Annotated in this window: 55 protein-coding genes and 1 other annotated feature (1 of these 56 cut by a window edge); of the genes, 40 read left to right on the top strand and 15 right to left on the bottom strand. The window is 44.5% G+C overall.

All coding sequences use genetic code 11. The annotated features are described in order from the left end of the window. Positions 1-10: 10 nt before the first annotated feature. From D3H55_RS07205 to D3H55_RS07220, 4 genes are all read left to right on the top strand, one after another. Positions 11-1402: an alkaline phosphatase gene (locus D3H55_RS07205; RefSeq protein ID WP_119546225.1), complete on the top strand. Its 1392-nt coding sequence runs from the start codon at positions 11-13 to the stop codon at positions 1400-1402. Between the two features lie 68 nt (positions 1403-1470). Then, complete coding sequence (locus D3H55_RS07210; RefSeq protein WP_119546226.1) at positions 1471-2109, top strand: hypothetical protein; 639 nt, start codon at positions 1471-1473, stop codon at positions 2107-2109. 126 nt (positions 2110-2235) lie between these two features. Then, positions 2236-2455: a binding site (T-box leader), on the top strand. Between the two features lie 87 nt (positions 2456-2542). Next, positions 2543-4957 carry a leucine--tRNA ligase gene (leuS, locus tag D3H55_RS07215; RefSeq protein WP_119546227.1) on the top strand — a complete coding sequence of 805 codons (2415 nt, stop codon included), beginning with the start codon at positions 2543-2545 and terminating at the stop codon, positions 4955-4957. A gap of 101 nt (positions 4958-5058) precedes the next feature. Beyond that, entirely contained in the window at positions 5059-5382 is a 324-nt protein-coding gene (locus D3H55_RS07220; protein ID WP_119546228.1) for a rhodanese-like domain-containing protein, read from the top strand. A 422-nt stretch (positions 5383-5804) separates the two neighbouring features. Here the strand turns inward: D3H55_RS07220 and proS are convergent, their stop codons facing one another. Next, positions 5805-7235, bottom strand: coding sequence for a proline--tRNA ligase (gene proS / locus D3H55_RS07225; protein ID WP_119546229.1), 1431 nt, complete (start codon positions 7233-7235; stop codon positions 5805-5807). 670 nt (positions 7236-7905) lie between these two features. On the opposite strand from proS, the gene D3H55_RS07230 reads away from it, so the two are divergent. Next, positions 7906-8091 (top strand): sporulation protein Cse60, encoded by a 186-nt coding sequence (locus D3H55_RS07230; RefSeq protein ID WP_119546230.1) that lies wholly within the window; start codon positions 7906-7908, stop codon positions 8089-8091. A 76-nt stretch (positions 8092-8167) separates the two neighbouring features. Here the strand turns inward: D3H55_RS07230 and D3H55_RS07235 are convergent, their stop codons facing one another. Further along, on the bottom strand, positions 8168-9397 hold the full coding sequence (locus D3H55_RS07235) for a BaiN/RdsA family NAD(P)/FAD-dependent oxidoreductase (RefSeq protein WP_240628511.1): 1230 nt from the start codon (positions 9395-9397) through the stop codon (positions 8168-8170). 200 nt (positions 9398-9597) lie between these two features. On the opposite strand from D3H55_RS07235, the gene D3H55_RS07240 reads away from it, so the two are divergent. Continuing rightward, complete coding sequence (locus tag D3H55_RS07240; RefSeq protein WP_119546232.1) at positions 9598-11220, top strand: putative polysaccharide biosynthesis protein; 1623 nt, start codon at positions 9598-9600, stop codon at positions 11218-11220. A 101-nt stretch (positions 11221-11321) separates the two neighbouring features. On the opposite strand, the gene D3H55_RS07245 is transcribed toward D3H55_RS07240, so the two are convergent. Then, entirely contained in the window at positions 11322-11543 is a 222-nt protein-coding gene (locus tag D3H55_RS07245) for a hypothetical protein (protein WP_119546233.1), read from the bottom strand. 96 nt (positions 11544-11639) lie between these two features. On the opposite strand from D3H55_RS07245, the gene D3H55_RS07250 reads away from it, so the two are divergent. Then, positions 11640-12359, top strand: coding sequence for a pseudouridine synthase (locus tag D3H55_RS07250; protein WP_119546234.1), 720 nt, complete (start codon positions 11640-11642; stop codon positions 12357-12359). 188 nt (positions 12360-12547) lie between these two features. On the opposite strand, the gene D3H55_RS07255 is transcribed toward D3H55_RS07250, so the two are convergent. Continuing rightward, positions 12548-12769, bottom strand: coding sequence for a DeoR family transcriptional regulator (locus tag D3H55_RS07255; protein WP_119546235.1), 222 nt, complete (start codon positions 12767-12769; stop codon positions 12548-12550). A 298-nt stretch (positions 12770-13067) separates the two neighbouring features. On the opposite strand from D3H55_RS07255, the gene D3H55_RS07260 reads away from it, so the two are divergent. The 5 genes from D3H55_RS07260 (at position 13068) to D3H55_RS07280 (ending at position 18518) form a co-directional block, all read left to right on the top strand. Beyond that, on the top strand, positions 13068-13778 hold the full coding sequence (locus D3H55_RS07260) for an ABC transporter ATP-binding protein (RefSeq protein ID WP_119546236.1): 711 nt from the start codon (positions 13068-13070) through the stop codon (positions 13776-13778). Beyond that, the gene (locus D3H55_RS07265) at positions 13738-14928 is read left to right on the top strand and encodes an ABC transporter permease (protein WP_119546237.1); all 1191 of its coding nucleotides are present in this window, start codon (positions 13738-13740) and stop codon (positions 14926-14928) included. Before D3H55_RS07260 ends, D3H55_RS07265 begins: the two co-directional genes overlap by 41 nt. A gap of 177 nt (positions 14929-15105) precedes the next feature. Continuing rightward, complete coding sequence (pepV, locus tag D3H55_RS07270) at positions 15106-16518, top strand: dipeptidase PepV (protein ID WP_119546238.1); 1413 nt, start codon at positions 15106-15108, stop codon at positions 16516-16518. Between the two features lie 22 nt (positions 16519-16540). Further along, complete coding sequence (dat, locus tag D3H55_RS07275; RefSeq protein ID WP_119546301.1) at positions 16541-17389, top strand: D-amino-acid transaminase; 849 nt, start codon at positions 16541-16543, stop codon at positions 17387-17389. 487 nt (positions 17390-17876) lie between these two features. Further along, positions 17877-18518 carry a uridine kinase family protein gene (locus D3H55_RS07280; protein WP_119546239.1) on the top strand — a complete coding sequence of 214 codons (642 nt, stop codon included), beginning with the start codon at positions 17877-17879 and terminating at the stop codon, positions 18516-18518. Positions 18519-18706: 188 nt separating this feature from the next. Here the strand turns inward: D3H55_RS07280 and D3H55_RS07285 are convergent, their stop codons facing one another. Further along, positions 18707-19600: a LysR family transcriptional regulator gene (locus D3H55_RS07285; protein WP_119546240.1), complete on the bottom strand. Its 894-nt coding sequence runs from the start codon at positions 19598-19600 to the stop codon at positions 18707-18709. Positions 19601-19747: 147 nt separating this feature from the next. Between D3H55_RS07285 and D3H55_RS07290 the strand changes: the two genes are divergently transcribed. After that, complete coding sequence (locus tag D3H55_RS07290) at positions 19748-19921, top strand: aspartyl-phosphate phosphatase Spo0E family protein (RefSeq protein WP_119546241.1); 174 nt, start codon at positions 19748-19750, stop codon at positions 19919-19921. Positions 19922-20209: 288 nt separating this feature from the next. Here D3H55_RS07290 and D3H55_RS07295 read toward each other — a convergent pair whose 3' ends face one another. Both D3H55_RS07295 and D3H55_RS07300 read right to left on the bottom strand, forming a co-directional pair. Further along, positions 20210-21685 (bottom strand): esterase/lipase family protein, encoded by a 1476-nt coding sequence (locus D3H55_RS07295; RefSeq protein WP_119546242.1) that lies wholly within the window; start codon positions 21683-21685, stop codon positions 20210-20212. A 184-nt stretch (positions 21686-21869) separates the two neighbouring features. Further along, positions 21870-22856, bottom strand: coding sequence for a glycoside hydrolase family 43 protein (locus tag D3H55_RS07300; RefSeq protein ID WP_119546243.1), 987 nt, complete (start codon positions 22854-22856; stop codon positions 21870-21872). A gap of 296 nt (positions 22857-23152) precedes the next feature. Between D3H55_RS07300 and D3H55_RS07305 the strand changes: the two genes are divergently transcribed. Both D3H55_RS07305 and D3H55_RS07310 read left to right on the top strand, forming a co-directional pair. Then, a complete protein-coding gene (locus D3H55_RS07305; protein WP_119546244.1) occupies positions 23153-24061 on the top strand; it encodes an ABC transporter ATP-binding protein in 909 nt (302 codons plus the stop codon). After that, a complete protein-coding gene (locus D3H55_RS07310) occupies positions 24061-24801 on the top strand; it encodes an ABC transporter permease (protein WP_119546245.1) in 741 nt (246 codons plus the stop codon). The genes D3H55_RS07305 and D3H55_RS07310 overlap by 1 nt, the downstream gene beginning before the upstream one ends. Before the next feature lie 278 nt (positions 24802-25079). On the opposite strand, the gene D3H55_RS07315 is transcribed toward D3H55_RS07310, so the two are convergent. Continuing rightward, positions 25080-25748: a Type 1 glutamine amidotransferase-like domain-containing protein gene (locus tag D3H55_RS07315; RefSeq protein ID WP_119546246.1), complete on the bottom strand. Its 669-nt coding sequence runs from the start codon at positions 25746-25748 to the stop codon at positions 25080-25082. Between the two features lie 492 nt (positions 25749-26240). On the opposite strand from D3H55_RS07315, the gene D3H55_RS07320 reads away from it, so the two are divergent. Continuing rightward, positions 26241-26660 (top strand): SRPBCC family protein, encoded by a 420-nt coding sequence (locus D3H55_RS07320; protein WP_119546247.1) that lies wholly within the window; start codon positions 26241-26243, stop codon positions 26658-26660. Further along, a complete protein-coding gene (locus D3H55_RS07325) occupies positions 26661-26996 on the top strand; it encodes an ArsR/SmtB family transcription factor (protein WP_119546248.1) in 336 nt (111 codons plus the stop codon). 234 nt (positions 26997-27230) lie between these two features. Here D3H55_RS07325 and cysK read toward each other — a convergent pair whose 3' ends face one another. Continuing rightward, positions 27231-28160 (bottom strand): cysteine synthase A, encoded by a 930-nt coding sequence (gene cysK / locus D3H55_RS07330; protein WP_119546249.1) that lies wholly within the window; start codon positions 28158-28160, stop codon positions 27231-27233. Positions 28161-28513: 353 nt separating this feature from the next. Between cysK and thpR the strand changes: the two genes are divergently transcribed. The 5 genes from thpR (at position 28514) to D3H55_RS07360 (ending at position 34344) form a co-directional block, all read left to right on the top strand. Further along, positions 28514-29080: an RNA 2',3'-cyclic phosphodiesterase gene (gene thpR, locus D3H55_RS07335; protein WP_119546250.1), complete on the top strand. Its 567-nt coding sequence runs from the start codon at positions 28514-28516 to the stop codon at positions 29078-29080. A gap of 56 nt (positions 29081-29136) precedes the next feature. Next, entirely contained in the window at positions 29137-30120 is a 984-nt protein-coding gene (locus D3H55_RS07340; RefSeq protein WP_119546251.1) for an NERD domain-containing protein, read from the top strand. Beyond that, on the top strand, positions 30117-31061 hold the full coding sequence (locus D3H55_RS07345; RefSeq protein WP_119546252.1) for a diacylglycerol/lipid kinase family protein: 945 nt from the start codon (positions 30117-30119) through the stop codon (positions 31059-31061). Before D3H55_RS07340 ends, D3H55_RS07345 begins: the two co-directional genes overlap by 4 nt. 22 nt (positions 31062-31083) lie before the next feature. After that, entirely contained in the window at positions 31084-33228 is a 2145-nt protein-coding gene (pulA, locus tag D3H55_RS07350) for a type I pullulanase (RefSeq protein ID WP_168412987.1), read from the top strand. A gap of 342 nt (positions 33229-33570) precedes the next feature. Beyond that, the gene (locus tag D3H55_RS07360) at positions 33571-34344 is read left to right on the top strand and encodes a phosphotransferase family protein (RefSeq protein WP_119546255.1); all 774 of its coding nucleotides are present in this window, start codon (positions 33571-33573) and stop codon (positions 34342-34344) included. Positions 34345-34418: 74 nt separating this feature from the next. Here the strand turns inward: D3H55_RS07360 and D3H55_RS07365 are convergent, their stop codons facing one another. Beyond that, on the bottom strand, positions 34419-34697 hold the full coding sequence (locus D3H55_RS07365; RefSeq protein WP_119546302.1) for a YtzH-like family protein: 279 nt from the start codon (positions 34695-34697) through the stop codon (positions 34419-34421). A 640-nt stretch (positions 34698-35337) separates the two neighbouring features. After that, positions 35338-35463, bottom strand: coding sequence for a hypothetical protein (locus D3H55_RS25180; protein ID WP_276310212.1), 126 nt, complete (start codon positions 35461-35463; stop codon positions 35338-35340). A gap of 323 nt (positions 35464-35786) precedes the next feature. Here D3H55_RS25180 and trmB point away from each other — a divergent pair, with 323 nt between their 5' ends. Further along, the gene (gene trmB, locus D3H55_RS07370; RefSeq protein WP_119546256.1) at positions 35787-36431 is read left to right on the top strand and encodes a tRNA (guanosine(46)-N7)-methyltransferase TrmB; all 645 of its coding nucleotides are present in this window, start codon (positions 35787-35789) and stop codon (positions 36429-36431) included. A 135-nt stretch (positions 36432-36566) separates the two neighbouring features. Continuing rightward, positions 36567-37409 (top strand): YtnP family quorum-quenching lactonase, encoded by an 843-nt coding sequence (locus D3H55_RS07375; protein WP_119546257.1) that lies wholly within the window; start codon positions 36567-36569, stop codon positions 37407-37409. A 39-nt stretch (positions 37410-37448) separates the two neighbouring features. On the opposite strand, the gene D3H55_RS07380 is transcribed toward D3H55_RS07375, so the two are convergent. After that, on the bottom strand, positions 37449-37763 hold the full coding sequence (locus D3H55_RS07380) for a hypothetical protein (protein ID WP_119546258.1): 315 nt from the start codon (positions 37761-37763) through the stop codon (positions 37449-37451). Positions 37764-37934: 171 nt separating this feature from the next. On the opposite strand from D3H55_RS07380, the gene D3H55_RS07385 reads away from it, so the two are divergent. Then, on the top strand, positions 37935-39008 hold the full coding sequence (locus D3H55_RS07385) for a M42 family metallopeptidase (protein WP_119546259.1): 1074 nt from the start codon (positions 37935-37937) through the stop codon (positions 39006-39008). 417 nt (positions 39009-39425) lie between these two features. Further along, on the top strand, positions 39426-39950 hold the full coding sequence (locus D3H55_RS07395; RefSeq protein WP_119546261.1) for a DUF84 family protein: 525 nt from the start codon (positions 39426-39428) through the stop codon (positions 39948-39950). Between the two features lie 58 nt (positions 39951-40008). Here the strand turns inward: D3H55_RS07395 and D3H55_RS07400 are convergent, their stop codons facing one another. Beyond that, the gene (locus tag D3H55_RS07400; protein ID WP_119546262.1) at positions 40009-40455 is read right to left on the bottom strand and encodes a YtoQ family protein; all 447 of its coding nucleotides are present in this window, start codon (positions 40453-40455) and stop codon (positions 40009-40011) included. A gap of 179 nt (positions 40456-40634) precedes the next feature. Here D3H55_RS07400 and D3H55_RS07405 point away from each other — a divergent pair, with 179 nt between their 5' ends. The 11 genes from D3H55_RS07405 (at position 40635) to D3H55_RS07455 (ending at position 52924) form a co-directional block, all read left to right on the top strand. Next, the gene (locus D3H55_RS07405; protein WP_119546263.1) at positions 40635-41147 is read left to right on the top strand and encodes a hypothetical protein; all 513 of its coding nucleotides are present in this window, start codon (positions 40635-40637) and stop codon (positions 41145-41147) included. Positions 41148-41525: 378 nt separating this feature from the next. Further along, positions 41526-42542: a PTS sugar transporter subunit IIC gene (locus D3H55_RS07410; protein WP_119546264.1), complete on the top strand. Its 1017-nt coding sequence runs from the start codon at positions 41526-41528 to the stop codon at positions 42540-42542. Position 42543: 1 nt separating this feature from the next. After that, positions 42544-42855 (top strand): thioredoxin family protein, encoded by a 312-nt coding sequence (locus tag D3H55_RS07415; protein WP_119546265.1) that lies wholly within the window; start codon positions 42544-42546, stop codon positions 42853-42855. Positions 42856-43230: 375 nt separating this feature from the next. Continuing rightward, positions 43231-44046 carry a DUF1444 domain-containing protein gene (locus tag D3H55_RS07420; RefSeq protein WP_119546266.1) on the top strand — a complete coding sequence of 272 codons (816 nt, stop codon included), beginning with the start codon at positions 43231-43233 and terminating at the stop codon, positions 44044-44046. 2 nt (positions 44047-44048) lie between these two features. Further along, positions 44049-44654, top strand: coding sequence for a YtpR family tRNA-binding protein (gene ytpR, locus D3H55_RS07425; protein ID WP_119546267.1), 606 nt, complete (start codon positions 44049-44051; stop codon positions 44652-44654). Between the two features lie 225 nt (positions 44655-44879). Then, entirely contained in the window at positions 44880-47729 is a 2850-nt protein-coding gene (locus D3H55_RS07430) for a DNA translocase FtsK (protein WP_119546303.1), read from the top strand. Between the two features lie 166 nt (positions 47730-47895). Then, positions 47896-48999 (top strand): nicotinate phosphoribosyltransferase, encoded by a 1104-nt coding sequence (locus D3H55_RS07435; protein ID WP_119546268.1) that lies wholly within the window; start codon positions 47896-47898, stop codon positions 48997-48999. A 12-nt stretch (positions 49000-49011) separates the two neighbouring features. After that, a complete protein-coding gene (locus tag D3H55_RS07440) occupies positions 49012-49677 on the top strand; it encodes a hypothetical protein (RefSeq protein ID WP_119546269.1) in 666 nt (221 codons plus the stop codon). Positions 49678-49873: 196 nt separating this feature from the next. Further along, positions 49874-51184: a UDP-N-acetylmuramate--L-alanine ligase gene (gene murC, locus D3H55_RS07445; RefSeq protein WP_119546270.1), complete on the top strand. Its 1311-nt coding sequence runs from the start codon at positions 49874-49876 to the stop codon at positions 51182-51184. A 185-nt stretch (positions 51185-51369) separates the two neighbouring features. Continuing rightward, on the top strand, positions 51370-51921 hold the full coding sequence (locus D3H55_RS07450) for a sigma-70 family RNA polymerase sigma factor (RefSeq protein WP_240628508.1): 552 nt from the start codon (positions 51370-51372) through the stop codon (positions 51919-51921). Next, positions 51914-52924 (top strand): DUF4871 domain-containing protein, encoded by a 1011-nt coding sequence (locus D3H55_RS07455; protein WP_119546271.1) that lies wholly within the window; start codon positions 51914-51916, stop codon positions 52922-52924. The genes D3H55_RS07450 and D3H55_RS07455 overlap by 8 nt, the downstream gene beginning before the upstream one ends. A gap of 584 nt (positions 52925-53508) precedes the next feature. Here D3H55_RS07455 and D3H55_RS07460 read toward each other — a convergent pair. After that, the gene (locus D3H55_RS07460; protein WP_119546272.1) at positions 53509-54624 is read right to left on the bottom strand and encodes an aminopeptidase; all 1116 of its coding nucleotides are present in this window, start codon (positions 54622-54624) and stop codon (positions 53509-53511) included. A 361-nt stretch (positions 54625-54985) separates the two neighbouring features. Here D3H55_RS07460 and D3H55_RS07465 point away from each other — a divergent pair, with 361 nt between their 5' ends. The 3 genes from D3H55_RS07465 to ytxJ are packed head-to-tail and all read left to right on the top strand — an operon-like array spanning position 54986 to position 56400. After that, positions 54986-55498 (top strand): DUF948 domain-containing protein, encoded by a 513-nt coding sequence (locus D3H55_RS07465; RefSeq protein WP_119546273.1) that lies wholly within the window; start codon positions 54986-54988, stop codon positions 55496-55498. A gap of 25 nt (positions 55499-55523) precedes the next feature. Continuing rightward, the gene (locus D3H55_RS07470) at positions 55524-56027 is read left to right on the top strand and encodes a YtxH domain-containing protein (protein ID WP_119546274.1); all 504 of its coding nucleotides are present in this window, start codon (positions 55524-55526) and stop codon (positions 56025-56027) included. Between the two features lie 55 nt (positions 56028-56082). Continuing rightward, the gene (gene ytxJ, locus D3H55_RS07475; protein ID WP_205685424.1) at positions 56083-56400 is read left to right on the top strand and encodes a bacillithiol system redox-active protein YtxJ; all 318 of its coding nucleotides are present in this window, start codon (positions 56083-56085) and stop codon (positions 56398-56400) included. A gap of 43 nt (positions 56401-56443) precedes the next feature. Here the strand turns inward: ytxJ and D3H55_RS07480 are convergent, their stop codons facing one another. Further along, positions 56444-57671 carry the 3' portion of a cell division protein FtsA gene (locus D3H55_RS07480; RefSeq protein WP_119546275.1) on the bottom strand. Its footprint extends 923 nt past the window's final position, so the window shows 1228 of its 2151 coding nt (coding positions 924-2151); its start codon lies off the right edge, out of view; it ends in the stop codon at positions 56444-56446.

The following is a 57671-nucleotide window of genomic DNA, read 5'->3' on the forward strand; positions in this document are numbered from 1 at the left end:
GGAATTGACAATGATCAGCAAAAAATTGAAAAAGAAACTTCTACCTTTAGCTGTGATGTCCACAGTTGCCATTGGAAGTTTGACAGGTGCACCAGGAATTTCAGAAGCAAAAGGACCGCATAAATCCAAGAATGCAGAAATAAAGAATGTCATCTTCCTGATCGGGGACGGTATGGGTGTTTCTTACACTTCAGCACACCGCTATTTGAAAGACAGCAAGGAATCCAAACTGGTGGACCGCACTGTCCTGGACCAATATCTCGTCGGCCAGCAAATGACCTACCCCGAGGATCCGGAGGAGAATATTACTGATTCTGCATCTGCTGCGACTGCGATGTCTGCCGGGATTAAGACGTACAACAATGCAATCGCGGTTGATAATGATGGAACAGAAGTCAAAACAGTTCTTGAGGCTGCAAAGGAGCAGGGGAAATCAACGGGCCTTGTCGCAACTTCAGAAATCACTCATGCAACGCCTGCTTCCTTTGGTTCCCATGATGAGAGCCGGAAAAATATGAATGCAATCGCTGATGATTATTTCGATGAATTGGTGAAAGGCGAGCATAAAGTCGACGTTCTTCTAGGCGGAGGTACAGATCTGTTTGACCGGAGTGACCGGAATCTAATTGATGAATTTAAAGATGATGGATTCAGCTATGTCACGACTAAAAAGGAAATGCTGAAAGATTCGAGCAAGCAGGTGCTTGGACTATTTGCCGACCGCGGCATGCCAAAAATGCTGGATCGCGGAGAAGAGGTCCCTTCATTGGAGGAAATGACCACCTCTGCCATCGAGCGTTTGAAAAAAGACAAGGACGGTTTCTTCCTCATGGTTGAAGGCAGCCAAATAGACTGGGCAGGCCATGACAATGATATTGTTTCTGCAATGAGTGAAATGGAAGATTTTGAACGGGCATTTGAGGCAGCGATTGAATTTGCTGTGAAGGACAAGCATACACTTGTGGTCGCAACTGCTGACCACTCAACGGGCGGATATTCTATTGGTGCCAATGGAATTTATAACTGGTCCAGCGATCCGATCAAAGCGGCCAAACGCACACCGGACTTCATGGCAGCGGAGATTGCAAATGGGGAGGATGTGGAGGGAACACTTAAGAAGTATATCGATCTTGAGTTGACTTCAAAAGAAATCAATTCTATTAAAGAAGCGGCAGCTGGGAAAAAAGCAGTCGAAATCGATAATGCAATCGAGAAAATCTTTGATGGCCGCTCCAACACTGGATGGACGACTGGCGGGCATACAGGTGAAGATGTACCGGTCTATGCATTCGGCCCAAACTCAGACCGTTTCAGAGGACAAATTGACAATACTGATAATGCAAAAATCATCTTTGACCTGTTAGAGAAAGGGAAGAAAAAAACAAGAATCGAAGATAACTAATTTGCAGGGATACTCCCGTTGCTGATTACGGCAACGGGAAGTTCTGATTTTACGGAGGAGTTTGTGATATGAAGGAACTGGTTTTGATCTTGGCTGTGGCAAGTGCCGTTCTCTGTGGCTGTTCAACCAACAGCAGCCCTGCAGCTTCTGGAGATAAAGAGGTGAAAGCGGCAAGCGGTTATGACAGCGATTATGCTGCTAATCCGCAAATCCCGGATGACAGAATGCTTCTGACCAAAGGTGATGCATTTTCAGATGAAAAAGGTGAAGTGACACTGATCGAAAGTGAAACACCAGGAGTAATAAAGGAATTGGGTCCGGTGAGATTAACAATACAAGATACAAAATTGATTCACCTCATGCCTGATTACAGCATGATTGATTACTTTCATGTTCTTACACATGAAGAGGAATTCGATTTTGTAAAGTTTTTCGTGGAGATTGAAAATACTTCAAAGGAAAAAGTCAATTTTGCTCCGATTGCCTTGATAGAAACGAATACCGGTGAAAGACTCGATTGGGAAAAAGACATCTACTTAGAGGAATTGAACGGCGAGATCCGAGGCGGGGAAAGTAAAAAAGGAAACCTTGGATACATTTTGGAAAAAACAGAAGACCTCGAGTGGGTGGAACTCACCACAAGTGATGTATTTGATAAAAATCATAAAAAAATCCAGGACTCTAAGAAGATCAGGATTGAATTATAATCCAGGTGCCAGGTGCAAAAAGACAGGTATGTACAAGGCAGGTGAATGGAGCAGAAAAAAATAAATGATTTAGACTTGCAACACAGTATATTTTTGCATAGAATAGTGAATACAATAGTTGTAAATATTTCAACGTTGATAAGGAGCAGTAGTGATGAGGATCCGCTTTAGAGAGTTGACGGTAGGTGCAAGTCAACCGGAAACCATCATGAACTCGCCTTTGAGTTGCAGGCATGAACCAAAGTAATGCCTGCCGTTTTCCGCGTTAAGGATGGAATCAAGTGAGTGCGTGTACACTAATCTGGGTGGTACCGCGGGAGATTATCAAAGACCTCTCGTCCCAATTATTATTTATTAATAATTGGGGCGGGAGTTTTTTTATTGGGCTATTAATAGAAACCCGACAACCAAAAGAAAAGGGAGGTTCAACACAATGAGCTTTAACCACAAAGACATTGAACAAAAGTGGCAGCATTATTGGGAAGAACACAAAACATTCAAAACAGAAACTGAAAAAGACAAACCTAAGTTCTATGCACTGGATATGTTTCCGTATCCATCTGGTGCCGGCCTCCACGTAGGCCACCCGGAAGGATATACAGCAACTGATATTCTATCCCGCATGAAGCGGGCGCAAGGCTATAACGTCCTTCATCCAATGGGATGGGATGCATTCGGGCTCCCAGCAGAGCAGTACGCCCTTGATACAGGAAATGATCCTGCTGAATTCACAGAGAAAAATATCAATACGTTCCGCCGCCAGATCAAATCCCTGGGCTTTTCTTATGACTGGGACCGTGAAGTCAATACGACTGATCCTCATTACTACAAATGGACTCAGTGGATTTTTACAAAGCTTTATGAAAAAGGTCTTGCTTACGTCGACGAAGTAGCGGTGAATTGGTGTCCGGCGCTTGGAACAGTGCTTGCCAACGAAGAAGTCATCGATGGCAAAAGTGAACGCGGCGGACATCCGGTAGAGCGCCGTCCGATGAGGCAGTGGATGCTGAAAATCACAGCTTATGCAGACCGCCTTCTTGAAGATCTAGAAGATGTTGACTGGCCGGAAAGCATCAAAGACATGCAGCGCAATTGGATCGGCCGTTCTGAAGGAGCGGAAGTGAATTTCGCGATTGACGGAACCGCTAAGAAGTTCACAGCTTTCACAACACGCCCCGATACCCTATTTGGTGCAACTTATGCGGTGCTGGCCCCAGAACATCCGCTTGTAGATAAAATCACAACGAGCGAGCAAAAAGAAGCTGTTTCTTCTTATATTGATAAGGTAAAAGCAAAGAGTGACCTTGAACGTACAGACCTGGCTAAAGATAAGAGCGGCGTCTTCACTGGTGCTTATGCGATCAACCCGATCAATGGCGAAAAGATGCCGATCTGGATTGCAGATTATGTGTTGATGAGCTACGGAACTGGAGCCATCATGGCGGTACCTGCGCATGATGAGCGTGATTATGAATTCGCTCAAAAGTTCGAGCTGCCAATCAAGGAAGTTGTTGCAGGCGGAGACGTAGAGAAAGAGGCTTACACAGGTGACGGTGAGCATGTAAATTCTGATTTCTTGAACGGACTTGGGAAAGAAGAAGCGATCACAAAAGCCATCGAGTGGCTTGAAAAGGAAGGTGTCGGTGAGAAGAAAACGACTTACCGTCTAAGAGACTGGCTGTTCAGCCGCCAGCGTTACTGGGGCGAGCCAATCCCTGTCATCCATTGGGAGGATGGAACCACAACAACTGTTCCGGTTGAAGAACTGCCTTTGACTCTGCCGAAAACGACTGAAATCAAGCCGTCCGGAACGGGTGAATCACCTCTTGCCAATATCAGTGAGTGGGTAAATGTCATAGACCCGGAAACAGGCAAGAAAGGACGCCGCGAAACGAACACAATGCCGCAGTGGGCAGGAAGCTGCTGGTACTACCTTCGTTATATCGACCCTCACAATGATGAGGCGCTTGCAAGCGAAGAAAACCTTAATCACTGGCTTCCTGTTGACATGTACATCGGAGGTGCAGAGCATGCGGTCCTTCACTTGCTGTACGCTCGTTTCTGGCACAAGTTCCTATATGATATCGGTGTGGTGCCTACAAAAGAGCCATTCCAGAAATTGTTCAACCAGGGTATGATCCTCGGAGAAAATAATGAGAAGATGAGTAAGTCGAAAGGTAATGTCGTGAATCCGGATGAAATCGTCTCAACTCACGGTGCCGATACGCTTCGCATGTACGAAATGTTCATGGGGCCGCTTGAAGCATCTGTTGCTTGGAGTGAAAACGGACTTGATGGTTCCCGCCGTTTCCTTGACCGTGTCTGGAGACTTCTTGTCGACGAGAATGGAAGCATCAGCGAGAAAGTCAAAGATGAAGCGAACAAGGATCTGGAAAAGACGTATCACCAGACTGTGAAAAAAGTGACAGAAGACTTTGAGGGACTTCGTTTCAACACAGGAATCTCGCAGATGATGGTATTCATCAATGACGCTTACAAAGCAGATGTCCTGCCGAAGGAATATATCGAAGGTTTCGTAAAGCTGCTTGCACCGGTAACTCCTCATATCGCCGAAGAGCTTTGGAGCAAGCTGGGCCATGAAGGAACTCTTGCATATGCAGAGTGGCCGAAATATGATGAGTCCAAACTGGTAAGCAACGAAATCGAAATCGTCTTCCAGGTGAACGGTAAGGTTCGTGCGAAGCTGACGGTTCCACGCGATATCAGCAGAGATGAACTTGAAAAAATCGCCCTTGAAGATTCCAAAGTACAGGAATTCATTGAAGGCAAGACAGTTAGAAAAGTTATTGCTGTTCCAGGAAAACTTGTCAACATTGTTGCAAACTGATTCTTGAATGGCCGGTACCTTTATGGTGCCGGCCATCTTATTTTTCCCTGTTATAGAGCTTTGGTATAATGAAAAAATAATGTTGAAAGGTGGTTACATCAATGCCAGACTATAAAACAATTACAACAGATGAGCTTAAGCAAAAGCTTGAGAATGGCGAGCAGCTCGATCTTGTCGATGTCCGGGAAGACGAAGAGGTTGAAGAGGGCATGATCCCCCAGGCCAAGCATATCAAGATGGGGGACATTCCAGAGTCATTGGACAAGCTGGATAAGAACAAAGAGTACATCCTGATCTGCCGTTCCGGCAACCGCAGCGGAAGAGTGGGTCAGTTCCTTCACGACCGCGGCTACAAGGTCGTCAACATGGAAGGCGGCATGCTTGAGTGGGAAGGCGAATCAAAGCCTAAGGATCAATGCCTGTAAGTTTGATTGGAGCACGCTTTTGGCGTGCTTTTTTGTATTTTATATACTGCGACGTGGGGACAAGCTGCAGGAGAGCGGCGACAAGCCACCTTTCAGAATCGCTCATCGTCGTACTTTGTCGAACGGTCGATAAATATCAATAATCGCCGATAAATCTACAAAATCGCTGATAAAATTGAAAAATCGCCGATGAAATGGCTGAAATCGCTGATAAATTTGTAGAATCGCTGATAAAAGATGCTCGCGCCACTGCTCAATTTCTCTGAAAGTTGATATTCGACAGGACAATGCTGATAAACGATACATGTGGGTTGTTATTCTACAAGGATTGGGCGATAAGCGACAAGGAAAGGCTGATATTCGACATGCTTGGAGTGTCATCGAACAAAAAAGCCAGGACAGTAGATCCTGGCTTTCACCTTTTAGTAAGCCCGCGCCCAATAGATAAGCTGTTCCGCTTCTTTGCCGCAGCACACACATTCAGCTGCGACCTTTTCTTCTTCAAACGGAATGCAGCGGGATGTAGCGCCTGTTTCTTCTTTGATTTTATCTTCACAAGTTTGGTCACCGCACCACATAGCTTTGATGAATCCTTTGTTGGTGTTCAGCTTTTCAGAAAACTCTTCAAAATTTAATGCAACACTTGTTTTTTCTTCTCGGTGCTTTAATGCTTTGTAAAACAGGTTGTTTTGTACTTCATCTAGAAGTTTGGCGATTTTGCTTTCCAGCTCATCCAGACTTACGGTTACTTTTTCACCAGTATCCCGGCGGGCGATGATCACCTGATTTTGCTCAATATCACGAGGGCCGGCTTCCAATCGAAGAGGGATTCCTTTCATTTCATATTCATTGAACTTCCAGCCCGGTTTCTTATCACTTGCATCGATTCCAACGCGGAACGAACCGGCTAATCGGTCCTTTAGACCATACGCAAAATCGAGTACACCTTCTTTGTGCTGGGCGATTGGCACAATCATCAATTGTGTAGGTGCTGCCTTAGGCGGGATGACGAGCCCTCGATCATCGCCATGGACCATGATCATGGCACCGATGATCCTTGTTGTGAAGCCCCAGGAAGTCTGCTGGACATATTGGAGATTCCCTTCCCTGTCAGAGAATTGAATTCCGAATGCTTTGGCAAATCCGTCCCCTAAATGATGTGATGTGCCGGATTGAAGCGCTTTTCCATCATGCATCAGGCTTTCAATAGTATACGTATATTTAGCACCTGCAAATTTTTCTTTTTCTGTTTTTTGGCCTTTAATGACAGGAATGGCAAGGATGTTTTCGCAAAGTTCCGCATAGACATCCAGCATTTTCACGGTTTCTTCATGTGCCTCTTCATCTGTTTCATGGCAGGTATGGCCTTCCTGCCAGAGAAATTCAAGTGTGCGCAGGAATGGCCTCGTCGTTTTTTCCCATCTCACTACATTTGCCCATTGGTTATACAGCTTAGGCAGATCGCGGTAAGAATGGATGATGTTTTTATAGTGCTCGCCGAATAGGACTTCGGATGTCGGACGGACACAAAGGCGTTCCTGCAGTTCTTCATCACCTCCGTGTGTGACCCAGGCTACTTCAGGGGCAAAGCCTTCAATGTGGTCTTTTTCCCTTTGCAGCAGGCTTTCAGGGATAAAAAGAGGCATATAGACATTTTCATGGCCTGTTTCTTTGATTCTATTATCCAGCTCATCTTTGATGTTTTCCCAAAGGGCGTATCCGTACGGTCGAATAATCATTGACCCCCGGACACTGGAATAATCGATCAATTCGGCTTTTGTTACGACATCGGTATACCACTGGGCGAAATCTTCATCCATGCCAGTGATGCTTTTTACAAACTCTTTTCCCATTCCTTGCACCTCCGATTTTCTTGTGGAAATAGTAGTTGATTTCCGCTCCAGGTGCACGACTCCGCGGGACGGGCGGTTAGCCTCCTCGGCTGCGCCTGCGGGGTTACGTTCCAGTAGGTATGTAACCTTGGTTTCACCTGTCCCGCTGATCCCGCAGGAGGTCGCACACCTTCCTCTCCAATCAATGCATTTGAAAAAGGACTAACAGCATGAAAATCAAAAACACATTTGAAATTTTCTTCTTGCAAAGCTAAAGAATTAAATTAAATTTAAGATGATAAAAACAAAAAAGCCCTGCTATGTCAGGGACCAGAAAAACTGGCGGTACCACCCTGATTCAAAGCAAAGCTTTACTCTCGTATCATGATAACGGTTTGAACCGCTGTATGCGCTACAGAACTTAGAAGGCAGGTTCGGATGGAGGCCAATAGGAGCCTTGCAGCATGGAGCTCCCTCTCTGTCAGTGACCGGATCATCCTAATGATCCTTCATCAATGTTTCGGTATTTTTAAGTATTATATTTATCCCGGAAGAAAAAGTCAATTTATATTTTTTAGTTTACGATGTTTGGTGTAAGTATGCGGATTGGTAACAGGCACCTGAACATGACTGAAAATTAGAAAAACTGGGTAGGATGTTACTAGAATATGTGAAAAAGGGAGAAATGAGCATGATCCAGGTGAAGGTGTTTGATTATGAGCATGAAAAGGATTTGGAGAAGGATATGAACAGCTTTCTCAAGTCGGTGGAGGAAGACAGTATCGTTGATATCAAATATCACGTGGCCGCGATGCATGAAGACGAAGACGATGAGCAAATCTATTGTTTTTCTGCGATGATCGTCTATAAAAAATGAACAGTAACACTTTAGCGCTTTAAAGCATCCGGGGATTGTCCCCGGATGCTTTAAAGCGCTAAAGTGTTTTTGGTTATTAGTATTGTCCCAGTGCACTTAAGGCGGCGTTTGCGCCGGCGAGCCTTCCGGTGACGAGAGCGGAGGTAATGTTGTATCCGCCTGTATAACCGTGGATGTCGAGGACTTCTCCGCAGAAGAACAGCCCGTCCATTTTTTTCGAAGCCATTGTCTTTGGATGGATTTCCTTGACCGATACGCCGCCGCCGGTAACGAATGCTTTTTCAATCGAGAGTGTACCGTTCACAGTAAAGGTGAACCCTTTGGCAAGACGCGCAAGGTCCCTGATTTTTTCACCTGAGAGGGTGATTCCCTTTTGATCGGGATCGATTTCAGCCCGTTCCAGGAGGAATAATAGATACCGTTCAGGCAAAATTCCCTTCAGGATATTTTTGACGGCCTTTTTCTCTTCTTCCTTTTTGATGAGAGAGTTCAATTCCTGGAACAGCATTTCTTCGTTTTTATCCGGGATGCTGTCGATATGCATGGTAACATGAGTCAGATTCCATTTTTTCATCGCTTTGACGACATACTGGCTGCACCGCAGCACGGCAGGACCGGAAATTCCGAGATGGGTAAAAATCATGTCCATCCTGTGGGTGATCAGTGACTTCCCTTTTGGATTCAATACACTCAGTTCAACCCCGCGGAGAGATAATCCCTGCAGTTCCCGTTCTTTGATGAAGGGCTCATCAGATGTTAAAGGAACTTCAGTAGGAAATAAATCGGTGATTGTATGACCGGCTTCTTGAGCCCATGCATACCCATCCCCTGTCGAACCGGTATGGGGAACGGATTTTCCGCCCACCGCAATGATGACAGATCCCGCTGAGAATGTTTCGCCGGTTTCCAATGTCACACCCGCAGTCCGCCCGTTCTCATAATTCACTTTTTTGACCGGTGAATTCTTCCTGATATCCACTCCCAACTCATCCATACGATTCAGAAGGGCATCGACGACGGATTGTGCCTTGTTCGAAACAGGGAACATCCTGCCGTGATCTTCTTCCTTGAGTTCAATCCCAAGTTTTTCAAAAAAGGCAATGATATCTTCATTGTTGAACTCCGAGAAGGCGCTGTAGAGGAAGCGCCCATTCCCGGGGATGTGTTTGATGATTTCATCAATTGGCAGCCTGTTCGTGACATTACAGCGCCCGCCGCCTGAAATCGCCAGCTTTCTTCCCAGTTTGTTTCCTTTATCAATCAGGAGGACTTTCCCGCCGTTTTCTCCAGCAGCGATGGAGGCCATCAGTCCTGATGGCCCGCCTCCGATTACAATTACATCATATTTTTTCAATAGTTCCACCAACTTTCACGCAGTCACGCTAATTTTAATGCTATTTGCCATAGATTACAAACTATTCCCCGATAGCTTTCTAGTTGTTTTTCAGATGACTGAATAGTAAACTACCTATAGTGTGAAATTAGAAGTTTCGGAAGGGAATTTTTATGTCATCGACTTTAATTAGAGGTACGTTTATTTTAACGCTCGGCGTATTCATTTCAAAGTTTCTCGGTCTTTTTTTTGTTATACCGTTTTACGCTTTACTTGGCAATGAAGTGGAACCGACTTCCTTGTACTCTTACGGATATGTCCCTTATACGATATTTTTGACGATTGCGACGGCAGGAGTTCCGCTCGCGGTGTCAAAGTTCATTTCGAAATATAATTCTCTCCAGGAATACAGCGTCGGAAGGAAACTCTTTAAATCCGGCCTGGTGTTGATGACCCTTACCGGCATCGTTTCATTTCTGATTATGTATGCATTTGCACCATTCTTTGCGAAAATCACCATCCCAAGTAATGAGCAGGTTATAACCGTTGCGCAGGTTACGACGGTCATCAGGGCTGTCAGCTTCGCCTTGATCATCATCCCGTTCATGAGTTTGATCAGGGGATTCTTTCAAGGCCATAATTCGATGGGTCCGACGGCTGTATCTCAGGTCATCGAGCAGATCGTCAGGATCGTCTTCCTGCTCGTCGGGGTGTATGTCGTCCTGTATGTCATCAAAGGCGAAATGACGACTGCAATCAGTGTAGCAACTTTCGGAGCATTTGTCGGAGGGGCGGCCAGCCTTGCCTCCCTGATTTGGTACTGGTTCAAAAGAAAGCCTCATTTCGATAAGATGCTTGAAGAGGACAAAGGAACCATTGATATCTCATTGGTGGAAATCTATAAAGAGATCATCGCCTATTCGATTCCTTTTATATTTGTAGGGATTGCGAATCCGCTGTTTCAGCTTGTGGATCAGGTTACATTCAACAGGGCAATGGCAGCAATCGGAAATGCTGATGTTGCGGACACGGCATTTGGTGTGCTGAACTTTGCTGCACATAAGCTTGTCATCATACCAGTCTCCCTGGCGACTGCCTTTTCGATGTCCCTGCTCCCATTAATCACATCAGCTTTTACACAGAACGAATATGGGAAGATGAACCGCCAGCTTGACCAGACATTCCAAATCCTGCTGTTCCTGACCATTCCGGCTGCTCTGGGAATCTCTTTACTCGCTGAGCCGACCTACACATTATTCTACAGCCACAGCGACCTGGGGACAGAGGTATTAAGGACGTATGCGCCTGTCGCGATTTTATTCGCGCTGTTTGCCGTCACCGCAGCGATCCTGCAGGGGATCGATAAGCAGAAGTATACGATTCTCAGCCTGCTTGTCGGATTGCTGGTAAAATTGGCATTGAATATCCCATTAATCAAATTGATGGAAACACAAGGTGCGATCCTCGCTACAACACTGGGATACCTTGCTGCAACAGTCATCAATCTCATTGTTATAAGAATTTACGGCAACTATCAATACAAAACAGTTTTCAGAAGAACCCTGCTCATTGTAATGTTTAATCTGGTTATGGCAGCTGTGGTCGTTATCTTATATGGAATACTGTCCCAATTCCTTGATCCTTCTGCTAAGATGCAGGCCATTCTCCTTGTGGCGGTCTGCGGTCTGGCCGGGGCCGGTATTTACTTCTACTTGAGCTTCAGGTCAAGGCTTGCGGACAGATTGTTCGGAGAGCGCGCTGCCAAAGTCAGAAGGAAATTAAAGCTGGGGCAGTAGTAGTAATTCCTTTTATAGAAATCCACAGTAACGATACAATATAAAGAGGTGAACTTTATCGCAAAGTCACCTCTTCCTTTTTTTATGTGAATGTTGACAGGCTAATAACCGAGTTGTCTTTGGATCCTGTCAACCTGGCGCTCCAGACGGTCCACCCTGCGGTCAAGCCGCTGAATCTGTCTTTCTGCACGCTCCAATCTGTTATCATAAGAACCATAACCGCCGCCGTATCCGCCGCCAAAACTCTCGCCGTAGCCCGGCACTTGGGGGAACTGCGGCTGTGGAAAGAAATATCCGCCCTGTCCTTGCTGTCTATGATACATATGTGCACACCTCGCAGTTTAATATACTCGCTACAGCCTATGCACCTCACTTTAGAAAGGTATAGGCCAACACCTAAATGATGGGAAGTGAAAAGGATGAGAATTGATAAATTGCTGTCCAATATGGGATTTGGAAGCAGAAAAGAAGTCAAAAAGCATTTAAAAGGCGGAGGAACCGTGGTAAATGGGGAAACGGTCAAAGATCCCAAGTTCCAGGTCGATCCTGAAAAAGACACGGTCATCGTCCATGGGGAAGAGGTTACCTATAAAGAATTTGTTTACCTGATGATGAATAAACCGCCGGGAGTCCTTTCTGCTACCGAGGATACAGAAGGGGAAACTGTCATCGACCTCCTTGAGATGGAAGACCAGATCTTCAATCCATTTCCTGTTGGAAGGCTTGATAAGGAGACAGAGGGATTATTGCTGATCACGAATGATGGACAGCTTTCCCATCAGCTCCTCTCACCCAAGAAACACGTACCGAAAACCTACTTTTCTATAATAGATGGAGAGGTGACTGAAGAAGATGTGAAGGCATTTGCTGAAGGTGTTACTTTGGATGACGGCTATGAAACGAAACCGGGGGAACTTGAAATCATTTCTTCAGGCATGCGTTCGGAAATCAACTTGACGATCACGGAAGGGAAATTCCACCAGGTGAAAAGAATGTTCGAATCTGTTGGCAAAAGAGTCATCTATCTTAAAAGAATTTCAATGGGACCGCTGCCCCTTGATGAAACGCTTGAGCTTGGGGAATACCGCGAGCTGACGGATGAAGAAGTAGAGGAATTGAAGGATTATAAGCAGGAGTAAGGAGTTTCTCCAGTACTGGCGTCTGCACTTTAAGTCTTGGGGGCCCAGTGGGTGTCCGATAGTCCGTGTCTGTCAAATATTTGATCATGGAATCGCTGACCTGCAGAAAAAGAGCTGGTGCTTAGGCATCAGCTCTTTTGTGTAGTTTTATACTCAAAAAAATTACGTTTCCAGTTTCAGCTATGTAGCTAGGAGGTCATTTTAACCTTCTTTTCCGTCGTTGTCCACTGGCCCCGGCAAGGACTCTCTACCAAGTCATTGTAAGCCAAAACATTCAGATCTCTTTGAATGGTGCGCGGAGTAATACTGAACTCATCTACAAGGTCCTGTGTGGTCACAGTGCCATTATTTTTAATATAAATGTAGATGGATTTGATTCGAGTCAGCATTCGATTTGTTGAAGGTTTCAAAGAACCACTCCCTCATCTTTTTTCCCAAAGGCAAGCCTGCATAAAGCTTAAGAGTTTCTACTCATCAAGGAATATATTCCGTTTGAGACAGCTCCTTTTCATTTGGTTTTCATAGATGCCGGAACACCTTTATTGTACTCCTCTTCAGCCGTGATTTCTAGAAAAATGTCCAAATTTACAAAAAATTAAACGTTTCTTAACAGCCTTATACATTTATTATATGTGGATGATAGAAAAAAATTAAAAAAATCAGAACCTTTTTTCCGATAATCCGTATTTACTAGAGGAGGGAATAGCGATGAACATATTAAACGTGAATATCACTAAAGGCGGATATGAAACAGGGAAGCCTTTGATACAATCAATCTCATTTTCAATAAAGCCAGGAAAGATTCTCGGAATGATTGGTTCCAATGGAGCGGGGAAAAGTACAACGATAAAAGGGATGCTTGGCTTGCTGCCCTGCATGGAAGGAGGATCAGATATTGCTGGAGGCACTTCCTATTCTTATATTCCGGAAAGGCCGATTTATTATGATGAATTGACCTTGTGGGAACATATCGAGTTTGTCGGCACAGTGGAGAATATCCCGCAAGCCGTTTATCACCAGAGAGGAGAGGAACTCTTAAGAAAATATCGTTTGCTTGAGCATGCTCATCAATTTCCATCGACTTTTTCAAAAGGCATGCAGCAGAAAGGGATGATTGCGCTGGCTTTATTGACAGAGCCACAGCTGCTCATCATCGATGAACCCTTCATCGGGCTGGACCCGAATGCGACGAAGCTGATGCTGAAGTCACTGGAAGAGGAGAAGGCCAGAGGAGCAGGGATTTTGATGTGTACCCATGTCCTGGATACAGCTCAAAGGATATGCGATGAATTTGTCGTCATCAACAAAGGGTCAGTGATAGCAGCCGGCAGCCTTGGTGATGTTCTAAAAGAATGCGGCGCTGAAGGAGGCAGTCTCTATGATTGCATCCCTGATGAAGAGAGGGATGCCGGTGAATAGTTTTTCTCTTTTTCTAAAAAGGTTCCGGGATAATTTCTTGTTTCAATATAACGTAATCAGGTCCATAGCAGATTGGACCATCATGCTTTATCTTATTGTCCCTTCAGCAGTCATAGGCATTATGATTTACCGCTCCTGGTGGCAGGAGATTCCCGAATTGGCGCAGCAAATTCCATTTGCACTCTTTTTTCTTATTCCTTTTATCTATATTTTGCCGGGATACTTCAGGACCTATTTATCGGGAGCCGATCAGATATTTCTCCTTAAGAACCACAAGCTGTTTCTAGGGTTGAAAAAATGGGGTGTCACCAGCACGTATAGTATTACGCTGCTGCAGACAGCATGCATCGGTGTGCTGCAGGCTCCTTTTTGGCTGAATCACTATAACACAGGCATCTCATCGTTCTTGTTTTATCTGTTATTCATGATTTCATCGAAATGGAGCCATATCGCCGTAAAAGGGATGCTCGCAGGGTTACAAAAAAGTTGGAAGAGGGCCCTGTTTTTTCTGCTGGGAATAATTTTACAATTGCAACTGTGGGGAATCGCCTATCGATTGATCGACTCAAACCGGAATGTTATCCTGGCCCTTGCCTGTGTCTTATTGGTTGTCATTTCTTTTGTCATGAACCGCAGAAGAATCTATAGTAAAAAATCCATGCAAAGGGATCTGAGAATTGAGGGGATGCTGAAGGTAAAGTGGATCTCGATGATCTTTATGTTTTCTTATCAGGTCGAGAAGGAACCGGCGGCATCCGCGAGAAGCAAGCCAAGGCTTTTCCGGAAATCCCAGACAATCTTCAGAAAAAGGACTCCTTTTCTTGGATATCTTGAAATGTTTTCTAAAGTGCTTATCAGGAACTTCACCTATAGTGCGACCTATTTTCAATCAATCGGAACTCTTTCTTTCGCACAAGTCGTCCTCCCGCCCCTATGGCTGAAGCTCAGTGCCGCCAGTCTGGTCGCGTTGTCCATCCTTGCCTGGAATGAATGGGTATGGCATAAGCTGTTTGCCAATCACCCCATTGGGAGTAAATACAGTGACAAAGCCGAATTGATCAATGCACAGAGAGCAACCCGAACACTTGCATTCCTCCCGTTTTTCTTCGTGCTCCTCATCTCGCTGATGAAATTTTTTGGTGCCTTTTAATCAGTGGTGCACGGCAAAAGTGCCGGGTACAAAGCAGCGGAAACGTTCCAGGCATACGTAAAGGAAGGTTTATCAGTACTCACACAACTTGTACAAGGATTTGCAAGGCGGCAGATAAAGTTTAGAATAGAGGGTAGTGAAACCAAGTCAAACCAATAAGATAAAGGAGACTCATGAATGAATATTAACTGGATGGAAGAAGTAGAAAAGAGAAAAGATGATTTATTGGAAGACCTTCAAAAGTTCCTGCAGATCAAAAGTATCTTTGACGAAGAAAATACGACAGAAGAAGCTCCGCTTGGAGAGGGAGTCAAAGAAGCACTTACATATTTATTGAACCTTGGGGAAAAAGACGGCTTTCAAGCCAAGAACGTCGGCCATCTTGCAGGTCATTTGGAGTTCGGACAGGGAGAAGAACTCCTTGGAATCCTCTGTCACGTGGATGTCGTGCCGGAAGGGGATGGCTGGAGCGTCGATCCATTTGGAGGGGAGATCAAAGACGGCAAGATTTTCGCAAGGGGCGCCATGGATGATAAAGGCCCGACCATCGCTGCCTATTATGCGATGAAAATCGTCAAGGATCTGGGTATTCCGCTTGATAAACGAGTGCGAATGATCATCGGAACTGATGAAGAAAGCGACTGGCGCTGTGTCGAGCATTATTTCAATGTGGAAGAGATGCCGACGATGGGGTTTGCACCGGATGCTGATTTTCCGATCATTTATGCCGAAAAAGGCATTGCTGATTATGACCTAGTGACAGGCCCAACCCCTGTTAACGAAGATTCAGGCCACACAGTCCTCAGCTTTGAATCCGGAAGGCGATATAATATGGTTCCTGACTTTGCAAAAGCAAAGCTTACGGTATCATCAGATCATTCAACACTTGTCCAGGACTATGAACAATATCTAAAAGATCAAAGCCTGACAGGAAAATACTATATGGAAAGCGGAGACCTCTTCCTGGAACTTGAAGGTGTTTCTTCACATGGAATGGAGCCTGATAACGGCAGAAATGCCGGTTTGATCCTTGCTCGCTTCTTAAGCGGGGCAAAAATTGATTCAGCCTCAAAGAAATATTTCACTTTCATCAAGGAATATTTCTGCGGTGATTCCAGAGGGAAAAGCCTGGGCATCAATTACGAAGATGACATCACCGGGCCATTGACCATTAATGTCGGAAAGCTTCGATATCACCCCCACGATGGCGGGTCACTTGGGCTGAATATGAGATATCCCGTTACGTTCAAACTGGATGAAGCAAAAGATAAGCTCGAGAAGCTGGCGGCTCAGCAAGGCTTTTCCATTGAAAACTTCTCAGATTCCCAGCCGCATCATGTTGAAAAAGATCATGTGTTAGTGAAGACCCTCCAGAAGGTTTATGAAGAACAAACTGGTGATAAAGGGGAACTATTGAGTATAGGCGGCGGCACATATGCCCGATCCCTTGAATCAGGAGTGGCATTCGGTCCGTTATTCCCTGGAAGAGCGGATGTGGCCCACCAGAAAGATGAGCATATGTTTGTGGAGGACCTGCTGAAGGCGACGGCAATTTATGCACAGGCAATTGCAGAACTTGCAAAAAAATAGTTTCAAAAAGGGAGAGAAGAAATTGGAACACGTTATTCTAAATGGTCAGATCCTTGAACGTAATGATGCAAAAGTTGACATTGAAGACAGAGGGTATCAATTCGGGGACGGAATTTACGAAGTCATCCGTGTTTACAATGGGAAGTTTTTTACAGCAGACGAACATTTGGCGAGACTCTTCGAAAGTGCTGAAAAAATCGGTATGAGCCTTGGCTATACACTCGAAGAATTAAAAAACCTTCTAGCTTCATTGGTCCAAAGAAACAATATTAATGAGGGGACGATTTACCTTCAGTTTTCCCGCGGGGTGGCTGCCAGGCAGCATCACTACCCGGCCAAGGATGTAAAGCCGGCTTTCACGGCCTATACAAAAGAAGTGGAGAGGCCAAAATCCAAACTCAGGGATGGAGTCCAGGCCAAACTGGTTGAAGATATGCGCTGGCTTAGATGTGACATCAAAAGCCTGAACCTTCTGGGGAATATCATGGCGAAGCAGGAAGCGGCAGAAGCCGACTGCTTTGAAGCGATTCTTCACAGAGGGGACACGGTAACGGAGGGATCATCCTCGAACATGTTCATCGTCAAAGATGGAATCGTCAAAACTCATCCTGCAACCAACCTGATTCTTAACGGAATTACCCGCAGAGTGATCCTGGATATTTGCAATGAGCAAAATATTAAAATCAAAGAAGAAGAGTTTACTGTACAAGAGCTCCTATCCGCTGATGAAATTTTCTTAGCCAGCACCACCTCCGAGGTGATGCCGATTGTAAAAGTGGCAGGAAAAGATTTTGAAATGAATGGGCCGGGTATGGTAACGAAAAAACTGCAGGATGGATTTGAGGAAAAAATAGCGCAGCAGTGCAGCTGAATTGATTGATGAAATAAACAGCCATTTTCAGGGCTGTTTATTTTTTGTCTTTTGCTTTATTTATTGCTATCACTCTGTTGATTTGAAATAATTGGAAAGGTTGTTTTTTAACAGAGTGCGATAGGGAATGTGTCTGGTTTTTGTTGGTGCTTTATTTTCGAAGGAAATCCGCCGAAATTTTGACAAAGCAGGCAAAATCATTCTGGGAAATGCACCAAATTTTTTATGAGGGCAGTCAAAATTGGTTAAGTAGTTTTGAGGATGCCAAACTATCTCAACAGATTCAATGAAAGGCAGGAAAAGGCCCTAGGAGCTTCATCGAGGCAGGTTTTTTCTTTGCAGCACTAATATCCTTTCTTCCAACGACAAACTTCCCCCCTTGGATTTAAGGAGCTCCTTTCTTTTCCAGAAGGGGCGTCATTGGTGGGGGTTCATTTACATAGAGAAAAGCTTAAGAACAGAGTCTTTACGAAACAGGGGGAGAGCTATGGAGAAGCAATTATGGGAAATTATCAGTTGGATGAACAAAAGAAATCGAAGGCTTATCATTGGCATTTCGGGACATGGGGCGTCCGGCAAGACTACATTCGCCCAAAGCCTTTGCAAACTGCTGGACCCTGATAATTTAAACTGCCTGAACACTGATACATACATAGTTGAATCAAGCCTTCGAAGGTATACTCAGATTCAGTATGAATATATGGGTAGGCAGCATCAGGATAAAATGACGGCCTGCCATCCCGCTGCCCATAATGTATATACGCTGGAACGAGATATCAAGATGCTGAAGGACGGGCTGGACCTCTATTCAATAGGTACAAGTTATTCAAAGAGCACTCTCCTTTCATCCGCTAAGGAGATAAATATAATCGAAGGCATGAGCGTTGCATTTACCGATCCGAAATTGTATGATCTGCTGATCTATTTCTATACAGACGGAGCGACTGAATTTGCAAGAAGGAGCATCCGGGACGTGTCCGAGAGAGGGATGGATCTTGAATATTTAAAGAAATCCCATGACCAGCGCCGGATCCAATATGAGGTATTCATGCACCCTTATCACAAGAACTTTGATATTGTGATAAGGAATTCGGATGAGGGGTATTCAGTAGAAAAAAAGCTGATTTAGAAAAAATCTTCAGGAGCACCCCTGAACTGCCTGGCTAACCAGCTTTTCTGCTGAAAATAGCATTTAGCCCACTAATTGAAGAAATCAAGAAAAAGGAGTGTCAAAGCCGGTGTGGTTTGGCACTCCTTTTGATTTCGGTTTGACTTCAAAAACTGAAGCCATTATCTGGTGAGTCTTTCTACTGGAATCTATTCATTCAGCAGCTTGATGATCCTCTTCTGAAATTCTTCTGCTTCAGATGACACCCCTTTATTTTTGTTGGTGATCACCCAGAAATAGCTGAGAATTTTACCCGGATTCATGAAAGGGATGATTGCCAGCCTTCCTTTTTTAACATCAGGATGGTTTTTAAACGTGAAGTTATATACAAGTGAAGAAGCATGGCCATCCAAGAGAGCCCTTTTTAGCACTTCGATATTGTTGGTTGTAAATAGAAGGGAAGCGTTGGGCAGGTATTGATTATTGAAATCATTGGAGCGTTTTGAGCTGTATACCACCATTTTTTCCCCTTTTAAATCCTCCAGTGTGACAAAATCTTTTATGTAAAGTGAAGACTCCCGTCCTGCACAAACACAGGCGTACCCAGTATAGATCAACTTATAATCAATAAAGTCACTGGTTGGGGGGCCGTTCAGTTCTTCTTCGCTGAAGGGGGAGAAGGCAAGGTCGATATCTCCATGGATAAGCTTTTGCAGTATTTCTTCTTGGTCCAACTCAATGATCTCTACTTTTACATTGCTATGGTCCTTGTTGAAAAGTAAAAATGCATCATAGACAATATAAGTGATGGAAGGCGAACAGCCGATTTTCAGGTGTTTTTCTTCTTTATTCATCGAGAGTTCTTGATACATCTTGTCGAAGCTGGAGAGGATTTCATTGCCCCTGTTGATGATCTTTTTTCCCTCCAAAGTCGGGACAGTCCCTTTTCTTGAACGTGAAAAAATAATAACGCCCAATTCCTTTTCTAATTGGGAAATGGATTGGCTTAAAGCTGAGGGAGAGAGGTGAAGACGCTCAGCTGCCTTCGTTATGGACCCTTCTTTGCTTACTTCCAGCACATACTTAATTTGTTCCAAGTTCAATGTTATCTAACGCCTCACTTAGTTTATTTAAGCAGAACTTAATTAACGTTTAAAATCATTAAATTTACATTAATACTATCACGTTTTATAATTTTTTAGGAGGATAAATACCAAATTCTGTTTATTTGTACTCTGGAGGAGATTTGCTTGGGAAAGTGCCAAATCTATAAAAAAATTGAAGAGACCAGGGCCAGGTTATTTATGGCTGCTGCCCGGCATGGATTGGATAGTGAGACGACCATCAAAATCAGCCAGGAGCTTGATGTTCTTATAAACCATATACAAAGAAAAAAAATGAACAAAGAACAGTGGGAGTGTTAAAGTTCATCAGCAGGATGACAAAACCCATAAAGTATCTGTGAATTCAGGAATTATCAGCCGGAAGATTCATTCTTGAAGAGGTACAAGTTCCCTCCCAATTTGCATCTGAAGCTGTGTAAATACAATGTAATACCTGCAAGTGTATTTTGGCAGGTGGCACAGTATGAAACAGGTGAATACAGGCAATTTCCCCTTGCTTATGCTGGTGAAAAAATTTGTTAAGGACTCATAAATAATTACACGACCCAGCATATCACCAGGCCGTGCTCTCATCTCATTGAATCCAACTTAGTGTATGTCCCCGTTTTTGTCTACGTAAATGGACTTTATAATCGTTCTTTCAAATTTATTCCCTGCTTTTGTAGTGCCCTTAACATCGAGAGTAAGGGTATAAACGCCTTCTTCTTTGAAAGTGAACGGTACTTTTCCTTGTTTGGTCATCAATATGGATGGCTGCGGCTTCTGCTTGCCGTCTTTGTTGATATTCACGTTCACGTGGAAATCTTTAACTTTGTTCCCTTTGTTTTTCAACTCAAGGGTTTTGTTTTCGAGTACAATTTCGTCGTTTAGTTCAGAATGGAATCCTGCTGTCATCAAGTATGCAGCTTTATCCTTTTTCGCAATTAATGTCCATTTTCCAGCTTCCGGACTTTCAATCTGGAAGCTGTGATGATGTCCACCTTTAAATATCCCCTCATCAGTGGATTGGGTAAAGTTGTTGAATACAGTGCCTGATGGACTGATTAGCTGGATATCTTTCATTACTTTGTCACTCAGCAAGTCCACGTCAAGCTTTGCTGCATTCTCTTCTACTTGGAAGGACTCTCTGCCTTCTTTAATGAATTCCCCGCCGCGGTGCAGGGCAGTGACGGCGGCTTGCTCCGGTTTAACAGAAGCGGCTGCCTCGTGTGTTGCCATACTGGAAAATGGCTGTGCGTATGTTGTTAAGTATGGACGGAAATACGGGAAGGTTCCGGCTTCCCGGACCGTAGTGTGGTTCCAGTTGATGACGCGCACCTCACGGCTGTATGGGAGGCGGGAGTTTGCTACTGTAACAGCACCATCATTGGAACCGTAGGAGCTTAAATATAATCCTCCCCAATAAAGGGAAGAGCCAAAGCTTCCCCAGCTTGAACCGGCTAATGTATACACAGGATTTTTTGTTCGGTTGCTGTTGGAGTCGATCTGTGTGCGGTAGTTATTCATGTAGCCTGTCTGGAGAGAGTATGTCGCCTCGTTTTTGCTTCCTAATATTGCTGCCAGCCACCCAGCCCAGCCGCTGTAGGCAAGATCGGCAAGCTGAGAGCCGTAATGAGGGGTTGATAGAGTGATAAGGTTTGAGACGTATGGATAGGCACCATTGACCAATGCATTTTGAGCATCGATCCCCCCTTTACTATGGGCGACAATGACGATCTTTTTCTTTCCGAAATAGTTATAAATATCACGGATCCGGTTGCTGATGATGTCGCCGTTTTCCCGCATATCCTTATCCGGATGAACATCTATGAAAGCAGTTTCGTAGCCATTATCATAAGCAGTCTGATACATATTATTATCTTCCCACCAGGTTTTGGAGGAGCTGTTGATTCCGTGGACAAAGACAAGCACCGGTTTAGCAGGATCCACATACCCTGGGGTATCGCCTGCATACCATTGGCCCGGCACACCGCCCGGATCATCTTTGCCTCCAATTTTCCCTGCATGGGCACTGACTGGAAGAATTAAAAACAGCAGCAGCAAAATCAATCCCAACCTTTTCATTTTCCCACTCCATTTCTTCAGAAATAGGGGAAGTTCTCCCCATTTATCCTATCGGAAAAGGGGCAGGGTTAAGAAGCATTTTTTGGAAAATGAGCAGATGGACATGGGACATCTGCCAAAGAATGAGCTAATCATCCTATAAGCAGGGAAAAGCCGGCCTGAGAGAGGGCCGGCTGTGAGAGAATTATTTAGCTTCATAAGGATCAATCGTTTGGATGGTACCGTCGTCATTGTAAGTGAGTTCGGTGAATTTTACCGAGCGTTTATGATCGACACCGCCTGATAACGAGCAGTCATGATAGAACAAATACCACTTGTCTTTGAATTCGACAATGGAATGATGCGTAGTCCAGCCGCTTACCGGATTCAAAATCGTCCCTTTGAATGTGAATGGCCCCTGGGGATCATCGCTTACGGCATAGACGATCTTATGGGTGGTGCCGGTTGAATATGATAGATAATACAAGCCATTATACTTATGGACCCAAGGACCTTCAAAGTATCTTCTGTCTTCATCACCGGCCTTAATTGGATTTCCGTCTTCGTCCACAATGGAAATTTCGATTGGCTCACTTTTGAAAGTGAGCATATCATCACTTAGTTCTGCTGCTCTTGGCCCGATGGCAGGTGAATCTGAATCCGGTCCTTCGGTAACATCCGGCAGGAAAGTGCCTGTCTGCCATTTCTCTAACTGCCCTCCCCACAGACCTCCGAAATAAACATAAGCCTTCTCGTCTTCGACTAATACAGCAGGGTCAATGCTGTAACTGCCGGGTATGTAATCCTCTTCCGGTGTGAAGGGGCCGGCAGGGCTGGAGCTGGTTGCGACACCGATCCTGAAGATGCCGTCTTTATCTCTTGCCGGGAAGTACAGATAATAGGTATTGTTTTTATACGCTGCATCTGGTGCCCAGAGCTGTTTGCTTGCCCACGGGATATCTTTCAAGTGCAGCACCTCTCCGTGGTCCACGCATGGTGCATCTTCATCTTCCATAGATAAAACATGATAATCTTCCATGGCGTATTGGTCGCCATTATCGTTGGAAGGTCCGTTATGGTCAAGGTCATGAGAAGGATAGATATAAAGCTTTCCTTCAAAGACATGTGCAGAAGGATCAGCCGTGAAAATATGAGTGACTAAAGGTTGATTTTGTTTAGTGCTTGTTCCCATTATACTCTCCCCTTTTTCAAAAAAGTTAACCGCTTACAAAAGTAGTATATCCCAGTCTCCAGACTTTGTATATCGAAAAAACTAAGTTGGTTCTGAAATCCAATAATAATGGGATTTTTAATAATAATAAGAGAATTGAAACTTTTTTATAATTTAAACGTAATTAAACGCAAGGACTTTTTTGAATATTCGTTATAATTTAAGTGAGGCATCCGGATATGAACTTTTTGTTAAAAGTCGTTGCATATCAATCATAGACTTGTAGGAGACTGATAAAAATCAAGGGGGAAACAGAGTTGGAAAACGTGATAACAGTAGAGAATCTATCTAAAAGCTTCGGCTCCGTAAAGGCAGTGAAGAACATGTCTTTTTCGGTGCGGAGAGGTGAAATCTTCGGGATTATCGGTCCGAATGGTGCAGGTAAAACGACTACACTTGAAATGCTGGAAGGAATCAGCAAACCGACAGGCGGTACGGTAGAAGTCTTGGGACTGGTGCCCAGCCAGCAGTTGCGGGAATTAAATAAACGGATCGGTGTCCAATTTCAGGCCACTTCCATTCAGAGGAAGATGAAGGTGAAAGAGGCACTGGACCTTTTTGCATCTTTCTATAATGAGTCCACAAAGAAAGAATATTTGATAGAAAGATTGGATCTGGATGAAAAATTGAATGTTCATTTTGAAGATTTGTCAGGGGGGTGGAAGCAAAGAGTGACTCTTGCCCTTGCTACTCTTCACAGTCCTGAAATTGTGTTTCTTGATGAACCGAGTATGGGGCTGGACCCGCACGCAAGAAGAGAAATGTGGTCTATGATCAGAATGTTGAGGGACGAAGGATGCACGATCGTGGTAACGACCCATTATATGGAGGAAGCGGAAAAGCTCTGTGATCGTGTGGCAATGATCTACAGCGGGGAATTAAAGGCCCTTGATACGCCGGCTGAGCTGCTTAATAATCCTGCCGGTCACTTTATCGCCTTTGAAAGTGAGAGAGTTGAACTTGGTTTTGTAGAATCGCTTCCGGAAGTCGTAAGAGTGGAAAAAGATGAAAAGCTGTTTAAGGTATTCAGCGAAAATCAGCAGGAAACAGCATATCACCTTTTTACATATTGCCATAACAATGATATCCCGCTATCCGATTTCAGATTTGAAAAAGGTTCCCTCGATGATTTATTTGTTCATTATTTAGAAAAGGAGACTGTATGATGACAGCGATCACTAAGCTTGCGACAATAGAGACGAAAATATTCTTCCGCGACCGTCTCAGTGTGTTTTGGACTTTTCTTTTCCCGGTGGCCATGATCTGGTTGTTTGGTTCCATGTTTGTCGGCCAGGAAATGAACTCTCAATTGTTTGCCGAAATGTTTGTTCCTGCCTGGATCGGCGTCAATATCGTCACCACCTCGTTTTTCACTTTGGGAACAGTGTTGACAGGGTATCGTGAAACAGGTGTGCTTCGCCGTTATCAGTCAACACCCCTGCAGCCGTGGAAGATACTGGCTGCCCATACTTTTCAAGGGACTGTCATTTTTGCCATTTCAGCTGTCCTGCTGATGGTATTTGGGATGCTCATGTATGATTTGACATTACCAGCTTATATCGGCAGTACATTAATAGCATTATTAGTGAGTATCCTTGCGTTTTTCCCATTTGCACTGTTCATGACTTCGCTTGCTAAAAATACACAGAGTGCGGCAGCCATCAGTTCTTTGTTCTTGAACTTGATGCTGTTTTTATCAGGTGCGACCTTCCCGCTGGAAATGATGCCGACCATCCTGCAGTATGTCGCAAAGATTCTGCCTTTGTACTATGTCATTCAAATGCTGCGGGGAACATGGAGCGAGGCGCCGATTACGGAGTACGGCCTTGAAGTGGGCATCCTTCTGGGGATTGGCATTATTTCCACAATATTGGCTTCGCGGTTTTTTCGCTGGAGTGATAAATAACATCCAAGCCAAAAACAAAAGGCGGTTCCATTCAGGATACACATGTGCGGTTTGTATCCTTGATGGACTGCTTTTTTGATTTTGTAACACATTTTATAGATCCTCAATTTAAGGGAGGAAAGGTGCACATTGTTTCATTGGGACTATCAGTTTCCTCGACAACTAAGCAGCCTGTTTCAGTCTTTAATGTCATCAATAAAAGGCTATTCTCATTATGCTTCCATCGGCTCGGTCACTGTGTCGCCGATGCCTTATCTTAGTCTCCGCATTATAATGGATCAGGGCCAAAACAATTTCCAATTCCCTTCAGAAATAACCTCGACATCTCCCTCAACCACCTTGATGGCGGTTTGGTCATCAATCGCATAGGCAGGTCCCTGAATCCCGTTTGCCCATTTTTCTGCGGCAGCCATAGTGTTATGCGGCAGCATTTCATGATCCAGGTGGGGAAAGATTGAAAAATCGACCAATCCCAATGTATCATCGCTGCCGGAGGGCGGGGTCCAGCCAACAAAAAATTCACCGATCGCGGGAGTCATTACCATGCTTCCTGCGCTCATCCCAACATAGACTGCCTTCAACGATGGCAAAAGGCCAGCCAGCCCGGATTGCTGCATCCAATGAGACAGGTAGAGAGCGTCCCCCCCTGCTGCCAACAGGACGTCTGTATCCTGAACCAAGGGCACCCAACGGTCTTTGCTGATGCTTGGCAGCGCTGTAAGTTCCAGCACCCCGACTGACTTCCAGCCAAGACTCACCATTGGATTCCCGGGGTTTCCGGTGATGAACTCCCATGCTTTGACGCCGGGGCCGACCCAGGGGTGGCCATACATTGCGGTAGGGATGCATAGAGCCGTGGATTCGGCGATCGGCTTGTCCAGCATGTCAACCAGCGCCCCGTGTATACTCTTGTTATTGATGCCGCCAGATGTAAGCAGTAATTTCATATCTGCAACTCCTTTGTAATTATCTGCTGTTGTCCTTCTCTATCTAAAAAACTTACTCCTGCATTTGATGACGATAACTGGTCAACCGTCTGTTTTGATATCACCGCATTCTTTTAAAACCTTTTTAAATCAAGGCTGTTTTCGCATATATTGTTGCTTTCGGAAAAATCCCAGGTACCGGATTTTTCCCTTGTATACAAAGGGTTTACTCTCGAAAAAGAACGAGCAGCTCTTTTCTTTCCTGCTGACAGGGGTTTTTACGACGATTTACCAGGATATTAATTGAAATTTATATTGAATAGCAACAAAGTTTACGAAAAGAGCCTAAATCAATATGAAATTCTACAAAAAGGGACGTTACTCCTTCTTGGATTGTTGGATTATCGGCTTAGGAATTACAATGTATAGTAGACATGAAACCATTTGGTGTTATAATATAATAAAAGAAACCAAAGGGTGTTATATAATTTGCACTAAAAAAGGAGAGAGTTAATGAACAAAGTACAGGATATCCATCAAACAGCAGTATTCAAAGCGCCAATAGAAAAAGTATGGGAAACGGTTTCGACATCTGAGGGGATTTCATCATGGTTTATGCCGAATGACTTTGTACCTGAAGCCGGTCATGAGTTCCATATTCAATCTCCTTTCGGGCCTTCGCCTTGTAAAGTGCTGGAAGTGGAAAAACCAAATAAGATTTCTTTTTCCTGGGATACAGATGGGTGGATCGTCACCTTTCTTTTAGAAGCGAAAGGTGACGAAACTGAATTCACACTGATCCACAGCGGCTGGAAGGAAGCGGATACTCTGCTTCCGAAAGCCCGGGAAAAAAGTTCAATTGTTCGTGAAAGGATGAACGGCGGCTGGGCTGGAATTGTCCAGGATAACCTGAGAAAGGTGCTGGAGGAGTAGATGGGGGCAGCAAAGCATGATGTTTTCCAAGCGGTCGCTGAACCGACCCGGCGTGAAATCCTGAGATTGCTTGCCAACGAGAATTTATCGATCGCCGAAATCACTTCTCATTTTTCGGTAACCAGGACCGCCATCGCCAAACACTTACAAGTTCTTTCCGATGCGGAACTGGTGAGTTCAGAGAAAGCCGGAAGGGAAAAGGTGTATCATCTGCATCCTGAACCACTTGGGGAAATAAAAGAATGGCTAGCCTATTATGAACAGTTCTGGTCCAACAAAATGGCCATACTGAAGCATGTGGTGGAAAATGGTGATGTGAAAAAACCTAATGAGTAAAAAGAAGAAGTCCAGGATCTCAGGCCCTGGACTTCTTTAATCTAGGCTCTTTTCGGAAACTTTGGCTGCTATTCACTATAAATTTCAAATAAAGTCCTGGTAAATCGCCGTGAAAACCCCTGTGAGCAGGAAAGAAAAGAGCTGCTCATTTTTTTCGATAGTAAAACCTTTGAATCCGGCACCTGGGATTTTTCCGAAAGCAACAATATATGCGAAAACAGCCTTGATCTATAACTATAAACGAAACAAATCGCTGGACAGATATCTTTCACCTGTATCACAAGCTATGCAGACGACGACATCATCCGGGGACAGCTTTTTCGCTACCTGGATGGCTGCAAAGCAGGCTGCTCCTGAAGATGGACCGACCAGGATCCCTTCTTCGCTTGCCATGCGGCGGGTAATATTGTAAGCGTCCTGATCCTCAATTTTATGGATTTCATCATAGACATCCTGGTTCAGGATTTCAGGAATGAACCCCGGGCTTGTACCAACCAATTTATGTTTTCCTGGCTGTCCTCCGGATAAGACAGGTGATCCCGCAGGTTCGACAACATGGACCTCGATGTCCTGGTAATGTTCTTTCAATACTTCTCCAGTTCCCGTAATCGTTCCTCCAGTGCCGGCAGTAGCAACAAATGCAGACAGCGGTTTACCCAGTTCATCCATCGCTTCGATGATTTCTACAGCCGTGGTCATGCGATGCGCGTTCGGATTCGATTCATTTTCAAACTGCATCGGCATGAAGCTGTTTTCAATTTCAGCTGTCAGCTCTTTTGCTTTTTGGATCGCACCCGGCATTTTTTCGTCACCAGGGGTAAGGACTACTTCAGCTCCATAGGCTTTCAGCAGGTTGATTCTTTCCTGCGTCATGGTATCAGGCATGACAAGGATCGCGCGGTAACCCCGTGCGGCTGCATTCATTGCAAGGCCTATGCCTGTATTGCCGCTGGTCGGTTCAATGATAGTGGAACCTTTCTTCAGCAGCCCGGCGTTTTCTGCTTCGATGATCATCTGGAAAGCAGCACGGTCTTTTACACTTTTACTTGGATTGTAGAATTCAAGCTTTACATATATATCCGCTCCGCCTTCCGGGTTCAGGCGGTTCAGTTTGACAAGGGGAGTATCTCCGATTAAGTCAGCTATATTTTGAACAACTTTCATGTTATTACGCCCTTTCGTTTAATGTCATTCAGGTTGTCGGAACTGATGTTGCAACACAACACAAATCCACTATTTCATATTATTATGTTACTAATTCTAACAAATCTTATCAAATAAATAAGTTTTACTTATCAGCTTTTGGTCAAAATTCTACTATGGAGTGGACTTTATGAAGCACATTCGAGAAGTTTATTTCCTTTGATCATGTTATCCAATTTGAAGAAACAAGCCTAAAGGATAGTAAAGGTGTCCATAATTAAGGTGTATGTCAGGATTGGCCGGCCGATTTTGATATCTGCGGCAGGCCAGGTCTGATAAAATAAGAATAATGAAATGACTGGAAGGTGTGTAGAATGAAACAACACCACTATTTTTATGCGGTACCGCTGCCAGTCAAGGTGAAGGCACAAATGGCGGAATGGGCATCAGAAATAAAAATGGCGCTGCCGTTCCATCGCTGGGTCCATCCTCAGGATGTACATATCACTTTGGCGTTTTTGGGCGGTACTGAAGAAGACAGACTGAAAAGAAGCATCGAAAAAATTCAAAGGGCTGCAGAAGGGATATCACCGTTCTCGTTGGAGACGGGAAAGCTTGGTGTCTTTGGAAACCCTATCTCACCCAGAGTTCTTTGGGCTGATGTAGGTACTTCTTCTTCATTATCTGCCTTAAGGGAGAATGTATACTCTGTATGTCAGCAGGAAGGGTACCAACTGGACCAAAGGCCATACAACCCGCATATCACCATTGCAAGGAAATGGAAAGGCGAAGACAGGTTCAGCACCAGCATGCTCGAGGCGTATTTCTTATCAAGGCCCTTGGTCTGCCAGGTCGAAGAGTTTGTCCTGTACCGCACACATCTCGACCGCACACCTAAGTATGAAGTTGTTGAGAAGTTCATATTGAACGCGCTTAACTGAATTTATCCGTAAGAAACAGTGAACACAAACATATAATGCAAGAGGGGAAATTATTTATGGCGCAACTAATAAAGCTGCAGGATTATATTTCGAGGTACGAATTGGATACGTATCGTTATCCTTCCCAATTTGTCCGGTTAAAAAAGCAGCAGTGGGAAAAGTGGAAGGAAAGCTGGGAACAAGGGGAACTCCTCATTCACGAGGAAGAGACCGGCGAGATGGAGGAAGCAGAGAAGAAGAGCCTGATTTCAAAGGTAGGCAGTCTATTTAAACGGCGTGAAACAAATGAGGAAGATGAACAGGTAGAAATGTACCTGCCTCCCCCGGAAGAAGATTCGGAGATGGATTTTGAGATAACGGAGTTTCCATCATCTATTGACGAGTTGAAGCACCTTTTCCTTGATCAATTGTTTAACTTTCAGCTGCGGTGGGCAAGTTCAACCTTAACTGAAAAGTCATATGTAGATAAAAGTTATACGTCGGATGAGAGGCTGATGTATTTTCTGAAAAGGTTTCCGGATAATATCTTCCTATTGTACTATCCGATATTCAAGTTTAAAAATGCGCCAATGGAAATGGATGTCATACTTCTGACACCGACTGAAATCTGGTGCCTGACCTTTCTGGAAGAGGGAGATGGAGCAGCATATATCGGATCCCGGGATAGGTTCTGGGTGAAGAAATGGGGAGACAAGGATACTAAAGTATTGAATCCCATGATAGCGCTTAATCGGATGGAATCAGTCATCTACTCAATCATGAAGCATGCAGAGGTGGATCTGCCGATAAAGAAAGGCATTATCAGCCGCGACGGATATGTGGACTATCAAGCGGCGCCTCATAATGTCCATTCTATTGACAAAAGATCGCATGGACAATGGTTTGAAAAAATGCGGGCATCACATTCTCCAATTAAGAATGTCCAATTGAAATTGGCGAAAGGTTTACTTGATTTCTGTCAGAGCACATCCTTTAAAAGGTCGGGCTGGCAGGCCGATTACAGCCCCGCTGCACCGCAAGATGAGGACCGGGGATCATGAGGACCATCTACATTGTCAACATCAATGCAAGGAACAGCTATTCCATAAAGGTTTGGAAGAAGTTACAGAAACAGTTGAAGTCCCAGGTAAATGACGTGTACTTCACCTCTTCTGCTGAAAAGGTGAAAGGCATAGTCGATTCTGCAGTCAATCAATCTCCGGAACAAAAGCTTTTTGTTGTCGGAGTAGGCGGAGATGGAACCATAAGCGGTATTATCAATCAATGCATCGGGTATGAAAATGTAACGGTCGGCTGCTTTCCTGCAGGGAGCGGTAATGATTTCGCAAAAGGATACCTATGGCCGGTAAAGGTCGAGCAAGGTGCAGGTGTCATTCGTTCAGTTCAACAGGGACAGCTTAAGGAAAAGCATCATGATACAGGCTGCTTTGTCCTGAACGGATTATTCAGAGGGCACTTTGTAAATAGCATGGGAGCAGGATTCGATGCGAAGATCACTGATAGGGCTGGCAGATCATCTATCAAAAAATGGTTGAATAAACTGTCGCTGGGTAAACTGATTTATGCTGTTCTGGTTCTTTCCGAAGCTTTTACGTATAAACCATCCGTTATCGAAGCAGTCATCGATGGTGAAAAGAAATGCTTTCCCCGTACCTGGTTCATGACGGTTTCGAACCAGCAATATTATGGGGGAGGGATGAGGATCTCCCCGTCGGCTGATTCTTCTGACGGCGTCCTGGATTTGACAATTGTCCATGGTTTGTCCAGATTCAAGCTCCTCGTTGTTTTTCTCTCAGTGTTTTCTGGCAGGCATACTTTGTTTAAAGAAGTTGAAACTTATAGAGTGAAAGATGTTGTCATTACATCAGAAATGCCTGTCCCTGTGCAGGCTGACGGAGATTACATAGGGGTGTTGGAGTATGGCAAAGTTCTTAATATCGAGGTTCAGCATCACAACTGGAAGACAGCGGATTTGAGCTGAATTTTCAATGGGGGGTGTTTCTATGCTGGTCATTCAAAGAAATTTCTTTGCCTATTTGGATGAAATGAAAACGATAACTATCCTGCTTCCCCATTCTTACCATGAAGGATGTTCTTCTGTCTTTTACCTTAGAGATAAAGACCATGACAAAAAGCCTCTTGCTATTGGAGAAACCTATCCCCTCCAAGATCAAAACAAGTATATTTGTTCCTTGGACATGGATCTCCACCTTGACCGGACGTATTACATTGAAGATGAACATGGAAATGAAACGGACCTGCAGATCGGTGCTGTCATTCGGACGGCTGAATTTGACGAACTGTACTATTATGACGGCTCTGATTTAGGGGTGACTCTTGAAGGCGGGAGAACCGCATTTAAATTGTGGGCTCCAACAGCCATAAAGGTAAAAGTGAAACTTATCAGCCCTCATGGAGAAACCGAAGAGCAATATGACATGAACAGGGGTGATAAGGGTGTATGGTCCCTCAAGCTGCCTGATAATAAAGAGGGTTTTTTTTACACCTACCTGACCTGCATCAATTTGAACTGGGAGGAAGCGGTAGATCCCTATGCCAAGTCCGTTTCGCTCAATAGCGAATGGGGAGCCATTGTCGATCTTGATAAAACGGCGGAGCTGGAATCCATGCCCTCCCTCGCATCCAAGACAGACAGCATCATCTATGAGCTTCATGTCCGGGATTTTTCCGTGAGTGAAGAAAGCGGGATGGAACATAAAGGTGGTTATTTGGCATTCTCAGAGAAAGGGACCAAAACGACCCAGGGGTTCAGTACCGGCAGCGATTATCTGAATGATCTGGGCATCACCCATGTGGAACTCCTTCCGGTCAATGACTTTGACGGGGTATCTGACCAAAGAGATGACGGAAGGTATAACTGGGGATACAATCCCTTAAACTTCAATTCTCCAGAAGGCAGTTACTCCAGCCGGCCAGAAGACCCTTACAGCAGGATAAATGAGCTCAAGGCGGTGATCAGGTCCCTTCATGACCGCGGTATCCGCGTCATCCTGGATGTTGTCTATAATCATGTCTATATTAAAGAAAGTTCTTCCTTTGAAAAAATAGTCCCAGGGTATTATTTCCGTCATGACGCGAACGGCATGCCGGCCAATGGCACAGGGGTCGGGAACGATATTGCTTCTGAAAGGAAGATGGCCCGAAAGTTCATCATCGATTCCGTCCTTTTTTGGCTGAAAGAGTACAAAGTAGACGGATTCCGTTTTGACCTGATGGGCATCCTCGATGTGGAAACCATGAACGGGGCTCAACAAGCAATTGAAAGGATCCTGCCCAATGCATTAATCATAGGGGAAGGATGGGAGCTGAACACACCATTGCCTGAGGGAATGAAGGCCAACCTGCGCAATGCCGCAAAGATGCCTGGAATCGGGCAGTTCAACGACTCTTTCCGAGATGGAATCAAAGGGAGTACCTTTAATTTATATGACCGCGGGTTTGCTCTCGGCCACAGCGGCCTCGAACAAAAAGCCGCCGAAGTCCTTACAGGGAGTATCGGTTTAACGGGCGGGCAGGGGGTGTTTTCAAGTCCCTCGCAATCAGTCAATTATGTTGAATCCCACGATAATCATACGCTGTGGGATAAAGTTTCCGCGTGCTGCACGCATGAATCGGAAAGGGAAAAGCGCCATATCCTTGCTTCTACGATGGTGCTCCTCTCCCAGGGCATCGTGTTCCTCCATGCCGGCCAGGAATTTTTCCGGACAAAACAGGGGGTTGAGAACAGCTACCGTTCTCCTGATAATATCAACCAGCAGGATTGGGGGAGGAGGACAGTATATCGGGACAGGGTCGAATATATCAAAGGGCTGATTGCAATCAGGAAAGCGCACGGAGCTTTCAGGTTCAGCAGCAGTGATTTAATAAAGAAACATATACATGCTGATTACAGCAGTCCCGGTTTAGTGACGCTTCATTTCCAGAATGTAAAAGCATATGGTCCCTGGAATGAGTTGTTTTTATTGTTTCAGGCAAATGAAGAGACTATATCGGTGCCGCTGCCCTCAGGAGAAATGCCATGGACACTCATTTCAGATGGGGAAAAAGCAGGACTGGGGACACTGGCCGTCATAAGGGAGAGCAGATTGACTGCTGCGCCAGGCAGCTGCTTTGTGTGCTGCCGGTAGGTTGCAATAAGACTTGACGAAACCGGTCAGAAGGCGGTACTATTGAAGAGGATGGCTATTGAACTTTTTGCCCAATAGCTGTCTTTTTTATTTTAAAGATAACTTTTTTTATGGCTCTTTTCGTGAACTTTGTTGCTATTCAATATAAATTTCAACTAATATCCTGGTATATCGTCGTAAAAACCCCGGTGAGAAGGAAAGAAAAGAGCTGCTCGTTCTTTTTCGAGAGTAAAACCTTTGTATACAGGGGAAAAATCCGGCACCAGGGATTTTCCGAAAGCAACAATATATTCGAAAACAGCCTTTTATATAAATGAAGCGAACCAATAGAAGGTGAAATTATTGGAACACTTATTTGATCAAGATTGGGAAATCGTACCGGCGGGAGGAGCGACCGGAGAGGCCTTTTTTGCCCAATATCAGGAGCAAAAGCTTTTCCTTAAACGAAACTCTTCTCCTTTTTTGGCTGTTCTATCAGCTGAGGGGATTGTCCCGAAACTTGTCTGGACTAAAAGAATAGAGAGCGGCGATGTGATTACAGCACAGCATTGGCTGAATGGGAGGGAACTGGATCCCGATGAGATGGAGGAAGAAAGGGCTGCCAGGCTTTTGAAGAAAATCCACTCTTCCAGGCCGCTGCTGACAATGCTGGAGAGGCTGGGAAAAGAACGTTTTCAGCCGGAGCATATGCTGGCGGAACTGGAGACGGGACTGGACTTTGAACTGCTTGCCCATCCTAAGGTAAGAGAAGCTTTGCACTTCCTGCAAACTGACCTGCCCAACATCTCGCATGACGAATACGTTGTCTGCCATGGTGATGTCAATCATAACAACTGGCTGTTGTCTGATAACAACCAGTTGTATTTAATTGATTGGGACGGGGCAATGATTGCCGACCCGGCAATTGACATCGGCCTTCTTTTGTATTGGTATATTCCTGAAGATAACTGGGAAACATGGCTGTCACAATACGGTGTACCTTTAACGGACAACCTCAAACTAAGGATGAAATGGTACGTAGTTTCACAAACCCTTCTTTCCATTCAATGGCATAAGGGGAAAGCACGCTTCCATGAAATGAATCATTGGCTGGAGTACCTTCATTCAATTGTTTAGGCTTTCATAGTAAACCCACGCTCTCCCTCATTGGAAGTGAATGGTTCCAGGGTATTTCTGAAAGCAGCCGTCGTTTAAGAAAGGGTATCCATATCCTGAACCCATTGAGACAGGTTCTCTTTTTGTGAGTTGATGTGATGATCCAGGTTGGGTGAATTGATTCCATTTTGGCTGTAGTTGTAAATTTCCTGAAGGATGGGTTTCACGCCATCACCAATCTGGGAATTGACCATAAGTGATTTGACCAGCCGTTCCAATTGTTCACATTCTGCTACTGAACCACAGCAATCATCGTAGTGATTTGTTAATATGTCCTTCAGCAGATTCATTTGATCTTGATGTCCGAGTGGCATAACAACACCCTTTCCGGTTTGTTTGACTATAGAAAAGAATCCATACTTAGTTTGTGGATTCTTTTTTTGTTTATTCATGGTTGTTGTGGTTTGGCTGCTGTTCAATTGACTTCTTGAAGCATGACAGCAGGAGTTGGAAGGTATTGTTGAAGGCTGTTTTCGTATATATTGCTTCTTTCGGAAAAATCCCAGGTGCCGGATTTTCCCCCTGTATACAAAGGGATTTACTCTCGAAAAGGACGATCAGCTCTTTTCTTTCCTTCTCACAGGGGGTTTTTACGACGAAATATCAGGATATTATTTGAAATTTATTTTAGACACTAAGTTTACAAAAAGAGCATTGTTGAAAGTTTACCGGGAGGATGGGGATTTTAATGTTGGATGCGAAGAGAAAGCAGATACTTTCGCGAAAGTCTTTTCTTATTCGTGTACCAGGGACCTTTCTCAGATCACTTTCAGCAAAATTACCCATTGAAAATGATCAGCTTGAAGAGGATTAAGGCAAATCAAAAGGGGGAATGTCTATAATAAAGCCCTCGCAATGGAGAAGATCAAAAAACCGGTCGAGAAGGAGATATACATACATAATCCAGACTCAAAAAAACCGCGTCGGGCAACCCGAAGCGGCTCTGGAATATTCTTATATAGAAACAGAACGCTGTGTCAGTTTCTCGAAAGGATACACGAACAGGCTGTACCCAACGAACATAACACCCATTCCTGCTATTACAGAAACCTCAGCAGCCATATTCAGTAATTTCATCATTTATTAAACAACCCCTTATGTTTGTTTTCCATGTCGAATCAACAATGTACATTCATAACTTTACCAGAATGGTAGGCGATTCTAAACGTTCATAACTCTGCTTTGAATGGGCCTATCGAGGTTAATCCTGTGTGTAAGCGCATACAGTCTGTGGACTTATATAAATACACGGATATACTCGGGAATACTTCAGATTATAAAAATAAAGCGGAAATCCGTTTGATTCCGACATCGCTTGCAGAGAAAGGGATGTCATGGTATTGTTTTGTCGATAAGAAAATAAAATTCAACTGCTTTCCTTAAAAGATAAAAGAGGTGTCTGTATGCGTTTGAGAAATAAACCCTGGGCGAGCGAAAAACTTAATGAATATCCCCAATATGTTATTGCCCGGCCTGAAGATCATAAAGGTAATTGGAAAGAAGTGTTTGGCAATCTGAACCCGCTTCATATCGAAGTGGGAACCGGCAAAGGACAGTTTGTGACGGAAATGGCAAAAGCTAATCCCGACACCAACTATATCGGCATCGAGCTTTATGAAAGTGTCATTGTCTCTGCTTTGGACAGAATTATTGAAGCGGATATCCCAAATGTTAAATTGATGAATGTCGATGCAAAGGACCTGAAGGAGTATTTTCAGAAAGATGATGTGGATAGGGTTTATCTGAACTTCTCCGATCCATGGCCGAAAAACCGACACGAAAAAAGGCGTCTTACGTATAAAACGTTTTTGAAGCTGTATGAGGATATCCTGGTCGACGAAGGTGAAATCCACTTTAAGACGGATAACCAAGGGTTGTTCGAATACTCGCTGCAAAGCTTTTCACATTACGGCCTTCTCTTGAACTATGTCAGCCTGGACCTTCATAACAGTGATTTTGAAGGGAACATCATGACGGAGTATGAAGAGAAATTTTCCTCAAAAGGCCAGAGGATATACCGCAGTGAAGTGCAGTATCCCCAAAAATAACCTGGAACAGCCCGTTAACGGGTTGTTCTTTTTTATTTAGCCGATGAACAAGTGATCAATAACACTTAAATCTTTCAACTTTCATTTGAAAGGAATTTTCTGATAATATTAAAAGGTAGAAAGGGGAGAGAAAATATGGAATCATTAGAGCTTCAAGACATCACCTTTAAGTGGCTTAATGGAGGTGTAACCAGGATGGATGGCGGTGCGATGTTCGGAGTTGTGCCCAAGCCGTTGTGGTCCAGGAAATATGAGGTTAACGAGAAGAACCAGATTGAATTGAGAACCGATCCGATTTACTTTCAGCTCGATGGCAAAAACGTTCTCATCGAATCGGGAATCGGAAGCGGGAAACTTACAGATAAACAAAAAAGGAACTATGGGGTAACAGAGGAATCTTCCATTGGGGACTCTTTGAATTCGCTAGGATTGACTCCGGAGGATATCGACATCATCTTGATGACACATATGCATTTCGACCACGCATGCGGGTTATCCAAATATGAAGGTGATCACCTCGTATCAGTTTTTCCGAACGCGGAGATTTATACGTCCCGGACGGAATGGGATGAGATGAGGAATCCCAATATGCGCTCCAAGAATACATACTGGAAAGAAAATTGGGAGTGCATTACTCATCAGGTAAAGCCGTTTACGGATGAAGTGGAAGTCCTTCCTGGAGTGAAGATGATTCACACGGGAGGCCACAGTGAAGGGCATTCCATCATCACAATAGAAAGGGGCGGCAGCAAGTTCATCCATATGGCCGACCTTATGCCGACCCATGCACATAAAAATCCGCTCTGGGTACTGGCTTATGATGATTATCCTATGACATCGATTCATGCAAAAGAAAAGTGGATCCAAAAAGCGGTTGATGAAGGATACTGGTTCTTATTCTATCACGATGCAGTGTACCGAGCGTTGAAATGGAATGGCAAGGGAGAGGTCGAGGAATCCATCAAGAGGGAAAAATAATGAAAAAAATGAAAGGCTGCCATCAGCCTTTCATTTTTTTTAAGAGATCTTTTGAATGTTCAATACTGTTCCGTTTGTGGAGTCGGCAACAAATTCATACTGCTGAAGTTCTCCGTCCTGGCGGCGGGAAATTCCGCCTCTGTATACCTTTGTTTTGACTGGATATACTTCATAGCTTTCCGGGACCATACCGATCCAGGATCCGTCAATCGGACCTTCTTTTTTAAATGAATTCTTCACTGCATGCAATACTTTTTCTGGAGAATGCAATGTTTTTGTATCAAGCGTTTCCTTCAGTAAGTATCCTCCGGCAATCCCGACACCTGCGCCGAGTAAAAACGATTTCCAATTCATCACTTTTCCTCCTCGAGCAATATTCTGATTTTATTATACTAAAATTTCCCGGAAGATACAGTTATTAAGCGTTCACTCGTTTTTAAGCAAGATTTGTGGAAAGTCGCTTGAAAGTTCTGTAAAATAGGAAGAGGATATTTATAAATACATACATAAAGGGGTTTAGCCATTATGAATCAAGAGACAAAGGAATTATTCCGTACGCTGACTGAATTGCCTGGTGCACCAGGGAATGAGCATGCAGTACGTAAATTTATGAGACAGGAACTTACAAAGTACTCTGATGAGATCATCCAGGACGGTCTTGGCGGTATCTTCGGTGTAAGGAAAGGAAAGGAAAACAGCCCGAAAGTAATGGTTGCGGGGCATATGGATGAAGTAGGATTCATGGTTACATCTGTTACAGATAATGGGATGATCCGCTTCCAGACACTTGGCGGCTGGTGGAGCCAGGTTCTCCTTGCACAACGCGTGCAGGTCATCACTGATAATGGGCCGGTAACCGGTGTCATCGGTTCCATTCCTCCGCATCTGCTGGAAGAGTCACAGCGATCGAAGCCAATGGATATCAAGAACATGCTGATCGATATCGGTGCGGATGATAAAGAGGATGCAAAGAGGATCGGAATCAAGCCTGGTCAGCAGATTGTTCCTATCTGCCCGTTCACACCAATGGCAAACGAAAAGAAAATCCTTGCGAAGGCGTGGGATAACCGTTACGGCTGCGGACTTTCCGTGGAACTGCTAAAGGAACTGCAGGATGTTGAACTGCCGAACACATTATATTCCGGAGCAACTGTCCAGGAAGAAGTTGGACTCCGCGGTGCCCAGACAGCGGCGAATATGATCAATCCAGACATCTTCTTTGCCCTTGATGCAAGCCCTGCCAATGATATGTCAGGAAGCAAAAAGGAATTCGGCCATCTTGGACAGGGCGCATTGCTGCGTATCCTGGACCGCTCAATGGTCACTCACCGGGGAATGAGGGAATTCATCCTTGATACTGCTGAATCCAATGATATCCCTTATCAATATTTCGTATCCCAAGGCGGTACCGATGCCGGCCGCGTGCATATCTCAAATGAGGGTGTCCCGAGTGCGGTAATTGGGATCTGTTCCCGGTACATTCACACACATGCTTCCATGATTCATGTTGACGACTATGCAGCTGCTAAAGAGTTGATTACTAAGCTTGTAAAAGAATGTGACCGTTCTACGATCGACAGCATTCTTCAAAACTCATAAGAGACAAGATGAAAGAGAGGGCCAACCTCTCTTTCTTTATGTGCAAGGCTCTTTTCGTAAACTTGGTTGCTATTCATTATAAATTTCAACTAATATCCTGGTATATGGTCGTAAAAACCCCGGTGAGAATGAAAGAAAAGAGCTGTTCTTTCTTTTTCGAGAGTAAAACCTTTTTATACAGGGGAAAAATCCGGCACCTGGGATTTTGCCGAAAGCAACAATATATGCGAAAAGAGCCTATTGTAAAATTTGTTTGCTGGTCAAAATTAATTTAAGCTAATATCATGGTTATCCGCACAAAAAACCTGGTGATCAGGAAATAAAAATGCTGCTCTCCATCTTGGGAAGAACCACTTTGGAAGACAGGGGGTTCCGTAAAGCAGTAATAAACACTTTCAAAAAGCAAGGGGGCATCCCATGATTATAGGCATAGGCACGAAGAACAAAGCAAAAATTAAAGCTGTACAGCATGGTTTGACGGAAGTGCTCATGCAAGAAATGGATTTTGCAAGCTTTAAAACCAATTCCGGGGTAAGTGAACAGCCATTTTCAGATGAAGAAACAATTCAGGGGGCAATCAACCGTGCTTCTTCTGTGCTGGAACTGTCAGACGGGGATATTGGGATTGGATTGGAAGGTGGAGTGGTGCAAACCGGATACGGTCTGTTCCTCTGCAATTGGGGGGCGCTTTCCGAAAAAGGCAAAGAACCGATCATTGCAGGCGGTGCCAGGATACTCCTTCCGGAAGCCATTGCTAAAAGGCTGAGGGATGGCGAAGAACTGGGACCGGTAATGGATGAATTCTGTCAGACAGAAGGGATCCGCCATCACCAAGGTGCAATGGGCATCTTTACAAATGGGGCTGTCCACCGTGATGAGATGTTCAAGCATACTGTTAAACTCCTGGGCGGACAGTGGAAATACAGAAAAGAATATTCATAATTAAAAAGGACGCTGAATCCTTGTTGGTTCAGTGTCCTTTTAGTATTGTAGGTGTATTTCATTCAGTGTCGTAAATATACGATAATGCCTTGAGGGCTTGATTGACTGTCTCAACTGTGACATTAGCTTTATTTGATAATTCCTTAAGCGGATGATGAAGTTCTCTTGGACGGATCAAAATAACGGGCTTTCCTTTTGCGATTGCCGCACTTGCATCCATTGCTGTATTCCATTGTTTATATTTTTCCCCGAATAAAGCAATAACCAAATCTGCCTTCTGCATCAAAACCTCGGTCCGCAGGTTATTTAAATCTGACGCAGCATCATCTTTGAATACAGCATCTGGTTGTTTCCCCAGGATTTCTTCTCCAATATTATCAGAGCGTTCATGGTTTTCCATCGGACCAACAAAGGAAAGGGGCAGCTGGAGTGCTTTTGCCTTTTCTTTAATTTCACTTCTCCAGTCACTGTGAATTTCACCGGCTAAGTAGACCGTTAATTCCATTTTTCCAACCTCCTCAAGAATCGTTATGTTCCATTCTATCACGAAAGCAAAATGTGAACGAATGGAAAGGCTCTCATGAATTGTCGAAAGATGGGGAATATTATTGAATAGAGGGTTGTCAATAGGGCTTTTTGAGGGGTATGATAGAAAAGGACTATGCTTGGTAAGGAGTGATATGGATGTCAAAGTCAATGTACTACAAGCTTTCTGTCGTTCTTATTCTTATGCTCGCAGCAGGATGCAGCAGCGCAACACTGGAAGAAAGTCAGGAAGAAGCAGTGGAAGCCGTGAAGGAAACGTTTGAAAATCCTGTTGATGATGCGAATGAGGAAACAGAAAATTTCCAATTTCATCTCCCATCCGGTTCATCAATTAAAGAAGAAAACGCTAATAATGTCATCATAGAGGATGGAAATAATACTTATATTCTATTTTATAATCAAAATGTCAGTGCAGACAGCGAACAGCTTTTTGATCTTGCTGCAGAGGATGGTGAAAACATCATCAAGCAGGAAACCTTCAAGGATGGCGACAGGTTTGGATATTATGTCATCCGGGAAGTGGAAGATGATCAATTTGAACTGACAACCGGCATCGGAGGCACCAAAATGACAACCCAGTCTGTAAAGGATGACCTCGTGGACGACAGTGAATTCATGATGAAAGTCGTATCTTCCGTAAAAAATAAATAAAGTTGAATACCTGATTGCCTGGTCATTGATCAGGCTTTTCTTTATGTAAGGCTCTTTTCTTTCCTGCTTACAGGATTTCTACGGCGATTTACCAGGACAGTATTTGAAATGTATATTGAATAGCAACAACGTTTACGAAAGGTGCTATTCGTAAACGTGTTAAACAAGAAAGGAAAAACTGTTCTTACAGTAGAAATGGAAAAACTCCAGGAAGAAAACGAAATTCTTAACTTAAAAATATAACAGGAGAGAAAGTTCATATATTCAGGCAGTAAGGGGAAGACAAAGGGAACGGAGAAAATTTAGTAGACAATTACGACATGTGTCTTTACACTAGTAAATGGTTCTATTTTATAAATACTAAAAAGGAGGCCAATTATGAAAGGGTTTTTAGAAAAGCAGGGAGTAAAACCGTCAGCTAAAGTGTACTTCATTGACGCCCTGTCCTTTATGGCACTCGGGTTGTTCTCATCTCTCATCATTGGACTTATTATAAAAACCATTGGACAGCAGGTCCATGTCAATTTCCTGGTTGAAATGGGGGACCTGGCCATCAGTTTGATGGGCCCGGCCATTGGTGCTGCAATTGCCTACGGTCTTGGGGCCCCGCCGCTTGTGCTCTTCGCCGGAGTGGTTACAGGTGCTGCCGGAGCTGCGTTGGGAGGGCCGGCCGGGGCTTATCTGGCTGCTGTACTATCAACTGAAATAGGAAAGCTTGTCAGCAAGACCACAAGAATTGACATCATTGTTACGCCGCTTGTTACAATAGCTTCCGGTTACACTGTCGCGGCTTTGATCGGCCCTTGGATAGGGGACTTCATGGTGCTCTTTGGCAGCTGGATCGAATGGGGAACGGAGCAGCGGCCTGTGGTGATGGGCGTTCTGGTAGCAGCCTTGATGGGACTTGCACTGACAGCGCCTATTTCGTCTGCAGCTATTGCCTTGATGCTCGATTTAAGCGGAGTGGCAGCAGGAGCGGCTACAATCGGCTGCAGTGCCCAAATGGTCGGCTTTGCGGTCATGAGCTACCGCGAAAATAAATTTGGCGGCTTACTTGCGCAGGGAATCGGTACTTCGATGCTTCAGGTGCCGAATATTGTCCGGAACCCGCGCATTCTCATCCCGCCGACTCTTGCGGGGATGATCCTGGCACCAATCGGGACGACGATATGGGTGATGGAGAACAACGCTGCAGGAGCAGGAATGGGAACGAGTGGTTTTGTAGGGCAGATAATGACACTGAAAACGATGGGCTTCTCTGCAGATGTATGGATGCAGATCCTGATCTTGCATATTGTTGGACCTGCCGTGCTCACGCTGTTAATATCTCTTTATATGAGAAAAATCGGCTGGATAAAATCAGACCAGCTCTACATCAGTACAGGAGGTAAATGATATGCAAAAACTTTCCAGCATGGAAGAGTTCAATACAATGAGAAACAGCGGGAAACATATCTTCATGTTCTCTGCGGACTGGTGTCCCGATTGCCGGGTGATCGAACCGGTCCTCCCGGAAATTGAAGAGAATCATTCACAGTACACATTCGTCTACGTGGACAGAGACGAGTTCATCGACCTATGTGCTGACCTCAGCATATTCGGTATCCCAAGCTTCGTGGCATTTGAAGATGGAAAAGAGCTTGGACGATTCGTCAGCAAAGATAGAAAGAGCAAAGAACAAATCGAAGAGTTCATTCAGGGATTATAAAAATTGTGAGCAGAGGGTGCACGTGCCCCTCTGTTTTTTTGTGTTTAGCATGCCAGTGGGGGGCTTGTAGTGAAACACCAGGTTATAGAAGGAGCCGCGGTTTACAACCGGGTGAAAAGTCAGGAAACATCGGGTTATAGAAGGAGTGGCGGTTTATAACCAGGTGAAAAGACGAGAAACACCGGGTTATAGAGTTGGAAACGAGTCATACCAAGGTGATTAGGCAGGAGTCACCCTGTTATAGAAAGAACAATGGTTCATACCCAGGTGATTAGGGCAGAAACACCGAATACCCCTTTCATTTTGTATCAGAGGCCATTTATTGTACAATAAGAACGATTAAAGTATGCTCCTGGAGAAGAGGAGGACAAAACAATGGATGCAAAGAAAATGAGGAAGAAGCTTGAAGAAAAGCTGTCTTCTCCTGACCGCAAGTTTATTTTTGATAGAGAAAAAGAAGTCTTGCGTATAGAAAACATCAATACGGGAAAAGGAATCAGCGTAACGCTGGCCCCGATTGTCGCGAAGTGGGAAGTATCTAAGGAAAAGGCAGTCGATGAAGTGGTTTACTATGTGGAAGAAGCCCTGGAGGTCATGGGATATCAGCACACTTTAACCGATAAAGAGAAGCAGATCTTTCCTGTGATCCGCTCAACATCGTTCCCGACAGAAACGCATGACGACATTCCTTTTATAACGGAAGAACATACAGCAGAAACCAGGATTTACTATGCTGTGGATCTTGGCACTACATATCGGATGATTGATGAGAAGCTGCTTCAGGACGAAGGCTGGACATCTGAAAAAGTGAAGGAAGCGGCTCTCTTTAACCTTCGTTCGCTCCCGGTTAAATTGAAACAGGACTCACTTGCCGGCAATGTGTTTCATTTCTTGAATACGAATGATGGATATGACGGAAGCCGCATTTTGAATACCTCTTTCCTTAAGGATATGAAATCAAAGGTGGAAGGCGAGATGACCGTTTCGGTTCCGCATCAGGATGTACTGATTATTGGTGACATCCGGAATGAAACAGGGTATGATATTCTTGCTGAATTAACGATGAGCTTCTTTACGAACGGTAAAGTTCCGATTACTTCCTTATCTTTTCTTTTTGAAGATAACGAATTGGAACCGATTTTTATATTGGCTCAAAATCAAAAAGACCGTAAACCTGGAAGGGAGAAATAAGAATGAATGTTTTTTACAATATGGAAGGCATAGGAGATACTTTAATCATTTCCTTGGCTCCAGGATTTGAAGGCGAGAAGTCATTCGATAAAAAAGGTGACGCTGTAAGGATCTTTGATGAAAAAACAGGAGAAACTCTGGGCTTCAACCTGTTCAACGCTTCTTCCTACATGAATGTGGATGCCAAAGGACAAGTGGATATGGATCAGGACAAGCTGAAAGAAATCAATGAAGCCATCCAGAAGAATGGATTTGAAGAAGAACTTCAAGCCGATTTCTCGCCTAAGTTTGTAGTGGGATATGTACAGGAGAAAGAAAAGCACCCGAATGCAGACAAGCTTAGTGTATGTAAAGTGGATGTCGGTAGTGAGACACTTCAAATTGTTTGCGGTGCGCCTAATATCGACAGCGGCCAAAAAGTGGTTGTTGCCAAAGTCGGTGCTGTCATGCCAAGCGGAATGCTCATCAAAGATGCTGAATTAAGAGGCGTTGCTTCTTCAGGTATGATCTGCTCGGCAAAAGAATTGGATCTTCCGGACGCACCTCAAGAAAAAGGCATTTTGGTTCTGGATGAAGACGCGAAAGCCGGAGAACCATTCTCCTTCTAATCAACATACAAAATCAAAAATTGACTCAGACGGGAAACCCGGTTTCCATATGAGTCAATTTTTTTATCCATGAGCAGCATGACTTACGAATGGAGAGGGATGCAGAAGCCGGCCATGGACAAAATCTCCCATTCTGTCAAATTTACTCGAATTTTTTCTTTTAACTGTTAAAATAAATAGTGATTACAGTAGAGAGAGTGATAATAATTGAGTTGGCTAAAAAAAATGTTCGGAAGATTTAAAGATGATGACCTTCACTCAGATGAACACTCCTCCCAAGAGGAGAGACATATAGGCAAACAGAAACCAAATGATAACCAAAAAGAAATTGAAGCAAGAGTATCCTATCAATATCCTAAAGGTGAATTCAGATTTCCCATCATTCCTGATCAAAGGGAACCGGGCAGCCAGGAAAGAGCGAAGCGATCAGAACAGAGAAGGCAGAGGCGCAGTACATCCATGCAGCAGGAAGCCCCTGTTGAAAAGGAAGTAAACGTACCAAAAGAAAAGCCGAAACAGGATAAAAAAATTAAAAAGGATGAGGCGGCAAGGCGGCCGTTCCGCCCAACAGAAATTCCTTCCCCGATTTATGGCTTCAGCAAGCCGGTTAAAAAGGAAGAGGACCCAATCCCATTTGAATTAAAGAGCAGCGAACCGAGACGGTGGCAGGGATTGGAAGATCCTGCTGTATTCAAGAAGACAAATTTACAGAGTGAGAATATAGAAGAAGCGCCTGAGTCTGCTGGTGAACCAGCAGAGATAGAGGAAGTTCCAGAACCTGGGCCGGATGCAGAAGAACGGTCAGCCTTTATCAGTGAGGATGAAACTGCAGAAAGCCTGTATATTGCTTCTTCTAATGAAAACAGCGCAGAAGAGGTCCTTCAAGAAGAGGAAATTTCAGAGGAGCCGTCCGTCTTATATCCAGAAGTAGATGATGAGTCCCCTTCTGAACCTGGATTCTTTGATCATGGGGATGAAGAGGCAACAAGTGAATACAGCCACACAGAAGAATCTGACTTTCCTGCAGACGAAATTATCGAGGAAGAACCAGCAGAAGAGGCAGCTGCTGTTGAGTTGACTGAAGAAGGCTCAACAGCGGAAGAGCCTGCGGCGGCACCCGGGCCTGCTTCCAAACGATCGCATCTTCCATTCAATGTCCTGATGCTGAAACAGGATAAACGCATGATCGATAGGAAGAAGCAGTCCGCTGAAATGAAGATTGAAAGGGTACCGGAGCAAACAGAAGAGGGAAAGCGCGAATCAGAGGCAGCTGCTGGAGCCAAAACCGGGTCTGAAAAAGGGATTCCTGCTGTACAGCCGGAAGAAAGATTCGAACAGCAGTCCGTCCGGGAAAACGCTGAAGCGGAAATTGTTACCCAAACACAGGATCAGTTTGCGGAACCAGCTGCAAAGACCGAGATAATTGAAGGGGTACCCGTGGAAGAAGAGGAAGAAGAGCAGGAGAAGGCGTCATCCCGTTCTCATCTTCCATTCAATGTCTTAATGCTGAAGCAGGACAAAAGGAAGATGGTTTCTCAGCACCATGAAGTGTCTGCTTCTCCTCTGCAGAAAGTGGAAGAACAGAAATTGACTGATGATACATCAGTAAAAAAATATGAGGAACTGGCTGCTCAACCATTTGAAGAGGAAGGCTATGCCTTCCCGCAATTGAATTTCCTCGCACCTCCTGTATCCAAAGAGTCAAGTGTCGAGTGGCTTGAGGCCCAAAGGGAACTGTTGAATGATACATTGGTGAACTTTAATGTCAGAGCCAGGGTGGTGAATGTGACAGAAGGCCCGGCAGTAACCAGGTTTGAAGTACAGCCTGAGCCTGGTGTCAAAGTAAACAAGATAACGAACCTGGCTGACGATATCAAGCTCAGCCTGGCTGCCAGGGATATCAGGATCGAGGCGCCGATCCCGGGGAAACACACGATTGGCATTGAGGTTCCGAATAAAGAGAGCCGCCCGGTGGCACTGAGTGAGATTATTTCAAGCGCTCCGTTCCAGGACAGCTCTTCTCCATTAACTGCTGCCCTGGGCCTGGACATTTCCGGTGAACCGATTGTGACGGACTTGAACAAAATGCCTCACGGACTCATAGCCGGTGCAACGGGATCAGGAAAGAGCGTCTGTATCAATTCCATCCTGGTGAGTCTTCTATACAAAGCATCTCCTCAGGACGTGAAGCTTCTGCTGATCGACCCGAAGATGGTCGAGCTGGCTCCCTATAACAGGATGCCTCACCTGGTGAGCCCTGTCATCACGGACGTAAAAGCAGCCACGGCGGCACTGAAATGGGCTGTAGAGGAAATGGAAAGAAGATATGAACTGTTCGCACATACTGGGGTGCGGGATATCAGCAGATATAATCTCAAAGCTGAAAGGAACGGGGAGAAGAGCCAGAAGCTCCCATACCTGGTGATTGTCATTGATGAGCTCGCCGACCTGATGATGATGTCGCCGGCTGATGTGGAGGAAGCTATCTGCCGCATCGCACAAAAGGCAAGGGCCTGCGGAATCCACTTGATCATCGCGACTCAGCGTCCGTCAGTGGATGTCATCACCGGTTTGATCAAGGCGAATGTACCAACAAGGGTTGCATTCTCTGTGTCCTCAGGGGTGGATTCCCGGACGATCATCGATTCAAGCGGAGCTGAAAGACTCCTTGGAAGAGGGGATATGCTTTTCCTTGAAAACGGGTCATCCAAGCCGGTAAGGCTCCAAGGCACTTTTGTATCCGATGACGAGATCGATGAAATTGTAAATCACGTCAGAGAACAAGGTGAACCGAATTACTTGTTCCAGCAGGATGAGCTTCTGAAGAAAGCACAGGTGGATGAACAGGAAGATGAACTTTTCTTCGAAGCCTGTGAGTTTGTCCTCAGTCAAGGAGGGGCATCCACATCCCTGATTCAAAGGCATTTCCGTGTAGGTTATAACCGTGCGGCAAGGCTCATCGATATGATGGAAAGCCATGGGATTGTTTCCGAATCCAAGGGAAGCAAACCAAGGGATGTGTTAATTTCTTCAAGGGAGCTTGAAGAGCTGCAAGACACTAGTACTATCATCTAATAAGTGGTATTCTTAAAAGACGGACTAAATCACTAAAACGATACATGTAACTTAATAGCAGGAAAGTGAAGGATGTTCGTTATCGTTCTTCACTTTTTTGTTTCGTCATATTTTTTCAAAATAACAACTAAATAGACGTGTACAGTTGATGGTAAGGAGCTTTTAGATGAAAGAAATTCAGTTGAAACTTCAGGGGAAGTTAAATAGGTTAACGAATGAAACATTCAAGTTCGATGAGAGGGTCAAGGAAGGCTGGTTCTCTGCTGTTTATTTTTTGAAGACGAGAGAAATCGCAAAAAAATATAAGCCTGATTCCGTGATCACCATGCAGTTCTTTCAAAAGGACCATGCAGTTCTCTGCGGTTCGGATGAAGTCATTGCTCTCCTGCATACATTTGCTGAAAATCCGGAGGAACTGGAAATCCACTCTCTGAAAGATGGAGACAAAATTGCGCCTTTTGAGACGGTTCTCACTGTAAAGGGAAGGTACCAGGATTTCGGTTATCTTGAAGGAATCATAGACGGTATCCTTGCCAGAAGGACGTCGGTGGCAACGAATGTTTATAAACTGATGAAAGCAGCGTCTCTTTCCGGAAAGCAAAAGCCGGTCATTTTCATGGGAGACCGTGATGACCATTATACACAGCAGGCTGGGGATGGATATGCAGCGTTCATCGGCGGATCCACAGCCCAGGCAACGCATGCAATGAATGAATGGTGGGGCAAGCAGGGGATGGGGACGATGCCTCACGCACTGATCCAGCTTTTCAATGGTGATATTGTTGCGGCGACCCATGCGTACAAAGAAACTTTTCCTGAAGATGAATTGATTGCACTTGTTGACTATAACAATGATGTCATCTCTGATGCTTTGAAAGTGGCAAGGGAATTTGGTTCTGAACTGAAAGGGGTCCGGGTCGACACATCCCGTACCATGATCGACAAGTATTTTGTCAGGAATCAGCATGTGCTTGGAACCTTTGACCCAAGGGGCGTCAATGCCGAACTGATAAGTGCCCTCCGCCATGAATTGGATAAAGAAGGATTTCAGCATGTGAAAATCGTTGTGTCAGGCGGGTTTACGGAAGAGCGTATTCAGTCGTTTGAAGAAAACGAAGTACCGGTTGATATGTATGGTGTCGGCGGCAGCCTTTTGAAAGTGAACATAGGATTCACGGGAGATAATGTTACGCTGGATGGAGAGCCGCAGGCCAAAGCCGGAAGAAAATTCAGATGGAACGAGCGTTTGGAAAAAGTCGAATGGCAATAGGTGTGAGTAAAGGTGAAGAAACAAGAACCGCTGATCAACCTGGCATCTTATAAGCGAAAGAAACAGCAGCAGGCTGAGGGGCATGCAGAAGCCCTGTATAAGCAAAGCCTGCTTTTTCTTGAAAGGGAAACCAACATAAGGGAAAAGGTGAGGGCCAAGTTCATCTTCTCAAAAAAATACTCCATTTCGTTAGAGGGTGTTCCTGAAGGGGCCGATTTGGATACCCTGTTCAGGCAGTGGCTGTTATTTGATTATAAAACGGCCGCGAACAAGACGGTATTCCATCAATTCCTCAATAAAAATGCTGGAGAGATGGCGGAACCGGACAGAATGCTCGGTGCCTTGTTTTTGACAGCCGCTTGGGAACCGGTGGAAGTACTGGAAATTGATTGCGATGAAAATTCATTAATTGTGCAGAATAGGATACATAAGCACAAAGAAATGGTCATGTGTCCATCCCGCCAGGATCCCCTTTTAAAGACCGGTGATTTGGTTTTCATGAGGAAAATACCATTAGTTACAAAAGGTATGTTAATCGGGCCGCCTTTCAGGGTAAAGGATGGAGGAATATTTGCCGGGTTAATGAACCAATATGAAAGCATGAGCAAGGACCTTAGCATCACCTGGAGAAGCTATTTGAAGGAAAATGCTGCCCGGTTCATTGCCTTGTCGCTATAAAGTCGTACTTGTCGTTCATAGCCACTGGCAAAAAAAGATGATATAATCTTTTCATTATAATACGGTCAATACTGAAGCTGTTTGTTGTTCATTATGTACTTCCTTTTTGGCAGGCCGGCATTGTTTCATGCAGACTGGCAAAACTGGATTAATGTCATATACTGCTTACAGATAGATGATTGTTGGAGGTTCTAATATGACAATATACCATTTCGTTGGAATAAAGGGATCTGGAATGAGTGCGCTTGCCCAGGTGCTTCACGATATGGAGTATGAAGTACAAGGCTCAGATGTTGAGAAGTACTTTTTTACACAGAAAGCTCTTGAAGATTCTAATATAAAGATCCTGCCTTTCCAGAAGGAAAATATCGGCGGGGACATGAATGTTATTGCAGGGAACGCATTTCCTGATACGCATGAAGAAATTGAGGAAGCGGTCGAGCAGGGACTCCCTGTTACGAGATACCACAGCTTCCTTGGCGAATTCCTGGAGAAGTTCACCTCGGTCGCTGTTACAGGCGCACACGGAAAGACTTCCACAACAGGCCTTCTCGCCCATGTCATCAGGGGGGCAAAGCCTACCTCCTACCTGATCGGGGATGGAACGGGGAAAGGGGAAAAGGATGCCGAGTATTTTGTGTTCGAAGCTTGCGAATACAGAAGGCACTTTCTATCCTATCACCCTGACTATGCCATCATGACGAATATCGATTTCGATCATCCTGACTATTTCGCGAATGTAGATGATGTTTTCCAAGCGTTCCAGGAGATGGCAATGCAGGTCAATAAAGGCATCATCGCGTGCGGGGACGATGAGCACTTGCAAAAGATCCAGGCGAAAGTCCCTGTCCTTTTTTACGGCTTCGCCGAAGAGAACGATTTCCAGGCGAGAAATGTGAACAAAACGCCTGAAGGGACTACCTTTGATGTATTTGTAAGAAATGAATTCTTTGCGACTTTCTCCATTCCTGGCTATGGGGACCACAGCATCATGAATGCGTTGTCTGTCATCGCCCTGTGTCATTATGAAGATATTGACACTGAAATCGTGAAGGAAAGGCTCGCTTCTTTCCAAGGGGTGAAAAGAAGGTTCACCCAGAAACAAATTGGGGAACAGATCCTGATTGATGATTACGCCCATCACCCTACGGAGATTAAGGTTACGATTGAAGCAGCAAGGCAAAAGTTCCCGGATCGGGAAATCATCGCTGTCTTCCAGCCGCATACCTTCACAAGGACGCAGACGTTCTTGACTGATTTTGCAGACAGCTTATCAGAGGCTGACAAAGTCTACTTATGTGAGATCTTTGGATCTGCCCGTGAGAATCACGGAAAACTTTCTATAGATGATCTTAAAAACAAAATAGATAATGCGGAAATCATCGATGAACATAACACAGAGCCGTTGATGGTCCATGAAAAGGGAGTATTGATCTTCATGGGGGCCGGAGACGTCCAAAAGTTCCAGGAAGCCTATGAACAGACACTCCGCAATCACGTAGAATGACTTCAAAAGCTGACAGCCTGAGTAATGGCTGTCAGCTTTTTTTAGGGGTTGTACTTTAGCGCTGTAAAGCAGCCGGGGACTGTCCCCGGTTGCTTTACAGCGCTAAAGCGTGTTTTTTAGAAATAGTGAAACCTTCTTCTGACTTATTCGTCATAGCATAAAGAAGAAAATGAGGTGACGACCATTTGACCAGTTTACCTGATGAAGAGTCTAAATTTCCTGCCGGCAGGGATGCCTGGCTTGAGGCCATTATGGATAAGTACGGTGAAAGTCTTACTAAGATGGCATACAATTACGTGAAAGACTGGAAACTGGCTGAAGATATTGTCCAGGATATTTTTGTGACCTGCTATCATAATTACGACAAAATCGACCAAATTCTCTCTTTTAAGGCCTGGATCTTCAGGCTGACCATCAACAAATCAAAGGATTTGCTGAAGAGTTCTGTTTACCGAAAAACGGTTGTGCAATCAAGCATATTAACCCTATTTAAATCAAATGATCCTGCGCCGGAAACTGTGATCATCAAACAAAATGAAGAAGAACTGCTTGCCCTGAGTGTCCTGGATCTGCCAATGAAATACAGAGAAGTGATCATCCTTCATTATTATGAGGACCTGCCAATTGAAAAAATCTGCGAAATCCTGGTCATGAATCCCAACACGGTGAAAACCAGGCTATCAAGAGGAAGAGCCAGATTGAAGAAATTATTAGAAAGGAGGGGGGACCATGAGTGACAAGTTTGAAGAATTGAAGAGAGCAATGGATTCCACGACCCATAAAGGGGTCCACTTCAATCAAATCCACAAACAAAGGATCAGGTCAGCCATACATTCAAACAGCCTGCCTCAACGGAAACCGGCCATCCTGATTGTTTTTTCTCTATCAGCCGCCGCAGCAGCGATCATGTTTGTTTTATTCTCCGGGGTCCTGATGCAGGACCAGGTGGGGGATCGAAGTGCAGCCCTTCCAAAAGAGGAACAGTGGATCATACGCGATGAATATAAGGAGAAGGATGGGACTATATTCAGTGTCTTCCCCGAACCCAATCTGACAGCAGGCAAATCAGCCGGATATATATTCAGCTTCGCCGAACCCTTCCCTGCCTATGAAGGAAAAACGTTATCCATAAATGCGGTAAATAAAGAAACAGGTGAACAAATCAACGTGGTGCCCCAAGAGAAAATAATCGAACCGTCGCCAGGCTACAGTAGTTTACAGCGTTTTGCAACAAGTTTTGAAATCCCGTATGCCGGCGTGTGGAAATACGAGGTCATCCTGGATGGAGACTATTATGGGGACGTTGTTTTGTCTGTTGCTGAGGAGCAAGGCATCATTTTACCTGAAGATATCCCGGGTTTTGTAAAAAAGGAAGATTTTCAGGATATTGACTGGACCAGAAAAGCGGTTGAGCTCGAAGGCAACATGTTGGGAAATGAGAATAAGTCAGGAGTCATCGGAGCAGACATGCCGAGCCTGACGCCGCAAAAGTGGATGTGGCATCTTTGGGGGAATGAGAGTTCTGAATTTACAGTTGCAGGGTTTCATCGAAAAACTCAAGAAGTTCATCCCGTTTTGGACAATGGTTGGGCATGGACCATGAAATTAGGCGGAGCATTAAATGGGGCAGATGCACATATCCCTACAGCGGTCACCATCACGAAAGCAGGAGAGTGGGCAATCCTGATCTATGACGGCGAAGAACTGTTTGATGTGCTGGTGTTTGATATAGAGAAGTAATAGAAGCATGCTCTCTGGACTTAATGGGGTAAATGGGCCAATGAGAAACAGGGAAATTGTAGATGCTGGCCAGATTAGGAACTAAATGTGCCAGTGAGAAGAGGATATGTATAAGGTGCCGGTCCAATTAGGGTCTAAATGGGCTAATGAGAAGAGAAAATGCATAAGGTGCCGGTCCAATAAGGAACTAAATGGGCCAATGAGAAGAGGAAATGCATAAGGTGCTGGTCCAATAAGGAACTAAATAGGCCAATGGCAAACAGGAAAAGAGAAGATTCTGGCCTAATAAGGAACTAAATGGGCCAATGAGAAGAGGAAAAGCATAAGGTGCTGGTCCAATTAGGGTCTAAAGGGTCAATGAGAAGAGGAAAAGCAATGGGTGCTTTGCCAATTAGAGTTTAGATGGGCCAATGGAAGACAGGTGGCCAATAAGAAGCGAATTGCGCCCTAGAGAAGTAAAAAATAGCAAGGATTTCTGTCCATGTTAAGAGTGGGATGGCAAAAAGAATAGCCACTGCCTAAAATACCATAATCCATAAGTTAGAAACCCCCAGCCTTCTCAATGGGCCGGGGGTTTCAGTTCTTTACTTCAAATTCTCAGGATTCAACTGTTCCAGTTCAGGAATAGTGAAACGCCCATCTTTACGGATCAATACGTCATCGAAATAGATTTCCCCTCCGCCATACTCCGGTCTCTGAATCATGACCATATCCCAATGGATGTTGGAGTGGTTTCCATTGTAAGCCTGCTCGTAGCATTCTCCAGGTGTGAAGTGGAAGCTTCCGTCGATCTTTTCATCAAACAGGATATCCTGCATCGGATGAAGAATGTATGGGTTGACCCCGATCGCGAACTCGCCGATAAAACGCGCCCCTTCATCAGTATCGATTATCTTATTGATTCTTTCGGTATCATTTGCTTCAGCAGAGACGATTTTACCGTTTTCAAATGTGAGCTTCACGTTCTCAAAAGTAAAGCCGTGGTATGGGGAAGGTGTGTTGTAAGTGATCGTCCCATTCACTGAGTCTTTGACAGGAGCTGTATAAACTTCTCCGTCCGGGATATTTAAGCGGCCAGCGCATTTTACTGCAGGAATATCTTTGATGGAGAAGGTCAAATCCGTTCCTTCACCAGTGATGCGCACTTTATCCGTTTTATTCATTAATTCAACTAGACCGTCCATCGCTTTGTCCATCTTTGCATAATCCAGGTTGCATACATCAAAGTAAAAGTCTTCAAAGGCTTCCGTACTCATTTTCGCCAGCTGGGCCATGGATGCATTCGGGTACCTCAATACCACCCATTTTTTCTTCGGAACACGGATATCACGGTGTACTTTTTTACCGACCGTGCTGCCTTGGATTTTCATCTTCTCATCTGGAACATCTGCGTGTTCATTGATATTGTCACCAGAGCGGAGCCCGATGTAAGCATCCATCTTATCCATGACATTTGCTTCAAACTCGGCGATCATGTCAAACTGCTCTTTCTGTGCTCCCATCAACAGCGAACGGTCAACGGCATGGTCCTTGAGGGATACGAATGGATAACCGCCTGCATCATACGCCTCTTTTACCAGTGCTGTCACAAGCTCCCGCTGCAAACCAAAATTTTCAATCAATACCTTTTCCCCTTTTTGCAGCTGTACGGAATAATTGATAAGATTATGTGCCAGCTTCTCTATACGAGGGTCTTTCATATATGTATTCCTCCTTCATATTTTCCTCCAGCTCTACAAGATGCTAATAGGATGTTTTAATTGCCTGCTTCTATTGTAACCGAAAAATCATTTTCTTTTAATACAGAAAGATTTTGAGTTATATTCAGGATAGGAAAAATTTTCTTTATGCTGCTATATTTGTAATTAACAACGAGCAAGATGATATTTGGCAGAATGTCATAGTGAATCAACAGCGCCGGATCGCCGTCAACTAGAAATGCAGAAGAAAGGGCATAATAAACTGCAGCAGCCTGCAGGATATTGACGCTTGCATGGAGAAACTAGTGTTTAAGGACATTTGGTGCCGGGTATAGAATTGCATAAACAGGAGGTGCTGATAATGGAGATAATTTTGTATTTGAGTGTGGCTTTGATTGCCATTGCATTCTTGGTATTAGTTATTAGTTTGACAAAAACCCTTAAGTCGGTCCAAACGACTTTAGATAGTGTTTCCCATACCTTAGATGGTCTGGAGACACAATTACAGGGAGTGACAAAAGAATCTGCTGATCTCCTACATAAGACGAACAGGCTTGCGGAGGATATCCAGCAGAAATCAGAAGAGTTGAACACTGTTGTGTATGCTGTGAAAGATGTGGGCAGTTCCATCCAGGGATTGAACTCTTCCGTCAAGAAAGTCACAACATCAATTTCAACGAATCTGGAAAAGAACCAGGACAAGATTTCACAGTTCGTCCAGTGGGGAAAAGCAGCGATGGAGCTGCGTGATAAGTGGAAGACTAAGGAAAAGCCTTATCACGGGACAAGAAATGCTTATGCAGCTGAAGAAGCTAGGGCTTCTGCAGAGATGGACAGACGTGAGAAGATGATCCAAAGAGCAAGACAAAACTAAAATATTATCAGGGGAGGATGTTACGATGACACAAACAGAAAATGATGTTTACAAGAACCAAGTGAGCCACGGCCATCCAAATGGCGGAACAAATACTGGAGGCAATCATGAGGGAAGCATCAATGCAAAGGACTTCTTAATCGGATCCTTAATCGGCGGAATCGTCGGAGCGGCTACTGCTTTATTCCTCGCTCCGAAGTCTGGCAAGGAACTTCGTGATGAGTTGAATACGCACGCAGGCACCTTAAAGGAAAAGAGCAGCCAGTGGAAGGATACTGCCATGGAACGCGGAAATGAACTTGCAGCAGCAGCCAAAGAAAAAACTTCCGGAATCACTAAAACGGTTCAAGAGCAGTCCAATAACATTGTCAATAAGGTGAAATCTAAATCTGATTCCCAGGACAGTGAAGCGGGCGGCAATCAGCAGCTTCCTGTGGAAACCGAGCAAAATGATGCTCAGGAATTGAATCAAAGACTTGAAGATACAAAGAAAGCTTTCGATGAGACGGAGCAGTCCATCAAGCAATAAATGACTACGGTGCAGGCAGGCGATGCCTCACCGTTTTCTGCCGAAAGGAGCAATAATGGTGAAAAAAATTGGAACGATTGAAGAGTTCAACCAGGTTCTTGAGGAAAAAGAAAGATTCTTCTTCCTGAAACACAGCTTGACCTGTCCGATCAGCGGCAGTGCCTTTGAAGAATATCAAAAATTTGCTGACGACTCGAACGAGCAGGAAGCCTACTATTTGGCAGTACAGGAATCCCGGGATTTGTCCAATTATATTGCAGAGACATTCGGGATCAAACATGAATCTCCTCAAGCACTCCTGTTCAAAGAAGGAAAACCCGTCTGGAATGCTTCCCATTGGAACATCACCAGCAAAGAGCTGCAAAACGTATAATATTAACAAAGCCTGGAGGGCATGCCCTCCAGGCTTTGTTCGTTCATACTGAAAGCGACCAGCGGATTTCCAGCTTATCACCGGTCTGTATGTTTTCATAAAACGTGGTTTCTTCACCGTTTTTCAACAGCAGGAATTTTCCTTGAGCATTGGAAGGCATACTGATTTCGACGTGCCGAAAAAGATCCTGGAAGATAAATTCTCCTGATTCTTTGGATATGGCAGTTAACCTGTCGCCGGAATGAATCGATGCGTCCTCATCTAGTTTATCGCCGCCGCGAAAGACCTCTGTTACCTGTTTGGATAGTTCAAGTTCTTGATCATTAAAAAATACTGTGATTGTATTATGGATATTCATCTGTTTTTTATCCATAATCATTTTAAGAGTTGGGGTTTCTGTCTTTTTCAGCTCTATCGCATCTCCGCTTTTCACCACAGCTGACAATTTAGCTTCCCTTCCGTTTACCAGGATCCGGCCTGAGAAGGAAGGAATGAAAGTTTCCTTTTCGTTGATGGTAACATGGAATGTACGTAAGGATTTAAGAAGAGCTTCTTGTCCGATCCGTTTCAAGGCGGTTTCAACAGAAGGGAGCGGTTCAATTTCAATTCGGTCCCTGTCATTGACCAGGACATCCATAGGAGAAGCTTTTCCATTAACAGTGATTTTCATTTCAAAGGTGTGTGGTTTTCCATCAATGGTTAGAGTGATTTCAGGATGGGTTTCAATTAAATCTGAAATCCTGATCCTCGGTTCTTCGCCATTTTTTCCTCTCATTACAGTAATTCTGTCTCCATTTCTAATGTGCTGGTCGATCCCGCTTTTCTCCCCGTTCTTTAGAATGGTTGGAGCGTTTCCATGCTTGCCGGGAAGGGTGATGGACTGGCCGTTTACTGATACAATCATGGCCATGCCCGGCTTTCCATACAGCTTGTTAATTCTCAGACCAGCTGCAAGCAGGCAGTCCCCTATAGTCAGTTCTTTTACCTCAAATAAACGGACAGGCTGTTCGTTTACATAGGCAGTTACATATTGGACAGGGGCTTTCTTTGCCGCCATGGCGATGCCGATTGGGGTCACGAGTTCCGGTCCACTTGATACCTGTTCCTTAATCTTAAGATCGTGAATGGCATCGGTGCCGCGGACAGCTACCCGGTTGACCGGCAGCTGCAGGGAAGCAGCCAATCTTTCAGGGAGTTCAGGTGTCAGGCTTCCTCCACCTACAAGCATGACAGCTTTCGGCGCTTTTCCATTATTGAGTCTATGGATCTCT

It is taken from the genome of Bacillus salacetis (genome assembly GCF_003581585.1).
Lineage (GTDB): Bacteria > Bacillota > Bacilli > Bacillales > Bacillaceae_B > Rossellomorea > Rossellomorea salacetis.

Excerpts from the sequence above, each read along its gene's own strand:
- ytpR (WP_119546267.1), top strand. The coding sequence starts at position 44,049 with ATGAATGTTTTTTACAATATGGAAGGCATAGGAGATACTTTAATCATT.
- D3H55_RS07385 (WP_119546259.1), top strand. The coding sequence starts at position 37,935 with ATGAATCAAGAGACAAAGGAATTATTCCGTACGCTGACTGAATTGCCT.
- D3H55_RS07470 (WP_119546274.1), top strand. The coding sequence starts at position 55,524 with ATGACACAAACAGAAAATGATGTTTACAAGAACCAAGTGAGCCACGGC.
- D3H55_RS25180 (WP_276310212.1), bottom strand. The coding sequence starts at position 35,463 with ATGATGAAATTACTGAATATGGCTGCTGAGGTTTCTGTAATAGCAGGA.
- pepV (WP_119546238.1), top strand. The coding sequence starts at position 15,106 with ATGAATATTAACTGGATGGAAGAAGTAGAAAAGAGAAAAGATGATTTA.
- D3H55_RS07220 (WP_119546228.1), top strand. The coding sequence starts at position 5,059 with ATGCCAGACTATAAAACAATTACAACAGATGAGCTTAAGCAAAAGCTT.
- D3H55_RS07435 (WP_119546268.1), top strand. The coding sequence starts at position 47,896 with ATGAAAGAAATTCAGTTGAAACTTCAGGGGAAGTTAAATAGGTTAACG.
- D3H55_RS07395 (WP_119546261.1), top strand. The coding sequence starts at position 39,426 with ATGATTATAGGCATAGGCACGAAGAACAAAGCAAAAATTAAAGCTGTA.
- D3H55_RS07240 (WP_119546232.1), top strand. The coding sequence starts at position 9,598 with ATGTCATCGACTTTAATTAGAGGTACGTTTATTTTAACGCTCGGCGTA.
- D3H55_RS07455 (WP_119546271.1), top strand. The coding sequence starts at position 51,914 with ATGAGTGACAAGTTTGAAGAATTGAAGAGAGCAATGGATTCCACGACC.
- D3H55_RS07295 (WP_119546242.1), bottom strand. The coding sequence starts at position 21,685 with ATGAAAAGGTTGGGATTGATTTTGCTGCTGCTGTTTTTAATTCTTCCA.
- D3H55_RS07345 (WP_119546252.1), top strand. The coding sequence starts at position 30,117 with ATGAGGACCATCTACATTGTCAACATCAATGCAAGGAACAGCTATTCC.
- D3H55_RS07245 (WP_119546233.1), bottom strand. The coding sequence starts at position 11,543 with ATGTATCATAGACAGCAAGGACAGGGCGGATATTTCTTTCCACAGCCG.
- D3H55_RS07375 (WP_119546257.1), top strand. The coding sequence starts at position 36,567 with ATGGAATCATTAGAGCTTCAAGACATCACCTTTAAGTGGCTTAATGGA.
- D3H55_RS07460 (WP_119546272.1), bottom strand. The coding sequence starts at position 54,624 with ATGAAAGACCCTCGTATAGAGAAGCTGGCACATAATCTTATCAATTAT.
- D3H55_RS07410 (WP_119546264.1), top strand. The coding sequence starts at position 41,526 with ATGAAAGGGTTTTTAGAAAAGCAGGGAGTAAAACCGTCAGCTAAAGTG.
- murC (WP_119546270.1), top strand. The coding sequence starts at position 49,874 with ATGACAATATACCATTTCGTTGGAATAAAGGGATCTGGAATGAGTGCG.
- D3H55_RS07300 (WP_119546243.1), bottom strand. The coding sequence starts at position 22,856 with ATGGGAACAAGCACTAAACAAAATCAACCTTTAGTCACTCATATTTTC.
- D3H55_RS07405 (WP_119546263.1), top strand. The coding sequence starts at position 40,635 with ATGTCAAAGTCAATGTACTACAAGCTTTCTGTCGTTCTTATTCTTATG.
- D3H55_RS07310 (WP_119546245.1), top strand. The coding sequence starts at position 24,061 with ATGACAGCGATCACTAAGCTTGCGACAATAGAGACGAAAATATTCTTC.
- D3H55_RS07265 (WP_119546237.1), top strand. The coding sequence starts at position 13,738 with ATGATTGCATCCCTGATGAAGAGAGGGATGCCGGTGAATAGTTTTTCT.
- trmB (WP_119546256.1), top strand. The coding sequence starts at position 35,787 with ATGCGTTTGAGAAATAAACCCTGGGCGAGCGAAAAACTTAATGAATAT.
- D3H55_RS07365 (WP_119546302.1), bottom strand. The coding sequence starts at position 34,697 with ATGCCACTCGGACATCAAGATCAAATGAATCTGCTGAAGGACATATTA.
- D3H55_RS07315 (WP_119546246.1), bottom strand. The coding sequence starts at position 25,748 with ATGAAATTACTGCTTACATCTGGCGGCATCAATAACAAGAGTATACAC.
- D3H55_RS07420 (WP_119546266.1), top strand. The coding sequence starts at position 43,231 with ATGGATGCAAAGAAAATGAGGAAGAAGCTTGAAGAAAAGCTGTCTTCT.
- D3H55_RS07250 (WP_119546234.1), top strand. The coding sequence starts at position 11,640 with ATGAGAATTGATAAATTGCTGTCCAATATGGGATTTGGAAGCAGAAAA.
- D3H55_RS07465 (WP_119546273.1), top strand. The coding sequence starts at position 54,986 with ATGGAGATAATTTTGTATTTGAGTGTGGCTTTGATTGCCATTGCATTC.
- ytxJ (WP_205685424.1), top strand. The coding sequence starts at position 56,083 with ATGGTGAAAAAAATTGGAACGATTGAAGAGTTCAACCAGGTTCTTGAG.
- D3H55_RS07260 (WP_119546236.1), top strand. The coding sequence starts at position 13,068 with ATGAACATATTAAACGTGAATATCACTAAAGGCGGATATGAAACAGGG.
- D3H55_RS07205 (WP_119546225.1), top strand. The coding sequence starts at position 11 with ATGATCAGCAAAAAATTGAAAAAGAAACTTCTACCTTTAGCTGTGATG.
- D3H55_RS07320 (WP_119546247.1), top strand. The coding sequence starts at position 26,241 with ATGAACAAAGTACAGGATATCCATCAAACAGCAGTATTCAAAGCGCCA.
- D3H55_RS07230 (WP_119546230.1), top strand. The coding sequence starts at position 7,906 with ATGATCCAGGTGAAGGTGTTTGATTATGAGCATGAAAAGGATTTGGAG.
- D3H55_RS07235 (WP_240628511.1), bottom strand. The coding sequence starts at position 9,397 with ATGGCCTCCATCGCTGCTGGAGAAAACGGCGGGAAAGTCCTCCTGATT.
- D3H55_RS07340 (WP_119546251.1), top strand. The coding sequence starts at position 29,137 with ATGGCGCAACTAATAAAGCTGCAGGATTATATTTCGAGGTACGAATTG.
- D3H55_RS07280 (WP_119546239.1), top strand. The coding sequence starts at position 17,877 with ATGGAGAAGCAATTATGGGAAATTATCAGTTGGATGAACAAAAGAAAT.
- D3H55_RS07380 (WP_119546258.1), bottom strand. The coding sequence starts at position 37,763 with ATGAATTGGAAATCGTTTTTACTCGGCGCAGGTGTCGGGATTGCCGGA.
- D3H55_RS07430 (WP_119546303.1), top strand. The coding sequence starts at position 44,880 with ATGTTCGGAAGATTTAAAGATGATGACCTTCACTCAGATGAACACTCC.
- D3H55_RS07325 (WP_119546248.1), top strand. The coding sequence starts at position 26,661 with ATGGGGGCAGCAAAGCATGATGTTTTCCAAGCGGTCGCTGAACCGACC.
- proS (WP_119546229.1), bottom strand. The coding sequence starts at position 7,235 with ATGGGAAAAGAGTTTGTAAAAAGCATCACTGGCATGGATGAAGATTTC.
- D3H55_RS07400 (WP_119546262.1), bottom strand. The coding sequence starts at position 40,455 with ATGGAATTAACGGTCTACTTAGCCGGTGAAATTCACAGTGACTGGAGA.
- thpR (WP_119546250.1), top strand. The coding sequence starts at position 28,514 with ATGAAACAACACCACTATTTTTATGCGGTACCGCTGCCAGTCAAGGTG.
- pulA (WP_168412987.1), top strand. The coding sequence starts at position 31,084 with ATGCTGGTCATTCAAAGAAATTTCTTTGCCTATTTGGATGAAATGAAA.
- D3H55_RS07415 (WP_119546265.1), top strand. The coding sequence starts at position 42,544 with ATGCAAAAACTTTCCAGCATGGAAGAGTTCAATACAATGAGAAACAGC.
- leuS (WP_119546227.1), top strand. The coding sequence starts at position 2,543 with ATGAGCTTTAACCACAAAGACATTGAACAAAAGTGGCAGCATTATTGG.
- D3H55_RS07210 (WP_119546226.1), top strand. The coding sequence starts at position 1,471 with ATGAAGGAACTGGTTTTGATCTTGGCTGTGGCAAGTGCCGTTCTCTGT.
- cysK (WP_119546249.1), bottom strand. The coding sequence starts at position 28,160 with ATGAAAGTTGTTCAAAATATAGCTGACTTAATCGGAGATACTCCCCTT.